Source organism: Citrobacter sp. Cb028, from assembly GCF_030336705.1.
Taxonomy (GTDB): domain Bacteria; phylum Pseudomonadota; class Gammaproteobacteria; order Enterobacterales; family Enterobacteriaceae; genus Citrobacter; species Citrobacter braakii.
The window spans coordinates 1-57,671 of sequence record NZ_JAOWCZ010000026.1 but is presented as its reverse complement, the minus strand read 5'-3'; the positions used below and the strand labels follow the sequence as shown (position 1 = coordinate 57,671).

Genomic DNA, 57,671 nt, shown 5'->3' with positions numbered 1-57,671 from the left:
ATATAAAAACACAGACGGCTACCTCAATCTGCTGGCATCGCGTCATCCGGCGACAAACCTCGCGTATTTAGTTCCGCATGGCAACGTACGCATGGAAGCCATGGGCCTGGATGGGCGCCCCTCTACTCGTGAGGATGTGGCGAAGATGTGCGAAATCCTTGAGCGGGAGTTACAAGCGGGGGCGTTTGGTCTTTCCACTGGGCTCATCTACATGCCTTGCGCCTTTGGCGATACCGCCGAAATGATTGAACTGTGCAAAGTGACGGCGAAATATGACGGGATCTTTGTGGTGCATCAGCGCAGTGAAGCAGACGATATTATCAACTCAACGCAGGAACTGATTGATATCGCCACCGCCACCGGTGTCTGGCTGCATATTTCACACATGAAGGTTTGCGGTAAGAAAAACTGGGGGCTGATTGACCAGATGCTGGGCATGTTGGAACAGGCGCAGGAAGAGGGGATTCGTATCTCTTTCGACCAGTATCCGTATGTGGCGGGCAGCACGATGCTCGGCGTGATCCTGCCGCCGTGGGTCCACTCCGGTGGCACTGACAAATTACTTGAGCGGCTGGCCTCGCCTGAACTGCGCGCCAAAATGATCGACGATATTCAGCAGGGCATTCCCGGCTGGGATAACTTTATCGATTTTGCCGGGCTGGACCAGATTTTTGTCACCAGCGTGAAAACGACAAAAAACCAGGATGCCGTCGGTCTGAACCTCGTTCAGTTGGGCGAGCTACGCGGAAAAGATCCGTACAACGCCACCTTCGATCTGCTGTTTGAAGAAGAAAACGCCGTTGGGATGGTCGACTTTTACGGTACTGAAGAGCATGTGATTAAGTTCCTTTGCCGTCCTGAGCAAAACGTCTGTACCGACGGTTTAATGGGGGCTGGCAAACCGCATCCGCGCGTGTTTGGCGCATTCCCTCGTGTGCTCGGTAAATATGTGCGTGAAGAGGGATGTCTGAGCTGGGAAGCGGCAATCCGTAAGATGACTGGCAAACCCGCTGAGGTATTAGGCCTGCAGGATCGTGGGCTGCTGAAAGTGGGTTATGCGGCGGATATTGTGATGTTCGATCCTAACACCATTGCCGATAAGGGCACTTTTGTTGAACCCAATCAATATCCGGAAGGGATTGAAATTGTCATGGTTAATGGGCGCATTGCCTTAATCAATGGCACTGAAAGTTATGCCTGTAGCGGTACGGTTATTAGAAAACAATATTAATAAATAACGCTAAACACGCATTGATTTATCGCGACCATTTATGGCCGCGGTAGATCACTACACCCTAAGGACATCACAATGAACCTACAAACGTCTTTACCTTCAGGTAAACCAAAGACCTGGAAAGCAAGGTATACCGTCCTGACATTGATCTGGCTGGCGTGGCTGCTCTCTTTTCTCGACAGAATGGTGATGAGCGTTTCGCTCCCTTATATCGGCAAAGATTTAAATCTGGATACGACCCAACAAGGGTTAATTATTAGCGCCTTTTTTATTGGTTATGCCGCGTTTCAAATTCCCGGCGGTTTACTGGCGGATAAGTTTGGTTCGCGCAAAATCATGGCCATCGGTATTGCCTGGTGGTCTGTTTTCACCAGCTTAACCGGCGCCGTGTTGACGCTGCCGCTAATGCTGGCCGTTCGCTTCTTCTTTGGTGTTGGTGAAGGTTGTTTCCCGTCGGCTTCCTGGAAGATGATATCAACCTATTTCCCGTCGAAAGAACGTGGCCGCGCCACGGCGATTCAGTCAACGGTAAACACCTTAGGCCCGGTGCTGGCGGTAGTGGTAGCCGCAAGTATAATCGGGGCCTTTGGCTGGCACATGGTCTTTATCGTGCTAGGTATTCCGGGTCTGTTTATCGCGGCGGGGATTTACTTATTTACCCGTGACAATCCGAAAGATCACCCCGCAATTACGCAGCAGGATCTGGCGGAACTGGCTGCTGACGAGCAGGGAAGCCTGCAAAACACCAGCGGCATCGCGTTTAAAGACGTCCTCAAAATGCCGGTGCTCTGGCAAATGGCAAGTATCTGGTTTTTGTTTGATATCACCTTCTGGGGCTTTTCAACCTGGCTGCCAAGCTACCTGATCACCGTTCGTGAGTTTTCTCTGGCAAAAACCGGCGTCATGGCGGCCATTCCCTTCCTGTTTGGCGCAGGCGGAACGTTGTTAGGCGGCTATTGCTCAGATAAATTTAAACCCCAGCGTAAAACGTTGTATGTCGTGACCTCCGTTATCGCCGCGGGTTTCCTGTACCTGACCTTCAGCGTGAGCAGTGCAGATATGGCGGTGGTTTATCAGTGTATTTCAGCCCTGTTCATGTTCTTCGCCATGGCGACATTTTGGGGCATTCTGATGGACACCATTCCCAGCAACATCATGGGGCGGGCATCCGGGATCGTTAACTTTGGCGGTCAGATGGCGGGAGTCGTTTCTGCACCTATCATCGGCTGGCTGATTCAAAGCAGTGGTGGAAGTTATAACAGCGCCTTTATCTTTATGATTGCCGCGCTGTTATGTTCTGCCGTCGTTACGCTGACCGTGAAAAGCTCTCATGCTATTGGGGCGTTGCCCAGTAAAGCCTGATTAATAGCTGACTCCTGTGGCTCTGCTGTTTCCTGAGCCACAGGGCGTTTTACTATCAAATCAGCAGGTTTATTATCTTTTTCTCCAGATTTGACCTGGTATAAAAATGATTCTTAGATAGCTATTCTGCATATACACCTTTGCCGTTGTGATGAAAACTCCCCCCTGGTTATATGACCCCGGCCATTAAGAATGAATCATAATAAATGAGGGATTTATCCTACGCATGTAGGAATATTCCTTTTGGTTGTGTTAATGGTTTGATATTTAGATAGGCTCAAGGTTTAAAATTTGTAAAATACAGTGTTGCATTTATGCCTTATTCTTCGTTTTTATAAAAAACTAATAAATATACGTGTGAATGTGTTAGGATTTACCTGATAACGCCTTATTTTTATAAATTATAATGCTTAAGGCTCACCTGCTCGATAGCCATCGCCTCTCTTTATTTATCGGGATTCTTATACGCAATGAACGCGATAATCGTTGATGATCACCCATTAGCTCGCATAGCCATCCGCAACTTACTCGATACTAATGGTATTACCGTAACCACCGAGCTCGACAGCGGAGAGCATGTGGTCCAAACCGTTGAGAAAACTAAGCCGGAGCTACTGATTATTGATGTGGATATTCCGGGCATCAGCGGCATCGAAGTGCTGGAGCAACTGCGAAAGCGGCACTATGCTGGTGTAATCATTATCATTTCAGCCAAAAATGAATTTTTTTACGGCAAACGTAGCGCCGAATACGGTGCCAACGGATTTGTGAGTAAAAAAGAGGGTATGAATAATATTCTTGCCGCAATCGAAGCTGCAAAAAATGGGTATAGCTATTTTCCCTTTTCCCTTGAGCATTTTACTGGCTCATCTGTCAGCGAACAGGATAAGCTTGATACGTTGTCGACCCAGGAAATGAGAGTGTTGCGTTATATTCTTAACGGTATGGATTACAGCACTATTGCCAGCAAAATGAACATCAGTAATAAAACGGTAAGCACCTATAAAAGCCGTTTGATGGAAAAATTAGATTGCTCGTCATTAATGGAAATTTATGATTATGCGCAAAGAAATAAAATAGGATAGAGTAATGCTGGAACGCTTGTTTATTTTTTTGATGGTCATATTTACCATCGGGTTTTCTACGGGTGTAAGCTCAGCCCGGCAAGTTGAGCTAAAAAGTAACTATAATACCTCAGTACAACATATCGGCTTGAACAGGGAAGAAACAAACTGGTTAGCGCATAAAAAAACCTTGGTTGTTGGCACCTGGTTACCGGAAGTCTCCCCTATTGTTTATCAAAATAGCGGTGAATATTATCGGGGCGTCAACGCGGATTATCTTGCGCTAATGCAAAAGAATCTCAATATAAAAATTGTTATAAAGCAGTATGATAATGAGCAAGAAGCGCTGACCGCACTTGCCAGTAACGATGTAGATACATTGATAACTCAGCTGTCCCGGCGACAAGATGTTGGCGGCCATTTATTGCGCACTTCGGCATTACTGACGACGTGGCCGACGCTTGTGACCTCGCTAAAAAACACCATGCTGCCGCTGACCTCGGAGCATCCGGTTAGCGTCGCGTGTGTGCGAGATTGTCCTTTTCTTGATGTTATCCAGGATGCTTTTCCTGAAGCTAAAGTCTCATTTTACGACGACGAGTATCAGGCCATGGCATCGGTAGTGAACGGTGATAACCAATATTATATTGGGAACAATATCACCAGCAGTCATTGTGTCTCCCGATATTTTTCGCAATCACTGGTTATTACGCACTACTTTGATAAACAAGAGCAATATAATTATTTTGTGGTGAAGGACGACCAGCCGGTATTAAGAAATATTCTTGATGGTTTCATTACGTCAATCAGTAATGAAACTCATATGCAGGTCATGCAGAACTGGCTGAACCGCGGTAACCTTGCTTTTCTGAATGCGCCTATTCCTTTTACCGATCAGGAAAAAGCGTGGCTGAAGAAGAAACATACTATTCGCATTCTTATCAATCCAGATTATCCGCCTTACACGCTTGTCGATCGCAGCGGTGAGTTACGTGGAATTCTTGGCGATTTGCTGAATATTATTCATCTGCAAACGGGGATTGATTTTGAGCCGGTTTTGGCCAACACCAAAAGTGAACAGACAAAACAAATAAGCGGCGAACGATGGGATATGTATCCCACTATCACCCTGACAAATCAAAATCAGCACAATTCGACCTTTAGCGATCCGCTGATGAATGTGGCGTTTGTGATTATCACTTCCCGCGATGAAACGGCCGACTCGTTACTGAATACACCGATCCGTATTGCGTTGCCCGCCGGACATGTTTTGGAAAGTGACCTGAAACAACGCTACCCGCAGGCCACCTGGGTGGATGCTGATACTGGCAGCGTCGCGATGACTATGCTCAGGGATGGCAAGGTTGACGCGGCAATTGCTACCGAATTGTCGGCAAGGTTCATGGTCGATCATGACTACCAGAAAAACATGCACTTTTTTAGGCTACCAGATATGCCAGGCGCGTCGGTGAGCTTTGCGGTTTCTCCCCACGAGCCCATGTTGAAGTCCGTAATGGATAAAGCGCTGCAGGCGATACCGCCGCGTGAGATTTTGCAGATGACGGAGAAGTGGTCGAAAATTTCTAATACGCAGGTCGATCTCTGGAGTCGGTATAGCAAACAGTTCTATCAACTGGTGGTGTTTGCGCTGTTGCTAATAGCAATTAGCCTGATCTGGGGGATCTCACTCTCCCGTGAGGTAAATAAAAGAAAACAATCACAGCGGCAGCTGGAAGAGCAGCTTCATCTCAAAGAGGCATTGTCTCAAGAACTGGAAACCGAAAAAAATAAAGCGATTGAAGCAACCAAGGCCAAAAGTCGCTTTCTTGCGAGCATGAGCCATGAATTACGTACCCCTGTCAGCTCGATTGTGGGCTTTCTGGAATTACTGTCGAGCTCAGAACTCAGCCCGGCACAACGAAAAGAGGCGATTGCTCTTACCGCAGCGACAGCCCAGTCACTGCTTGGGCTGATCGGTAAGATTCTGGACGTTGATAAGATTGAGTCTGGTAAATATCAGGTTGTTCCTCAATGGACGGATCTCTCGCAGCTCATTGAATTGCAGTGTCACTCTTTTGATGCCTTAGCCAGACAGAAAGGCGTTACGCTTGCTTGCGTAAGCCAGTTGCCGGCAAACGAGCGGGTGTTTGTCGATCAACAAGCTTTGCGGCAAATTCTCACCAACCTGGTGGGCAATGCGCTCAAGTTTACCGAGCAGGGTAGCATTCATGTGACAGCCCGTTTAACACCTGACGGGGAGAATCACGGTACCCTGACCATCGCCATTAGCGATACCGGTTGCGGGATTAGCGAAGAGGAGCAGGCCGGGCTGTTTCGTCGCTACGCTCAGGGGCGCTGTGGGCGTCAACAAACGGGGTCTGGTCTGGGATTATTTATCTGCAAAGAGCTGGTGACGCTGATGGGCGGTACGCTGGAGCTGATGAGCGTCCCGGCGCAAGGAACCACGTTTACCATAACGCTGCCGGTTGAGACTGCCCGCCAGTCAATTGTACCGGATAGCAACACGCCGGGGGCGCTGTTGCCGCTGCCGTGTCTGTCTATTTTGATAGCAGATGACAACCCGACCAATCGCCTACTGCTTAAGCGACAGTTGAACGCCATTGGTTACAGCGTGGATGAAGCGTGTGATAGTGAGGAAGCCGAAGCCAAACTGGCTAAAAAATCATATGACCTGTTGATAACCGATGTGAATATGCCGAAGAAGGACGGGTTTGATGTTGCGGCTTCGTTACGTCGTCAGCAGCCTCATTTACAAATATGGGGACTGACGGCCAGCGCGCTCCCACAGTCACGTGACAGGTGTCTGCAAAACGGCATGAATTTGTGTCTGTTTAAGCCCGTGTCGATTCAGACACTGACGCATGAATTAAGCAAAATCGAAACCGGTTATTCGTCTCCTTGTGCAATCCGGCATCTGAAATTCAATGTCTTGACGGAAAATACTGGCGGCGATCGCGCATTAATGAACGAGATACTCGAAACATTCCGCGAGGCAACGTTTAGCGATTTACAGGCGGCCGAGAAAGCCGTTGAGCAAGACGAACCCCAGCTGTTTTTGCGAGCCCTTCACCGGTTGCATGGTTCGGCGCAAATTCTGGGCATTACTGCTCTTCAGACGCTATGCGAACCTTTTGAATCGATGCGACATGACGATCTTCCTCTGGCAGTACGCCAGGAAGCATTACAGAAGATTGTTGCCGTCATGCGGGAAATTGAGATTGAGATTAACAGTCTGATTAGCCATTAACCCCCCTGATCGGGTTGCCGTAGCAACCCGATCAGGAGAGAAAGTCCTGGTTCAACACTCCGTAGTGCTGAGTATTACTGGCCTGCGCCCAGCATCTCGCTATCGATCACAATGCCTTCTTCAGCACCCTTTAACACAAGGTTTGCTTCATAGTATTTACCTGAAGACAGCAGTTTTTGAGCGCTGGCAACGGCTTTACGCGTCTGATTCAGGGGCATCAGGTATTGGGTCTGAAGCACGCTGATACCCGCCAGTTGCAAGGTATCCACAGCACCTTTCCAGTCGCCTTTAGCCATTTTGCCATTCGCTGTATTGATAGCAGATTCTTTAGCTGGGGTGGCAATATAGTCTTCTGACAGCGCAATCGTAGCGTTAATAATCACGTACTGATCGTCAATCATCTTGGCTTTAGGCGCAGCTTTTACAAATTTCGCCCAGTCGTGGCTGTCACCTGCAAGCAGGGAAGCGGCGTCATCGGTTAATTTTTTAGCACTGTCAGGCTGTCCATGAAACAGGGCCAGACGGGCAAGCTGAATATCACGCATCGCGTTTGCACCTTGTACTGCGACCTGCATAATATCGGCAGCTTCTTTTTGTACATTGGCGGTAGCAGTTTGTGCCGGCGTGGTAGTGGTAGCAGCCAGTACCGGGGCTGAGCCCATCATGGTTGCAAGCAGACCTGCAAGAATAATCTTTTTCATTACTTTCTCCTGAATAAATTTGGTATATCTCACCAAACGAAATAAGCATATTAAATAACTTCGAAGAGTGGAATCAGAGCCAGGATAGAATAATGAGCGTTTAATCTTACAGGTGTCAGACGTCTGACACGTGTAGGATTATACGGATAATGACATTCCTTTATTCTTATATACGAATTCGGAGTGAAAGTCTTATCATCCCATTGTAAGTGATATGTATTAAGTGAATATTACTCTTTTATTAGTAGGTTACATTGCGTTTCTATGTAACGGAGGATGTATGTTTGTTTTTAATCAGCGTAGCCTGAAAGCATTTAATGAAAAAACACTATTTCATTATAAAAGACACGCCACAATCATGGCCGTGCTGTTGTTGGTTTGCGGCATCTGCTGCTTAATCTATCCAATCGCTGCAGGTGTTTACTTAAGCTATGCAACAGGTTTTATGTTCCTGGTGTGCGGCTTCTATTCTATTTACAGCCTGTTTTCCTCGGGTAAAAAGCAGTTGAAAGCCAAATTTACCTATGCCTTTTTTGCTATCGCATGGTTGCTGCTAGGATACTGTTTCCTCGAAAATCCTGTGATAGGTATGAATTCATTGGCAATGGTTTTTTGCTGCCTGTTTATTCTTGGCGGGATTTTTCGTGTTGCTTCCGGCGTCAAAATGTTCCGCAGTCCGGGCTATGGATGGAATATTTTTATCGGTATTTTTGACCTGCTTATTGCAGCCGTGTGGCTGAATATGGATCCCGACCGCTCTTATGTGTTTACCTCTATCTTTATAGGCGTTGAGATGATCTTTAGTTCTTTGGCTTTTATCAGTCTGCGCAGAAATGCGTCGTTGGTACAAACTGAAAAACTCGCCGATAAAAATTAATGCTACTTCTGGAGCGCATTGTGAATATTAAATTGATTGTCTCTACAGCTATTCTTATGGCCTCTGTTATGGCGCCGATGAGCCGTGCTTTTGCTACACAGGCAACGGAAGCGGCGCCACAAGATATGACCTGTAAAGAATTCGTTGATATGAGTCGGCAATACATGACAGCAATTGCCTTTGTGATTGTTAATAAAAATTCGGACTTTAAAGGCGATGATTATGTTCCCCTACATGAGGTGGAAACTGTCGCTGTACCGAAGATGATTAAAATGTGTCATCGACACCCTGATACTAAATTGGGCGAGCTGGCCGTAAATCTGAAGGGTTCCGGTCTGCACTATTGATTACCCGTTTTGATAGCCTGGCATGAGTCAGAATTGACAACCTCTGTACCTACCTTAGTTGTTACCCTACAAGAAAAAATCCCCGTAATGTTTACCCTGCTATCCACGAGAAATTCGCTGGATAGCAGGGCCCGCTAACAACCGTAGACCTGATAAGCGAAGCGCCACCGGGCATTGATTACCCGCAGAGCAGAGGGACTCAAGTGTGGTGGAGAATGCCACTCTTAACGTAGTCACAGTATCGTCGCTGTAATGAAATGAAGAACTTAAGGTGAACGGAACCCTTTCTCTGAGAGAGCATTGAGAATCCCTGGGATTTAATAAACTTATCCCAGGGATAATCACGTACGAGGGCAGGGAATCAGCGCCGTGTTTTGAATCGCGCCAGCATGTTTTCTACGAGAACAAAGAACAGCGGAACAAAGTAGATCGCCAGCACTGTCGCGGCCAGCATCCCACCAATAACACCCGTACCGACGGCATTTTGCGCACCAGAGCCCGCGCCGTTGCTTATTGCCAGAGGGATAACCCCTAAGATAAAGGCCAGTGACGTCATCAAAATAGGGCGTAAGCGCATTTGCGCGGCCTCTACTGCGGCTTCAAGCGGCGTTTTTCCTTCCTTTTGCATGATCTCGACGGCGAACTCGACGATCAGAATGGCGTTTTTAGCCGAGAGCCCCATGGTGGTGAGCAGGCCTACCTGGAAGTAAACATCATTGCTCAGGCCGCGCAAGTCGGTCGCCAGCAAAGCGCCGACCACCCCGATTGGCACAACCAGCATTACCGAGAACGGTATCGACCAGCTTTCATACAGTGCCGCCAGTGCCAGAAACACGACGATCAGCGAAATGCCGTACAGCATTGGTGCCTGGTTTGTGGACAGCGCCTCCTGATAAGACAGACCGGTCCAGGCATAGCCGACGCCCGCGGGCAGTTTATTTATCAGCGATGCCATAAATTTCATCGCATCGCCGCTGCTTTTCCCTTCGACCGGCTGGCCCAGAATTTCCATTGCAGGCTGACCGTTGTAGCGTTCAAGGCGGGGAGAACCGTAGGTCCATTCGGTGGATGAGTAGGCCGAAAGCGGCGTCATAGCGCCGGAGGCATTACGTACGTACCAGTGATTAATATTATCCGGCAACATACGGAACGGCGTATCGGCCTGGACATACACTTTTTTAACGCGTCCCTGATTCAGGAAATCATTGACATAGCGACTACCGAACGCCGTGGAGATGGTCTGATTGATATCCGATAATGCAACGCCCATGGCTTCTGCCTTCGTGGCGTTGACATGAATGCGGAACATCGGTGTATCTTCCAGACCATTCGGGCGCACCCCGTCGACCTCACCGGACGACTGGTTGGCCAGCGCCAGAAGCTCGTTTCGGGCCTGCATCATTTTTTCATGCCCAAGGTTACCGTTATCCAGCAGCTCCATGTCAAAACCTGAAGCTGTTCCCAGTTCTGCAACAGCGGGTAAATTAAACGGATAAACGACGGCATTATTGATGGTGCTTAAGGCCATCATCGCCCGTCGAATAATGGCGGTGACTGAGTTTTCTTCACCAATGCGTTCTGACCACGGTTTCAGGCTGATAAACGCCAGACCGTTGTTTTGCCCCTGGCCGCTAAAACCAAATCCGCCTACGGTGAAAACCGAAGCGACATTTTTCTGTTCTTTCGTCAGGTAGTAATCCGTTATTTCCCCGAGCACTTTGCTGGTGTTCACCATCGTCGAGCCCGAAGGCAATTGCGCGGTGGTCATGAATACCCCCTGGTCTTCTTCAGGCAAAAAGGAGGTCGGGGTACGTAGAAACAGCACAATCATGCCCGCGCCAATCACTAAGTACACGACCATATAACGGCCTGTGCAACGTAGCAGTTTACGGGTGCTATCCGTGTAGTGCTGAGTACATTTCTCCATAAAGTGATTGAAACGGGTAAACAGAAAATGTGTGTTTGCTTTTTCTCCCTCGTGGGATTTCAACAGCATGGCGCAGAGTGCTGGCGTCAGGCTCATCGCCACAAACACCGACAGCAGCATGGAGGAGATTAAAGTGATAGAAAACTGACGGAAAATTTCACCGGTTGCTCCGCTCATAAATGCCATCGGCATAAATACGGCGGATAACACAACGGCAATACCGACCAGCGCTCTCTGCAACTGGCCCATCGCTTTGTGGGTCGCCGCTTTTGGTGACAAGTTTTCTTCGGCAATAATGCGTTCTACGTTCTCAACCACCACAATGGCATCATCGACTAGCAACCCTATCGCCAGCACCATGCCAAACATCGTGAGCGTATTAATCGAAAAACCCGCGACGTCGAGTATCGCAAAGGTGCCAAGGATCACTACCGGAACGGCGATTGTGGGAATAAGCGTTGCGCGGAAACTTTGCAAAAACAGATACATGACGAGGAATACCAGAATGATTGCCTCGATCAAAGTATGAAAAACCCCCTGAATCGAAATTTCGATAAACGGAGTGGTGTCATAGGGATAAACGGTTTTCATGCTGGCCGGAAACCAGGCCGATAATCTGTTCAGCTCCTGTTTGACTGCCTGGGATGTTTCCAGGGCATTCGCGCCAGCGGCAAGTTTAATTGCAATCCCGGCGGCGGGTTTTCCGTTGTAGCGTGCAACCGTTGCATAATTTTCCGCACCCAGCTCAATTCGCGCGACATCGCGCAGCAGAACCTGGGAACCATCTTGCTGAACTTTAAGGAAGATCTTGCCAAATTCATCGGTAGTTTGCAGGCGCGTCTGGACGATTATCGACGCATTTAGCTGCTGATCGGCTGACTGAGGCATGCCTCCCAACTGCCCACCCGATATCTGATTGTTCTGAACTTTGAGCTGGGTAATGACGTCCTGAGGTGTGAGGTTATACTTGTCGAGCTTTTGCGGATCCAGCCAGATACGCATGGCGTATTGCGAACCGAATAACTGTACGCTCCCCACCCCGGCAGTGCGGCTTATTGGGTCTTTGATGTTTGAAGCCACATAGTCGGCAATATCATATTGGCTCAGGCTGTTATTATCAGAGATAAAGCCGGCGACCATCAAAATATTGCTGCTGGATTTATCAACACTGATCCCTTGCTGCTGTACTTCCTGCGGTAAAGAAGGCATTGCCAGCTGCAGTTTATTCTGTACCTGAACCTGCGCAATATCGGGTGACGTGCCCGTTTTGAAAGTCAGGATAATCGACGCATTACCTGCCGCATCGCTGGTGGATGACATATACATCAGGCCATCAAGACCATTCATATTCTGTTCAATCACCTGAGTTACGGAGTCTTCAACGGTCTTTGCGTCTGCCCCTGGGTAGGCAGCGCTGATGGTAATGGTTGGGGGAGCAATTTGTGGATACTGGGCGATCGGCAGGTTCATTATCGCGATACCGCCCGTAAACATCATGATAATGGCGAGCACCCAGGCGAAAACCGGGCGCTCAATAAAAAAGTTGGCCATGAAGAAAGTGTCCTTAATACCTGAAATATTACTGTTCAGTTCCCGCGTCAGGAGTGGTCAGTTTTGAAGGGAGGACCCGGGCTTTGATTCCCGGACGAATTCTTTGTAATCCGGACACAATGACCCGATCGCCGGGGCGTAATCCTGCGGTCACCAGCCATTGATTGCCAACGGCCTTCACGGCGTTTATTTCGCGCAGTTGCACCACGTTTTGCTGGTCAAGGATCAACGCGGTGGCTTTTCCTTGTTCGTTATGCGTAATCCCTTGTTGGGGGACCATCAAAACATTCTGCTGGCTGCCTTCGTCCAGCAACGCCGTGACATACATGCCGGGTAAAATTTCACCTTCAGGATTGGGGAACACGGCGCGCAAAGTCACCGATCCGGTGGTCTCATCGACGGCGGGATCGGAAAACTCAAGCGTACCGGTATGGCGATAGGGTTTGCCGTTTTCCAGCATCAGCTCAACAGGAATTTTGCCTTGTTGCTGGGCAATTTTGCCGTTGGCTTTCTCTTCTTTCAGGCGTAAGAAATCTTGTACTGACTGTGTTAAATCAACATAAATCGGATCCAGCCGCTGAACGGTGACCAGCGCGTTTTCCTGATTTGCGGTGACCAGGGCACCCACGGTTACGGAGGATTTACCGCTGATGCCATCAATCGGTGAGGTGACATTAGCGTAACGAAGGTTGATGGTGGCCTGCTCAAGATCCGCTTTGGCGACGGCGACATTGGCTTCTGCTTCATTAAGCTGTGAGCGTGTCGTGTCGTAGTCCTGTCGGCTGACGTAATTGGATTTTATTAACGCTGACTGCCGATTTAATGTCAGACGCACATTATTGGCCGTCGCCAGTGCCTTTGCCAGCGCGCCTTTGGCTGAATCCAGTCGTGCCTGCAGCGGGGCAGGATCAATTTGATACAGTGACTCTCCTTTGCTGACTTTATCACCTTCAATAAAGTTGCGTTTTATGATGATCCCACCAACCTGAGGGCGGATTTCGGCGATCTCGAATGAAACCGCGCGACCTGGAAGTTCACTTTTAATATTCACGGAAGAGGGCACTAAGGTAACAACGCCGACCTCGGGCTCCATCGCGGTGGTTTTTACTGCAGGTTTATTATCGCAGGCGGTGATGATGACGCTACTAAAAAATAATGGTATCAACAGTAAGCATTTTCTGTTCATAGTAATCCCTGAATAAATCGTAAACACCAATGTTCTTTTATTACAGGCAGGGTGGGAGAGTTATCGGTAAATAACAAAAGATGCTCAGGCATGAGATGGCTAAAGCCCATTTTTTCGCTCAAGTGTTAGCGGGTAAAATTATATGTAACAGGAAGAGTGCGTGCTAAGTGAAGGATCTCATGAAGCAGGATGGCGCAATAAGGTCAACGCGGGGTGATGTGGTGGGCGTTTGTCAGTACCCGACTCCGGTATATATTCGCGCCATCTTACTACAGAGATTATTTCACTAGCTCCGGAGTTACCTGAGTTACTGTATTAGCGTAATAGGGGGCGCCCCACATGGGTTCAGGCCAGAACGCGCCATAGCCGTAATCCCACATATTATAGGTGGTGTTGACTGACTCCGTTAAATGCCAAACCTGAATACCTTGTAAATCAACTTTAACAAAGTTGTACGGGACTTTGTTGATGAATCCTGGTTCATCTCCTTGAATTGTCCCCAAAATAGTAACGAAATGGTTTCTGTAGTTTACCGGATCGAGAAAACCTTTCTGCTGGGCAAGAATGCGCCCCTGATAGCTCGCGTCTATTTGCGGTTTAGCATAGTTGTTCAGTGGCAGAACGGCGATTTCCAGTAATGTATCCGTTTTGGTGTTAATCACATTGATGACTTTACCCCCAAAGCGGGCCTGCTGACCGGTATATAATCCCGGTTGGTTATGCACGGAGATAAAGTTTTTTTGTATATCTGGTTGATTATTACCTTTGATATTCTCAGGAATTGAAGCACATGACGCCAGGGTGAAAGCAAGGGCAACAATTATCAACCCTTTTGTTTTTTTCATTTTACTTTCCTGCTAAAAAAAGACAGGCCAATAATAACCCTTTGCTCATTATTGTCAGCAAACGTGCCGTTGATTATCTAAAATTAATATTATTGTAGCTTATGGTAATAACAGGCTGTATTTTATCTGGTCGCTGGATAGGGCGAAAGCGTGTGGCGACAGGGAAAGCGATTTACTGTCGCCACACGTGGAGTCAGGGCCAATGCGTTACCGTGCCCTGCTCTGGTTTAGCCCGGCGGGTAGGCAATCCTGGATTACGGCTCATTACTTATAAAAAAAACCGCGAAAGCGGCTTTTTATTATTGAATGGCTGGAAGATTACTCGCTGACTTTTTTCTCAACGGAGGCAGCACCTTCTTTGGTCTTATTCCAGCCTTTCTCGGTACCTTCTTTTGTTGCATTCCAACCTTTTTCAGTACCTTCTTTGGTTGTATTCCAGGCTTTTTGTGAGCTTTCACTCACTTTACTGCTCAGGTCATCTTGTTTACCTTCAGCAGCATGTTTTGCTTTTAACTTTTTCTCTTCGCCCTGATTCTGCGCCTGATGCAGTTTTTCTTTTGCGGTATTAGCATTTTCGTGTGCGGCAGCTACATCATTATCAGTTGCGTGTGTCGTCGCGGCAATAACGGGAGAAGCCAGCAGAATTGCAGATAATGCGATAATTGTCTTTTTCATAATATCCTCGCTTAGCGTTATAAGTTATTAGCGTGATTAAGCATGGCACACGAACGAAGCGCTGGCTTTAGGAAAAAACTGTAAGTGCTGATGACGGTATTTATCCATTTTGTGCAGCTGTGAGCGATCAATACGGTAATTTTGTGGTGGGTCAAAAAGCCGCATTCAGTGTTAGGTTAAATAATAATTAGTTGTCGTTATTAAGCATGGATATATTAAGTATATGTAAGTCTCCCTGCAAAACGAACCATCAACTTTTAGAGAGTCTCTTGCACTCCAACTTCCGCTTCTGGCTGTGAGTTCAACCGATGGACGCAACACACTTATTGAACCGCTCTGCGGGTGATTCAAGTCTAGCGTTTTTCTCAGCCTCTCGTTGAGTTGTCTGGCAACACTGTTAAGTCTTTGCTGGCTCTGAACCGATAAGTCAGTTCCTTTTGGAAAATATTGTCTGAGCAATCTGTTCGTATTTTCATTTGAGCCACGTTGTCGGGTTTCCATAGTTTTAGGCACCTCAAAAACAATAATGCTTTATGAGGTGCCTAACAAGGTGCCTAAAAGGATCGGATTTAATTAGTTGGCATCAGACTTCGCGGGACAAATTGAGGGCACAAAAAAGCCCGCAGGGCTTGCGCCGTGCGGGCTCTTAGGACTTCATCGGATGACTCTGGTAATCACCGATGGAGAATTTTGGTGGAGCTGGCGGGAGTTGAACCCGCGTCCGAAATTCCTACATCCTCGGTACTACATGCTTAGTCAGTCTTTACATTCGCCTGGCACCTGCGGACAGACACGCCACTACCAGACTAGCCTGATTAGATTTAACGCTTCAACCCCAGGCAGGGCCTCCACGCGATCTCTTTTGGGTTTGACCTCTCTTTGATCCCCGTCTTAAGAGCGGAAGCTAGGGAGAGAGGGCTCAGAGCAGGTTATTAAGCTGCTAAAGCGTAGTTTTCGTCGTTTGCGACTATTTTTTTGCGGCTTTTTACGAGGCCAACCGCCCCTCGGCATGCACCTTGGGTTTCGCGAATCCCGTCGAATCCAGAATCAGCCCCAATGTGTTAGAGCAAGTATAACAGACTTGTGACACGCGTGACCAGCCCCCGCAACCCCTAATCCTCAAGGATTTACCGCTCGCGCAGCGCTTCTTTTGCGCGATTAAACGGTTTGATTAAATAGTCGACGATGGTTTTTTCACCTGTTTTTATATCCACTGTGGCAATCATTCCCGGTACGATGGAGAAATGGCGTCCCAGTTTGTTCTGTAAGAAGTCCTGATGGGTGCGGATAAACACGCGGTAGTAGAATATTTCCGGTTTCACTTTGTCCTGAATAGTATCCGGGGAAATAGTTTCGACTACGCCTTCCAGACCGCCGTAAATCGCGTAGTCATAAGCGGTTATCTTCACCAGCGCCCGCTGGCCGGGGTGGATGAACGCGATATCGCGCGGAGACAGGCGGGTTTCAATCAGCAGATGATCGTCCAGCGGTACAATCTCCATCATCTCGCCATTGGGCGGGATAACGCCGCCAATGGTAGTGACCTGGATGTTTTTCACAATACCGCGCATCGGCGCACGCACGGTCAGGCGGGTGACGGAATCCTCGCGTCCTTTCAAAATAGCCGCCAGCATATCCACTTCGGCATTGGCTTTTGACAGCGCTTCCCGCGCCTGCACGAAGTATTGTGAGCGCAGATCGGTGATTTTTAATCCTAAATCGCTTTTTTGTCGTTGCAGACGCAGCACTTCAACGTGGCTGGCGGCACCACTTTTTTCCAGCCGTTGGGTTATGGCCAGCTCTTTATTTACCGAGACCAGCGCATCCTGCAGTTCTGCCATAGAATCAGCGAGCTGCGCGCGACGGCTTTTATACAAGCGCGTTTCGGAGGCGATGAGATCCGGCCAGGCGCGTAGTGAAGCGGGAAAAATGAGCGGCAGATCGTTAACTTCGGCATTGAGCCTTGCGCTGGAAGCCAGTGAGGCGCGATAGCGGGCGGCGCTCTCCCCAACGTTGGACTCAGAGCGAGTGGGGTCGAGGCGCGCGACAATCTGATTAGCCTGTACTTTATCTCCTTCGCGTACCGTGAGCTCGGCGAGAATGCCGCCATCCAGCGACTGCAAGACCTGCTCGCGCGAGCTGGGGATGACCTTCCCGCTGCCGGTCGAGACTTCATCCAGCTTGCCGAAATACGCCCAGATACCCAGGACGGCAAACAGCAGTGTGCTGAGCAGAATAATGCGGCTGGACCCGGAAAAACGGTGCTCGCGGCGGATATCGAGGTCGTCCATGGCAGCGTCATGCGGATTGGTTTTCATTTTTCCACTCCCGACCGTGAGTAGGGGCTGGTGCCCGGCTCGCATTCAGCGCCTGCGCTTTCGGGGCATCCATGACCAGTTGACCTTCTTTTAACACCACTACGCGCTCGACCAGCTCCAGAACCGGCACGCGATGGGTGGCGACAATCAATGTTCGGTTGCCCAGCCACTGGTTCAGGCGCTGAATAAACTCTCGTTCGGTATGTTCATCCAGCGAGGCACTGGGTTCGTCGAGCAGCACGATATTGGGCGATCGCAGCAGCATTCTTGCCAGCAGGATCGACTGCCGTTGTCCACCGGACAGACCGTTGCCGCCCTCCATAATGGGGTGTGCCAGCCCTTTGGCGAGTTGTTTAACGAAAGCCGCCGCGCCGCTGACCTCCAGCGCTTCGAAGATCTGCGCGTCACTGGCATGCGGTGCGCCGAGGGTCAGGTTCTCGCGCAGGGTGCCGAAAAACAGCCGCGCATTCTGACTGAGAAAACCGATATTGCGGCGTAAATCGGCCATATCAATTTGCGCCAGGCTCAGGTTATCGAGTCGGACATCGCCCTGGACGATCTCCACGCCGCCCGCCATGGCCTGTAGCAGCGTTGATTTCCCGGCGCCGTTACGCCCGAGGATCGCCACTCGTTCGCCGGGCATGACCTCCAGACGCGAGATGCGCAGCGGAACGCGTTGATCGTCGCTGTGGTAGCGAAAGTGCGCGTTTTCAAACAGATAATGGCCGTGAAAAATCTCCTGATGCACCCGGTCTTCATCGTACTGCGTTTCGGTGGGAAGCTGCATGATGCTGTCTAACCCCATCTTCGCCGCCTTGACCTGTTGCCAGCGGGCCAGCACGCCGCACAGGTTCGCCATCGGGGCAATCATTCTGGAACCGAGCATCGACGCGGCCACCACCGCCCCGGTGGTCATTGTGCCTTCAATGACCATCGGCGCGCCGAACATAATGATGGCGGCGTAGACCAGGCTTTGTACCGACATGCCCCAGCCAATCAGCCCCTGAGTCAGCTTGCGCGTGCGCAGTCCGGACTCTCCGGTAATACGGATGTAGCTGTTCCACTGTTGTAAAAAGCGGTTTTCCGCCTGCATCAGCTTGATATCTTCCAGCCCCTGAACGCTCTCGACCAGCACCGCGTTGCGCAGGGTGGATTCATGCGCTGCCTGGTTGGCGAGCACCGCCAGTTTCTTCTGTAACAGCAAACCAGGCAGGATCATCAGCAGGGCCGCGACGGGGGCTATCCACGCCAGCGGCGGGGCGATAAAGGCCAGCACCACGATAAACAAAAAGAAAAACGGCAGATCGACAAGGGTCGACAGGGTTGAGGAGGTGATCATCTCGCGAACCTGTTCCAGCTCGCGAAGTTGAGAAATAAAGCTCCCCGTCGAGCGGGGAACGGCGCTGTTGCGCAGCCGCAATGCGTGGCTGAACACGCGATCGGAAATGCGCATATCGGCGCGTTTGCCGAGCAGGTCCATTATGTGGGTACGCGCTTCGCGCAGCAAAAAGCCAAACAGCACCGCCACCAGAACGCCGGTGGAGAGAACATACAGCGTTGGATAAGACTGGGCGGGGATCACCCGATCATAGACCTGCATCGAAAAGATAATCCCGGCGAGCGACAGGACGTTAATCAGAAAGGCGGCAATCATGACCGGCAGGTAAGGGCGGATGTCCTGTAACACCAGTTCGCGCATCCAGTCGGGCCTGAAGCGCGAAATATAGCGGTCTACCCGACTGTCCTTCAGCGCCGACAGCGGGCGCAGCGCGGTAATGCTCACGATCTCCGGCAGAAGTTCTGCAACTGTGAGTCGGTTACGCTGGCCCTCTTCGGCGATGATAAAAACATCCAACGTATCTTCACCGTTGAAATGTTCTATCACCATCAGTTGGCCGTCGCGCAGTTCGGCCACCACCGGCAGACGCCACTGGCCGAACGCCTGCGTGGCGGTATCCAGCGCATGAAATGACAGCCCCGCCTGACGCGCCAGCTGCGACAGGGCCATAGCTCGGCTTTTTCCCGCAAACCACGGGGCGTTGGCCTGGATTGCACCGGGCGAACAGGCAACGCGATAGTGGCAGGCAATATGCGTCATTGCCTGCGCCCACTGGCTCAGGGCGTGTTCGCCAATCGCATCTTCCGCATGTGTATCGACGTCGCTCATAGCTTTATCTCCACCGATTGAATACTGCGGTTATTTAAGGCGAACGCCTGGCGAAGCGAGCCGGTGTTATAGAGGCAGTTCAACTGGAGCTGGCGCAGCTGGTTTTGAGTCTGGAGTTCAGCAAAACGGGCCTGATATACCTCCTGCTCGGCGTTAAGCACATCGAGCAGTGGGCGTGACCCGAGGTCCAGATACTGCTGTTGATAAAGCTCGCGCGTTTGTTCACTCAGCCGTTGCTGGCGACGCAGGATCTGCAGGGCAGTGGCGAGGCTCATCGCCTGGCTGCGGGATTCCAGTAATTTCTGCCGCACTTCAAGTCGGGTACGCTGGATGGAGTACTGTGCAGACTCTACCGCGTGACTGGCGGCGTTGCGTCTGGCGGTGAGTCCGCCCCCCTGATACAGCGGCATCTCGACTTTTACCCACGTGGAGTACTGGGTTTTGTCGAGCACCTCATGGCTGGGGTATTTGTCGTTGAGATAGTGCTGAACCGACGGCTCCAGGGAGATAGTGGGCGTCATCTGCGCGTTGGCGTAATCGAGATTTGCCTGTGCCACATTCGCCTGCGCCCATGCCGCCAGCACCGCGGGAACCAGCTTATCGTCCGGTTTGACCACATCACAACTGCTGTCCAGTTTGACCGGAAATTCGTTGCTGATGCCGTTAAGCGAGTTCCAGCCGAGGAAGCTCATCAGCGTTGCCTTGCTGCTGTCGAGATTGGCCTGATACTGCGCCAACTGAGAACGTGCAGACTCGATACGCGCATCGGTTTGCACCACGTCGGATAGCGAGGTTGCCCCTTCATCATTGCGTTGACGGGTCAGCCGACCAATACCGTTCAAGGCGCTGAGCTGCTCTTCGGCGGCGTCCACCATTTGCTGCCACGTCTGCACCTGGACTATCGCGTTGGCGGTTGCGTGGGCGATGGTATCAATACTGAGTAACACATTCGCCTGCTGTTGTGCGGATCCGGCGGTTTCAGCGCGGACCTGGCTTGCCACTTTGCCGAAGTCGTACAGCATTTGCGACACTGAAATAACCAGGGCCGGGCTAAAGCCGTGATCGGTGTAAGTATTGCTGTAACCGTTATTCATCCCGGCAGAAACCTGCGGGTAATATTTTGATTTCGCAACATCGATCTGCTCATTTTGTGAGAGCAGTTTGCCGATGGATTCACGAATAGAAGGATGCCAGCTCACGGCGCGGCTCACTGCGTCGTTGAGCGTCAGGCTGCCGGGGGCGGCGGCGCTCAGCGGCAGATCGGCAACCGCGCCGTCCAGCGAGGGCAGCATCTGGCTGGTGGCCAGTCCTTCCGGCGTAATAATTTGCGGTTCATCTTCGGCATTCACCCGCAGGGGACAGAGCGTTAATGCCAGCAGTAAGGCAACAGGCGCGACATTTCTCATAGTTTATCCCTTACAAAATACGGCAGCGACGACTGTTATTGCCCCGGACGTCATGGCATCCGGGGCTGTAGTTATGGCACTTTAACGTTATGCGTTAGCTTCAGGGCACAATGTGATTTTGTTGCACCAGCTCATCGAGCGTGGTGTGTACGTTCTCCAGCGTTATGAGATTGGTTGAGTGCCAGGTGTTGCCGGTACCGTCGCGGTCGATAGCAATCACCGTGTTGTTACCGTTGGTGGTCACGGTGAGGTAGTTGCCGAGCGTAGCGTTCTGCCCGTTCCAGCCCACCAGCAGGTCGCCGATATCGATTTTGTCGCCCTGGGCCAGCGAGAAGTTGGTCCAGTTGTCGGTAGCGCCATTGCTAATGTTGCCGCCGGTAGCGTCGTTGGCGTTGAGCAGGTGATAAATCAGCGTATCGCCGTAGACCGATCCGGTGATCACCTCATGCTGTGCGGTGCTTACCATCTGCGGATTCATATTGATGGTCAGCGTAGCGGTGTCCGTATGCCCGTTTTGGTCGTTAAGCGTATAGGTAAAGGTCTCTTTGCTGGTGATCGATGCTACGGTTGCACCCGGCTTCAGCGTGTAGATGTATGAGCCATCCAGGTTCATGGTCAGTGATCCATAATGACCCTGAATTATTGCGCTACTGGCGCTGCTGGCCGGATTGAGGGTGGCAGTACTGCCGTTAAAGCCGGTGACGGTGAGCTGGGTATGGACGGTTGAGAGCTGATCGTGCGCGCCGGCGGCATCACTGCCATCAAAAATATTGCCATTCACCGTGGTGGCGTTAACGTCATAGGTATTGAGGTGCCATGTCGTGCCCGTGACGTTTGGCGTAATGCTGACGTTGCCAACTGCCAGTCCTCCCATTGTTCCGGTGAAGCTGATGTTGTAATGGCCTGCGGCCAGCTCGGCATTACCCAGCGAGATGGCAATTGAACTGCCTAACAGGCTGATGGAACTGGCGGGTACAGAGCCAGAAAGCGAGAATCCGTCGGGACCGGTGATTGTCCAGGCAATGCCCAGCGTACCGACGGTGATAAGCGTGCCGATGTTGAAGTTGAGCGTGGCGCTTTTCAGTACGTCATTTGTCGCGATATCAAACGAACCTGTACCGGTTGCTTTGTTCCCAAGCGTCGGAATTGTCGCTGTTCCCAGCGCGCCGCTTCCGTATGCAGCAGAATCCTGAACGGTACTTACCGCCATCGTGCTACTGATGTCATTTACGGCGTCCAGCGGCTGCGGCGTTGGTTTGATATTCAGCGAGGCGCTGCCGGTATCGCCGTTTGGTGCTCTGACCTTATATACGAAGCTGTCCGGGGTGTTGATACCGTCTGCACCCAGTCCGCTTCTTAGCGTGTAGGTGTAGTTCCCCTTCGCATCGATAGTCAGCGTGCCGTACTGCCCATTAATAGTGGTAGTGCCCGTCCCGTTAACGACGATACCGTTTACTTCGGTGATAACGGTATTGGCCGGAGCCGAGTCGTTGACCAGCAGATTGCCATTGGTTGTCGCACTCAGGCTGTCGACGGCGTAGGTGTGATCGGCCTGAATATTCAGGGTATAGCTGGTCAGCAGCGTCAGACCGCCGGAAGCGTTAAGCAGGAACAGATAATCGCCACCCGGTAGCGTAATGGTATACGCTGACGAACTTCCGCCCAGTAGGGCAGTGACCCAGTTTGGCTGTACCCGGTACTGCTCATACTGCTGAATTGACTCGTTGAAGCGATAAACATAGAGATCGAAGCCGCCAAGCGTCACGCCGAGAACATTAGCCTGTACGGTCAGCGTGCGGGTTGCGCCATCGTCAACGTTGAACTTAATCGGGTTAGTCAGACCGTTGACCAGACTGACGTCCAGCACATTGCCGAGTCCGACGCTGGCGAGCGTGAAGCCGGTTTGTTGTGATGGCAAGTGGTCAACCGCGATGACCTGCGTTCCGTAAGTCAGCACTGCTGCATCGTCTGCCGCGGTTACCGTGCTGGTGGTTGGAGCCTGACCGAGCGTTACCACCAGTTTTGCCGAGGAGTGATCGCTGCCATGCGTCAGCGTGTAGGTGAAGCTTTCGGAGCGCCCATACACCGAGATTGACGTATTGGTCAGGGTATAGGTGTAGCTACCGTTCTGATTGATATGCAGGATGCCGTATTTCCCCTGCACATCAATGCCGCCCGCCGGGATATTCACGACGTTGCCGTTACCGTCGGTGATGGAGGTGACCAACGTGCCGGAAGGCGCATTATCCTGCCCGTTGGCGGGATCGGTATCCGTGATGATGTTCCCGGATTCCGTGGTACCGCCGATGATGGTCCCTGCGCTGGCTTTTACCACTGAGACATCAAGGCTGGTGTATGCCCCGGTCGCCAGCAGGTTGGTGTTGTAACTGACCACGCGGTAATCACCGCCAGTCAGTCCGCCGTAATTGAGCGTTACGCCCGAGGCGCCCAGGGTGAGCAGGCTGGCGAAGTCTGGTTTCCCGGTATCCACCACCGTTACCCAGGCATTCAGCCCGGTGTCAAAGCGCTGGATAACGACTTCAAGCGTGTTTAACAGCGACAGCACCACGCCGGTCGCGGCGGCATTGATCGTAATGGACCCACTGCCGCCAGAAGCGATGCTGAAATTAACGCTTGCCGTATCGTTCCCCAGCACGTTGGCGACATTCCCCAACGCATTAACCAGCAGGAAACCATAATCGCTTTGATGATCGGTGCTGACGATAACATCGGTTTGCAGCGGCAGACTGGTGACATTGTCTTCAGCCAGCAGCGGTAATACCGGTGCGATAGCGCTTGTCGGCGATGAGGTATTGCCCGCCGCATCGGTCGCCGTGGCGGACAGCGACTGGCCTTCAATCTGGCGAACCGGCAGGTTGACGCTGTAGACACCGCTGCTGTTGGCGATTGCCGTCACGCTGGTGCCGCCGGGCAGGGAGATAGTGACCGTGCTTCCCGCTTCGGCGACGCCGCTGACGGTGCCGCCATCGGCGCTGATCAGTATCGTTGGCGCGGTCGGTGGCGTGGTGTCCACAATCACGCTGAACGAGCTGGACAACCCGCTTGCGCCGTTGGCGTTTGTTGCAGTGGCGGTAAACGCGTGGTTACCTTCGCTGAGCGCCCCGGATGGGGTAAAGCTCCAGATCCCGTTACCGTCTGCGGTCGTGGTGCCCATGAGCACGCCGTTGTTGTACAGGCTGACGATGGCGTTAGCCTGCGCCGTTCCGCTGAGCGTTGGCAGCGTATCATTGGTTGTTTTACCGGGGGCGACGGGCCCCGTGATCGTACCGACGTCATCAAGTACGCTGGCAATAACTGGTACAGGCGGTACGCCGGTAAACGGTGCCAGAACGTTACCCGCCGTGCCGATGTTGCCTGCGGCATCCTGGGCGCTGACCTGCAGCGTTTGCCCACTGATTTGCGGTGGGTTCAGCGTGAAGGTGAAATTACCGGAGGCGTTGGCGGTTGCCGTGCCGAGCACCGTTCCACCGCTGGAGGTAATAATGACCGTGCTGTTTGGCTCGGCAACGCCGGTGAGCGTGGTACCGTTGGCGTTTACCGCCAGCCCTGTAGGAATGCCCGGGGCGACGGTATCGACCACGATCGCTGCCGCAGACGATATGCCACTAGTATTACCCGCACTGTCCGTTGCGGTGATGGTAAAGGAGTGGGTACCTTGTGCCAGCGCGGTGGTTGGGGTGTAACTCCAGTTGCCGCTGCCGTCCGCCGTCACGCTGATGACAAAGCTGCCGTTATCGTAAATATCGACCCGCGCGTTGGCTTCTGTGGTGCCGCTTAACGTTGGGCGTGCGTCGTTGGTTGGCTGATTAGCGCCAATCGCCCCGGTGTTTGGCCCGACATCGTCAATAATGCTGCTGATTGAAGGCCGCGTCGGCGCCGTGGTGTCGACCACCACGCTAAAGCCTGCCGTCGCACTGCTGGTGTTGCCCGCCGCATCAGTCGCGGTGACGGTGAAGGTGTGCGATCCATTCGTCAGCGGCGTAGTTGGGGTAAACGACCAACTGTTATTACTTTGCACCAGCGCCGTACCCAGCAGGGTGCTTCCATCATAGATGCTGACGGTGCTGCCTGCCTCGGCGGTACCGTTCAGCGTCGGGCGCGCATCGTTGGTCAGTTGTCCGTTGTTGAGCGCCGCATTGAACACGCCGCCTGCGATATCATCCACCACTGAGACCAGCAGCGGGGCGGATGGCGCAATGGTGTCGACATTAATAATAAACCCGCCGGAGGTGGGACTTACGTTTCCGGCGGCATCGGTGGCGATAGCGGTAAACACATGCTGACCGTTACCCAGCGCGGCAGGCAGATATTCCCAGGTGCCGTCTATCGCCGCAGTTACCGTTGCCAGCAGCGTGCCATTATCGTAGATGGCTACCCGGGCACCGGCTTCCGCCGAGCCGTTGAGTACGGGACGGGTGTCGTTGGTAAAGGCCCCGCTCGACAGCGTTCCGGTTCCCGGTAGCACGTCATCAAAAGCCTGGATAATCGTTGGCGCAAGCGGGGCGACGGTATCAACAACGATGTTAAATCCAGCGGACGTGAGGCTGACGTTTCCGGCAGCGTCGGTGGCTGTCACCGTCAGCGCGTGGTTACCGTTGCCGAGCTCGGTTCCTGGCGTGAAGCTCCAGGCGCCCGTGCCATCCGCTGAGGTAAAGCCGATAAACGATCCGTTATCGTAAACTCTTACCGTGGAATTGGCTTCAGCCGTGCCGCTAAGCGTCGGGAGTGGATCGTTCGTGGCCTGACCGTTGTTCAGATTACCGATCAGCGGGCCGACATCATCTGCAACCTGAGTAATCGCTGGCGTACCAGGCAACACGGTATCCACGATAAGCGCGAAGCCATTGGATGGCTGGCTGGTATTACCGGCGCTGTCGGTGGCGGTGACGGTCAGCGTATGCGGGCCGTTACTGAGTGCATCCGTTGGGGTTAAGCTCCAGGTGCCGTTTGCCCCAACGGTGGTGGTGCCGATGGGCTGACCATCGCTCAGGACGGTTATGGTCGCGCCAATTTCACCGGTGCCGCTCAGGGCCGGACGGGATTCATTCGTGGTCTGCCCGTTGGTTATCGGGCCTGTTGTCGGTGCGGTGCTGTCCTGAACTGAGCTGATGACTGGGATTGACGGGGCAACTGAGTCCAGCTCAATAGTAAACGATGATGATACTCCGCCGGAGTTACCTGCCCGATCAGTGGCAAAGGTGGTGAATATATGTTGTCCCTGTCCCAGCGGTGCATCCGGTGTGAAGCGCCAGTTGCCTGACTCGTCCACCTGCGCTGTACCGATGGCGACGCCATTATCACGGATCGTGATGATGGTACCGATCTCGCCTTTGCCGTTCAGCGTAGGCTGCGCATCGTTTGTCAGTTGTCCGTTGGTCAGCGCTGTATTGCCAGGCTGATCGTCAATTACGGAGGTAATGGTCGGTGCCGCTGGCGACAGCGTGTCGACGACAACCACAAACGGCGGCGTTGCCGGGCTGATATTGCCCGCGCCATCTGTGACAGTGGCAGTCAGCGAGTGGCTGCCTTCACCGAGAGCAGGCGCAGGCGTAAAGCTCCAGTTGCCGTTTTCATCGCTGATGGTTGTGCCGATGACCGCCCCGTTATCGCGGATAGTAACAATCGAATCCGCCTCGGTAACGCCAGCAAGCGTTGGAGTATTATCGTTGGTCAACTGTCCGGAGGTCAGGATTTGGGTTGTACCAACGTTGTCCGTGACTGTCACAATAGAGGGGGCATTCGGCACCAGGGTATCGACAATGATCTGGAAATCACCGGATGGATCTCCCTGGTTGCCTGCGGCATCTGTTGCGCGAGCGGTAAAGATATGGTCGCCTTCTCCCAGCGGAGCGGTCGGGGTAAAACTCCAGAATCCGTTGCTGTTTACTGTGGTAGTGGCATAAGCGATGCCATTATCGTAAAGGGTGATGGTTGCCCCCGCTTCGCCGGTTCCGTTAAACGTCGGGCGTGAATCGTTGGTAATTTGCCCTTTATCCAACGATCCGGTGCCGGGGGCAATATCGTCAATAATACTGGTGATAGTTGGCACCTGCGGGGGCGTGGTGTCGATGGTGATTGCGTAGTTGGGCGACAGACCACTTGGGGTACCGTCTACCGTTTGTGAAACCGTGAAGTTATAGGTTATGCCGTTAGTCAGCGCAGTGGGTAGCTGATAACTCCATGCGCCAGACACGGCATCGGCGGTTACCGTGGCGATGGATGCGCCATTTTGATAGATAGTCACCGATGCCCCTGCAGTGGCGGTCCCTTGCAGCAGCGGTAAGGTGTCGTTGGTGGTTTTACCATTGCCAATCACCCCCATGATGGGCGCGATGTCATCAACGATCTCAAGAGTCGGTGGATGCGGAACGCTGGAGGTAGCGGCGTTAAACGTTGTCGGATCGCTTTGATTTCCGGCGGTATCCTGAGCGATGGCGTTGAGCGCCTGACCGGTTGTTTGCGCTGGCGAAATGGTGACAGCAAAGTTACCAGAACCGTCTGCCACCCCCTGGCCGAGAATGGTGTTACCGCTGCGAATAATCACGGTGCTGCCGGCATCGGCCGTACCGCTTACCAGCGTCCCGTTAGGATCTACGCTGGTAACCGTAGGCGTTGCAGGCGGCAGGGTATCGACAATCAACGTCAGCGGGTTATCTGCAGCCAGTGAGTTACCTGCGGCATCCACTGCGCCGAACGTCAGTGTGTGAGTGACGTTCGGCGTGAGGGGAACATCCACACTCCAGGTGCCGTTAGCAGCAACCGTAGCCGTAGCAATTGCGACGGGATTATTGCCATCGAAAATTAACACCGTACTGCCCGGTGTGCCGGTCCCACTAATGGTCGGGGTGGTATCGTCCGTGACGCTGCCACTGGTTAGCGAACCGGTAAAGATTCCAACGTTATCCTGGATATCCGTTACCTGCGGCAACGTCAGCTTCGTGTTGTTAACCGTAAACGAAATGCTGTTTGAATTGTTGCTGATGTTACCTGCCGGATCGGTTGCGGTGGCGCTTAACGTGTAGCTTCCATTCGCCAGCGCAGTCCCTGGCGTAATACTCCAGGTTCCACCAGCCACCGTTGTAGTACCGATTACCGTCCCCCCGTTATACAGGGTGATGGTATCCCCGTCTGTGCCAGTACCGCGAATGGTTGGCGTGGTGTCATCAGTTACGGCATCTGGCGCAAGGTCGCCCGTGACATCACCGACATTATCGTTGGCGGCGATGATCACCGGTGGTGCAGACGGCGTCGTGTCGATGTTCAGTGTTATGGCGTTAGATGGCAGGCTGACGTTGCCTGCTGGATCGGTTGCGGTGAGAGTTACCTGATAACTACCAGGAGCAACCGGTGCTGACGGAGTGAAGCTCCAGGTACCGTCTGCACCTACTGTTGCTGTTCCCTGCAATGGGGGAGTACCAGCAAGATAGAGGGTAATCAGATCCCCGACGTTCCCCGTGCCGCTAAAAGTTGGCGTGGTGTCATTGGTGTTGCCATTAGTGACCACACCCGTTACCGGAGCCACATCGTCGGTAATGATTGGCGCGGCTGGTTGTGCGGGAGGCGTATTGTCTACTGTCAGAGTAAAGCTTGCCGACGGGATCCCCGTGTTGCCCGCGACGTCAGTCGCCGTGGCGGTAAATTTATGCGGCCCGTCGGCGAGTGAGGTTGGGGTAAATGTCCAGGTGCCGTCTGGCTGTACGGTGACGATGCCAATAGAACCGCCATTATCATAAATCGTAATCTTCGCGCCGGGCTCGCCGGTTCCGGAGAGTTCGGGATTCGAGCTCTTGGTACTGCTGCCGTTACTCAGCGTTTGTAGATTTGTCCCAATCAGACCTTCTGCAGAGCTGATAACCGGGGCAACTGGTGGGGTGGTATCAATCGTCAGCGTAAAGTTCCCTGCATTGCTGGCGTTGCCTGCAGCGTCCGTGGCGATAGCGGATAAATTGTGTGCGCCTTCACTGAGCGGTTGGCTGAGTTGAATACTCCAGGTGCCGGCGGGTAAAACCGTTGTGCTGCCAATTGGCGTGGAACCCTCATAGAGGGTGATTGTAGAACCGGCTATTCCGGTTCCTTTCAGCTCTGGTAAGGTATCGTTTGAACGGCTTCCGGAAGGCAGATCGATCGGCGCATTCCCAACGTCGTCGGTGGCAGCCAAAATGACAGGATCGCCTGGCGGTTGAGTATCTACGGTAACGCTGACCACAGTGGGTGAGGTGATGACATTACCGGCGGCATCGGTTGCCGATACCGTAAACTGATGAGTGCGATCGCTGAGCACCTGATTTCCCGGAACGGTATAGCTCCAGGTGCCTGAACTGTCGACAAGAATAACCGTCATCAACAGACTGCCATCGTACAGGCTCACCAGTGAACCTGGTTCACCGGTACCCGAGAGGGTTGGCGTGTTATCGTTGGTGACCCAACCGTTATTTGCAACGTTGCCCGTAATGCTGCCAACATCATCGTTAACCAACGTTATTACTGGAACGGTTGGGGCGATGCTATCGACAATAATTTTCCAACTGGCCGCGCTGCTGGTGTTGTTGGCAGCGTCTGTTGCCGTCACCGTAAATACGTGCGCGCCCTGGCTTAGTGCTGCGGTGGGCGTATAGTTCCAGTTACCGTTGTTATCAGCGGTAACGGTCGCAAGCAGGGTGCCATTATCATAAATTTTGACCCGCGAACCTGCTTCGGCGATGCCTTCAATTTTCGGTTTATCGTCGTTGGTTAACCCATTGTTATTGATGGGGCCAGTGAAATCGTCAACATCATCAGTAACGGCAATAATAACTGGCTGGTTTGGTGCAGTGATATCCGGAGCCAACGCGGAGGTAGGCTGACTCTCGTTATTGCTGCTGTCCGTTGCGGTGACTTTTACCGTTTCGCCGTTCTTTTGCGACGGCGCTATAGACACGGTGAAATTGCCGCCGCTGTCAGCCTGGCCTATGCCAATCGGGTTACCGTTGCTGTCTTTAACGGTGACGGTGCTTCCCGCTTCAGCATGTCCGCTTACAGAACCGCCGTCTCCGGCGACGGTGACGCCGGTTGGCGCATCAGGTGCCGTGGTGTCCGGTGCGGTGACAGAGGCGTTGTCGCCCTTGTTGCCTGCGGTGTCGGTCGCATTTGCCGTAAGGGTCTCGCCGTTGGTTTGCGGCGGAACCAGCGTTGCGGTGAAATCCCCATCCGTATCGGCAGTTGCCGTACCAATGATATTGCCATCTGGATCCAGAATATTGACCGTACTGTTGGGTTCGGCTTTGCCGGTGACCTGGTCGCCAGTGCCATTAACTAGCAGGTTTGTTGGGGGCTGTGGCGCGGTAATGTCTGGTGCAAGCGCCGTTTCTGGCAGGCTTGGGTTTCCTGCCGGATCGGTTGCGATGGCTTCAATGGTTTCGCCATTGGTCTGTGGTGGGTTAATGGTGATGGTAAATGAGCCGTCCGTTCCGGCGACGCCGCTGCCGATCTGAGTTCCGCCACTGCCGGTGATAACCACGGTATTGCCCGGCTCGGCCGTCCCGGTAACAACAGTGCCATCGGCAGATACGTTCAGATCGTCCGGCGCTGACGGTGGTTGTGTGTCGATGCTGATATTGAACGCTGGTGACGTTCCTCCCGTACCCAGGTGGTTGGTCGCCGTGGCGGTGAAGGCGTATAAGCCGTCCTGCAAATTGGTGTTGGAGGTCCAGGTCCAGTTGCCGCTGGCATCAGCTAGCACGCTTATGACAAACACCCCATTGTTATAAATGTTAACCGTGCTGTTGGCGTCGGCAGTGCCAGAGAGCGTGGGGGTATTATCGTTGGTGGCCTGATTATTGCTCAATGGTCCGGTTGAGGGGGCAAAATCATCCATTATGCTGACGATAACGGGCACGCCCGGGTAGCCAGAGTTGGTGGCATTGAAAGAGGTATCTGGCCCGATGTTGCCTGCCTGGTCCTGAATTTTCGCGATCAGCGCTTCACCGTGCGTCTGTGAGGGCGAAATCGCGATGACGAAATTGCCGGTTTGACCGACCGTTGTTGAACCCAAAACCTGATTATTACTGCCGATGATAATGACCAGGCTTCCCGCCTCAGCGCTACCGGTTACCGTTGTACCTTCCGGATTAACGGAGGAAATGACTGCGGCTGCAGGCGGGGTGGTATCAACGATGAATGTCGGCACGCGCGTTTCCGCGCTCACGTTACCTGCGGCGTCAGTTTGCGTCAGCGTCAGATTGTGAACACCATCGCTGAGCGGAATGTCCGGTGTAAATGTCCAGTTACCATTGCTATCTACAGTTTGCATACCAATCAGGATGCCATTGTCATAGATGTTGATGGTACTACCTACTTCGCCTGTGCCAGTGAGCGTCGGCGTGGCATCGTCGGTTACGCCGTTATTGGCGATAAGGCCGGTAATGGAACCGACATTGTCGGTTTCCTGAGTGACCACGGGGGCGTCGGGGGCAAGCGAATCGACAATAATTTCCCAACTGTCCGACATGCCGCTGCTGCCAGCACCGTTTGAAGCGCTGACGGTAAACTGGTGTGTGCCGTCTGCCAGAGGAGAGGATGGCGTAAACGACCAGTTGCCGTTGGCATCGATTGTGACCTGGCCTATTTCGACGCCGTTATCAAAAATATGTAATGTGGCATTCGCGGGGCCGGTGCCCTGGAGTGTCGGCGTATTATCGTTGGTGGATTCCTGCTGATTGACAGGGCCAGTAATCAGGTCCTGGTTATCGATTATGCTGGTGATAACGGGGACGTCTGGCCTGTTAGGAGTTGTCGTTGGCGGTGTGCCGCCATCACCGTCACCGTCGCCATCGCCATCACCGTCGCCATTACCGTTACCGTTACCGTTACCGTTGCCGCCGTTGCCATTGCCGCCGCTACCATTGCCGTTCCCAGCATTACCGTTTCCAGCGTTACCGTTTCCAGCGTTATTATCACTCCCACCGCCGCCGCCACCGCCACCACCCGCAGCGAGGCCAATCCCGCCAGCGACAGCGATCCCGCCAAGAACCCACGGCCAGACGGCGCCGCCTTCATGACTGCCTTCGGCCGTCATCAGCGGTGTGAGATCGTCCAGGTGCTGGAAATTGAATGCTCCGTCAGTATCCTGAACCCACCACAGTGCGCCATTACTGTCCTCCAGAACAAGTTGGTTTTGCGCTTCGCCTTTTCCGAGGTAGAAATTTTTAATGGTGATGGTTTCACCTGAGCGGAGTGTGACAACCAGATCCTGATTAACGCGCGTGAGTTGACTCACCTCCTCACGCGACACAGACAGTTTCACGATAGAAGGTGAACTGAGCGTAACTTCAGAGGCTTCAAAATTTGTGGAAACGCCAGTTAATTTTGATACAACGGCGAGTAGACGCATATGTTCACTCCTGATGGCATGCCGGGAGTATTAATCCGCAACAGCGCGCTGGGAAAATGAGCAGACAGGGGCTCCGTTCATCATAAAGATGAATTTACACATGTAATTTCATTGATTAGGTCACATAGATGTTAGTTTATTGATTAAATACGTCCGGGCCCTTTCGGCTGAATAGTTCTTTCGTATTAGATGATATAGTCAGAAAGAAAGTATTCTGCAACTTATCCATATTAAAAAAGTAATTAGTCATTTGAAAAGGATACTTTCCAGTTTGCTTTTAATGGTTGTTTTTATGGTAAATAATTGTATTTAAATGGGTTTGTTTTTATTGAAATAAACATCAATATAATAAACAACAGTAATAATAGTGTTATTCAATAAATGGAAATATGAATGCTATGGTCTTGAACTTTTATATTATTGGACTATAGACCGCTACGGTAATGACAGGGGGGTTATTTCATATCTGAACGATTCAGCATAAATAAACTATAAACGCGGTGAATGTATTGTGTGGGTTTCGATAACTAAAAAATAAGAACCAGTCTCAGGAGGGGAGACTGGTCACAGGGGAGTAGCGTTTAGCGGCCAGCATTTTTCATGATACGCGCTTTATCTAACTGCCATTCGCGTTCTTTCACATCAGAGCGCTTGTCGTGCTGTTTCTTACCTTTCGCAACGCCAATTTTCACTTTGCACCAGGCATTCTTCCAGTACAACGAAAGCGCAACGACGGTATAACCATCACGATTCATACGACCATACAGGGAGTCGAGTTCACGCTGGTTTAACAACAGTTTACGGGTCCGAGTGGGATCGCATACCACGTGTGTTGAGGCCACCGCCATTGGCGTGAAGTTGGCGCCAAACAGGAACGCTTCGCCGTCTTTGAGTATGACATAGCTGTCGCCGATGTTGGCTTTACCCGCGCGCAGGGATTTGACTTCCCAACCTTGCAGGGCGAGTCCTGCTTCGAACTCTTCTTCAATAAAGTATTCGTGTCGTGCGCGCTTGTTTAGCGCGATTGTGGCTGAGCCAGGTTTGTGTGCTTTTTTCTTCGTCATAATGCCGCTCAGTATAGGTAATCTGGAATCGAAAAACACCCCATTTCATCCAGCGGGGCGCAAGGCGCTATCTTAGCACGAGTTAGGCTATAGCGTTTTTTTTAGCGGGTGATAAATGGTATTATTTGTGTGATTGATATTGATGGGAATTGTTATGCCTCAGATTAGCCGGACCGCTTTAGTACCCTACAGTGCGGAACAGATGTATCAGCTAGTGAATGACGTTAAGTCCTATCCTCAGTTTTTGCCGGGTTGCACCGGTAGCCGCGTACTGGAGTCGACTCCGGGACAAATGACGGCCGCTGTGGATGTCTCGAAAGCAGGGATCAGTAAAACGTTCACCACGCGCAATCAACTGACCAGTAATCAGAGCATTCTGATGCATCTGGTCGATGGGCCGTTCAAGAAGCTGATTGGCGGCTGGAAGTTTACGCCACTGAGTCATGAAGCGTGTCGTATTGAATTTCACCTCGATTTTGAGTTCACCAATAAGTTAATCGAGCTGGCGTTTGGCCGTATCTTTAAAGAACTGGCTTCAAATATGGTGCAGGCCTTCACGGTTCGCGCGAAAGAGGTTTACAGTGTCAGCGTCGGCTAAAATTGTCGTTGAAGTGGCGTACGCGCTACCCGAGAAACAGTATTTACAGCGCGTAACGCTGCAGCAGGGCGCAACGGTGGAAGAGGCTATCCGCGCTTCCGGGCTGCTGGAATTACGTACCGATATCGATCTCAGTAAAAATAAAGTGGGTATCTACAGCCGTCCGGTAAAGCTTGCTGATGTTCTGCATGACGGCGATCGGGTGGAAATTTACCGGCCACTGATTGCTGACCCAAAAGAGCTGCGCAGACAGCGAGCAGAGAAATCCGCTAAAAAGTAACAGACAATAAAAAAGGTGCTCATTGAGCACCTTTTTTTGATCTCTCAAACCTACTTGTTATCGGTCAAAGCGGGTTTGTTATCAATGTTGGTCAATACGCCGCTGCTGTTAAAGGTCAGCGTCAGCGTTTGCTGGGTTACGCCTTCATGTCCAGGTTGCTGACGGAACACATAAAACCAGGTATTAGTGCCAAAAGGATCGGACATCATTGGTGTACCCAGAGCATAAGCAACCTGCTGTTGCGTCATACCCGTGCGCACTTTAGCGACATCGGTAGGTGTCAGATAATTTCCCTGGTTGATGTCAGGGCGGTAAACCACTCGCTCCAGAGTGGAACAGCCTGCAGTCAACATCAGTAGTACTGCTGCAGCAGCAGTCAGCGTTTTACAGCGCATAGTGATTTGATTCCTTTTCGGGCCCGAGCAGTACGCGGCTCATATGTAATATGCCGATGATAATAGACCTTTCACCACTTTAAAACCTTTTGCTGTCGGGTCGGTCGGCGATTTTATGTTGAACTCAGACCTTCACAAGGTAAAAAAGTTTATGCCGCCAGCAGTTCTTTTGCATTTGCGAGGGTATTGCGCGTCACTTCGCTACCGCCAAGTAGACGGGCTAATTCCTGCAGGCGCGCGCGTTTATCAAGCGGCTGCATGTGTGTTTCCGTCATCGCGCCATCTGTTTCTTTGCTGACATAGAAATGTTGATGACCACAGCCCGCAACCTGCGGCAGGTGAGTAACACACATTACCTGCGTTGACTCGCCCAACTGTCGCAACATTTTACCCACTACCGCAGCCGTCGGGCCGCTGATACCAACATCCACCTCATCGAAAATTAGCGCAGGCGTTTCCATCTTACGTGCTGTAATGACCTGAATAGCCAGCGCAATACGTGACAGTTCCCCGCCGGAAGCGACTTTCGCAATTGGCTGTAACGGCTGACCTGGGTTAGTGGTTACTTTAAACTCCACGCGATCGGCACCGTCTGCGCTCAGATGGTGCTCCTCAAATTTCACATCAATGCAAAAGACACCGTGCGGCATCGAGAGAGCATGCATGCTCTCTGTAATAAGTTGTCCCAGTTCCTGCGCATAATGCTGACGCTGTTGGTGCAGCATTTTTGCCGTTTCCAGCGCCTGCTGGTGGTGATTGTTCACCGCCAGGGTTAAGGTTTCGAGCGAGTCGGCCTGATCGTCCAGTTGCTGTTGTTCATCCAGCAGCGACTGATAGAACTGTGGCAGCACTTCAGGGGCAACATGATGCTTACGCGCCAACGAGATTTGCCTGGAGATACGCTGTTCGAGTTCGAACAAGCGGTTAGGGTCTAAATCCAGACGATCGCAATAGTGGCGCAGCTCGTCGCTGGCTTCGCTGAGCTGGATGGTGGCCTCTTCCAGCATATCCAGAATACCTGAAAGTTTGCCGTCCATGCCTGCCAGTTCAGTGACCAGGTGTTTTGCGGTGTACAGTTGGCTTTGCAGATTGATGTCTTCACCATCTGCCAGGATAGCCAGCGCCTGTTGGCTGGTGGTGAGTAATTGCCCACTGTTAGCCAGGCGCTTGTACTCTTCATCAATTTGCTCAAACTCACCCGGCTGCGGATTGAATTCGTTCAGTTCCTTTAACTGGTATTGCAACAATTCCGCCCGGGCTGCGCGTTCCAGGCTTTGTTGCTGATGATGCGCCAGGTCACGGCAACTTTGGTGCCATAGTTGGTAGCGCGCAGCCATTTCCTGGGTCAGAGACGCTTCATTGGCGTAACCATCAAGCAGGGATTTTTGGTGTTCTGATTTTGTCAGGAGCTGATGCGCATGCTGGCCATGGATTTGAATAAGTAACTGGCCCAGCTCGCGCAACTGCGATAACGGAACGGCGGTTCCGTTAATAAACCCACGGGAGCGGCCATCGCTGCTGATAACGCGACGCAGCAAACACTCACGGCCTTCCTCAAGCTGGTTCTCTTCCAGCCAGCGCAGGGCTGCGGGGGTATCTTTTAAGGCAAAACGGGCGCAGAGGTCGGCTCGCATGGCGCCTGCACGCACCATGTCTGCGTCTGCGCGTCCGCCCAGACACAAACCGAGAGCATCAATGGCAATGGACTTACCCGCACCGGTCTCACCGGTGATAACGGTCATTCCGTTCTGGAAATCGATCTCAAGTTCACGAACGATAGCAAAATTGCTGATGGTCAGTTGTGCCAACATAGCTGTTTTCCTGTATGAAAAACCATAACTGTAATTTCATACAGTATAAACTGGTTTTTTATACAGTAAAGAGGTTGGCGTTAAATTAGAATAATTTTTTTGACCAACCAAGCTTAGTGCTTAATGTGTTGAAATAGCTGTAATCTTTTGGATGTATCAGGTTCAGATGATAATCACAGCGGCGAATCAATACGTCTTCACCTTCCTGTATAGGCAGGGCGATTTGGCTGTCACAGCTGATTTCCAGATCGTTACGGCGATGGGAAAAGCGCAGGCGAATGGTGCTGCTACTGTTGATCACCAGCGGTCGCGCGGAAAGCGTATGCGGAAACATGGGTACCAGCGTAATGGCATCCAGAGAAGGCGTCAGAATTGGGCCTCCGGCAGAGAGCGAGTAGGCGGTAGAGCCGGTCGGCGTCGAGATAATCAGCCCATCTGAACGTTGGGAGAAGGCAAAAATTTCATCGATATAGACTTCAAATTCAATCATGTGCGCCACTTTCCCGGGGTGCAGCACAACTTCATTGATGGCAGTGCTAATGCGCTTCTGGCAATCCTGTTGACACACCTGAGCTTCGAGTAAAAAGCGCTTTTCGCTGATGTAGTGGCCTTCCAGCACGTCAGCTAACTGTTGCTGGGCATTGTCTGGGTCAAGGTCGGTCAAAAAACCGAGGTTGCCGCGGTTAATGCCAATAACCTTGATGTCATAACGTGCCAGGGTGCGAGCGGCGCCCAGCATATTGCCGTCGCCGCCGACTACCACGGCGAGGTCTGCCTGTTGGCCAATTTCTGCGAGCGTACCGGTTTTCACATTTTTCAGCTGCAGCTCGTGAGCGATTTGTTGCTCAACGATAACCTCATAACCTTTGGTGCACAGCCAACGGTAGAGCATTTCATGTGTGGTCAGTGCAGTGGGGTGACGTGGATGCCCCACAATGCCAATACACTTGAAATGTTTGTTCATTTTCTCGAGGTCCTTGTAACGAAGATTAGTGACAATGTGAGTACTTCCCTTGAATCCCTGAATCTGATCCCCATAATAAGCCAAGTTAGCGAGATGAATGCGAAAAAAACGCGGAGAAATTCATGAGTAGTAAAGAACAGAAAACGCCTGAGGGGCAAGCCCCGGAAGAAATTATCATGGATCAGCACGAAGAAGTTGAGGCGGTTGAATCAGACGCTTCTGCTGAGCAGGTGGATCCGCGCGATGAAAAAATTGCGAATCTGGAAGCTCAGCTTGCTGAGGCCGAAACTCGCGAGCGCGACAGCGTGTTGCGTATCAAAGCGGAAATGGAAAACCTGCGTCGTCGTACCGAACTGGACGTAGAAAAAGCGCATAAGTTTGCGCTGGAAAAATTCGTCAACGAACTGCTGCCGGTGCTGGATAGCCTGGACCGCGCGCTGGAAGTGGCGGACAAAGATAATGACGCTATGGCGGCGATGGTTGAAGGTATTGAGCTGACCCGTAAGTCAATGCTGGATGTCGTGGCGAAGTTTGGTGTACAGGTGGTTGCGGATATCGATGTGCCGATGGACCCGAACGTGCACCAGGCAATTGCAATGGTAGAGTCCGACGACGTTGCTGCCGGTAATGTGCTGATGGTAATGCAAAAAGGCTATACCCTGAACGGACGTACCATCCGCGCCGCGATGGTCTCTGTGGCGAAAGCCAAAGGCTAATCAGCCTTCAGGCCGGGTAATGCTCACGCGCTACCCGGCCTGAATTACTCTCACTGGTCCGACACGCTTTCCCGTAGCGGTTTGACCGGCAATACCTGCACCTGTTTAATCATATTGTCCTGCACGTCGAGAATATCGATATCGTACTGTCCGATGCGCACACGCGTGCCGGCAACCGGGATCTCTTCCAGCGCTTCAAGAATAATACCATTCACGGTACGTGCGTCATCTTCCGGCAGGTGCCAGTTAAACGCCTTATTGATTTCACGAACGTTGGCGCTGCCGTCAATGATCACCGAGCCATCATTCTGCGGCGTTACCTCTTCGGCAAGCGTGGGTGACATTGAAGTGGTGAAGTCGCCGACAATCTCTTCCAGAATATCTTCGACCGTGACCAGCCCCTGAATATCGCCATATTCATTAACAACCAGACCCACTTTCTTCTTGTTTCGCTGAAACTTAATGAGCTGGGTGCTGAGAGGCGTACCTTCCGGGACGTAATAAATTTCGTCGGCGGCACGTAACATGGTCTCTTTGGTGAACTCTTTTTTCTCTGCCATCAATCGCCAGGCTTCACGTACGCGCAGCATACTGATGGCGTCGTCCAGCGAGTCGCGGTACAGCACAATACGGCCATGTGGAGAGTGCGAAAGCTGACGCACGATTGACTTCCAGTCATCGTTAATATCAATGCCGATGATTTCGTTACGCGGGATCATGATGTCATCGACGCTGACTTTTTCCAGATCCAGCACTGACAGCAGCATATCCTGGTTACGGCGTGAAATTTGCGAGCGCGATTCATTCACCAGCGTTCGCAGTTCATCTTTACTCAGCGAACCGCTCACCACGATATCCGTTTTGATGCCCATCATGCGCATAAGTAGCCGCGTGATGGTGTTGAGTAGCCACACCAACGGCATCATCAGAATCTGCAGTGGAGCCAGCAGTACACTGCTCGGATAGGCGACTTTTTCTGGATACAGCGCGGCAATAGTCTTGGGCAGTACTTCGGCAAAAACCAGCACGACAAACGTCAGTACCCCAGTGGCAATAGCGACACCCGCATCGCCATACAGGCGCATACCGACAATGGTGCCGAGCGCGGAGGCCAGAATATTCACCAGATTATTACCGATGAGCACCAGGCTTATCAGGCGGTCCGGCTTACGAAGTAGCTTTTCAACGCGTTTTGCCTGACGATTCCCCTGCTTGGCCCGATGACGTAGACGATAGCGATTCAGGGTCATCATTCCGGTTTCAGAACCGGAAAAATAGGCGGAAATGACCACCATGATGAGAAGCGTGATAATGAGCGTGGTGGTGGAGATGTGTTCCACGTAGGGTTCCTTAAAGATTTAACTCACGAACTGCTGCAGGATACGACTGCCGAAATAGGCCAGCGTTAGAATGCCTGCGCCTGCGACGTTAAACCATACGACGCGACGTCCGCGCCAGCCTTCATGGTAATGCCCCCACAACAGAACGATATAGACAAACCATGCCACGATAGAGAGAACGGCTTTATCAATGTTCTCGGTACTGAACAGGTTATGCATGTAAAACAGGCCTGTGCACAGGGTGAGCGTCAGCAGAACCACGCCAATTTGGGTGATATGAAACATTTTCCGCTCAATACTCATTAGCGGCGGCATCTCATTGCTGAAGGCCAGTTTTTTGTTTTTCAGCTGGTAGTCGATCCATGCCAGTTGCAGCGCATACAGTGCGGCGATAATCAGCGTGGCGTAAGCGAATAGCGATAGCCCGATGTGAATCATCATGCCCGGCGTAGCTTCGAGATGGGTGATGAACTCGTTAGGCATAAACGTGGCGAAGGCCAGGTTGATCAGCGCAAAGGCGTAGACAATGGGCAGTAATAGCCAGCCACGATTGCGGGAAGCGACAATAGTCATTACCGTACAGATCATCAGGCTAACCAGTGAGCCGACGTTCAACAGACTCAGGTTTTGTCCGCTTTCACCGCCGGGCAGAATTCGCGCTTCCAGGGCGATAGCATGACTTACCAGCGCGACGACCGCGGAGAGAATAGCCATACGCCGCCAGCCGCTGTTTTTTTGCAGCAGAGCGGGAATAATCAGCGCAAGGCTGACTGAGTAGGCGACAAGGGCGAGCAGAGCAAAAACGGGCATATAGGTGTCGACAGTTGGCCAGTGATAAAGAAAAGCAGTATAGCGTTACGTGACCGCTGCTCCAACCGTTGCATAACAACAAAGGCGGCTTCATGTTATACTGCGACAAATTTCTGTTGATGTGTCGCTGTCGCGACCGACCGTTTCCACCCCAGGCGAGAGACAATGTTTGATAATTTAACCGATCGTTTGTCGCGCACGCTGCGCAATATCAGTGGCCGTGGACGCCTTACTGAAGACAACGTTAAAGAGACGCTGCGCGAAGTGCGCATGGCGCTGCTGGAGGCTGACGTAGCGCTGCCGGTAGTGCGTGAGTTTATCAATCGCGTAAAAGAGAAAGCGGTTGGTCATGAAGTTAACAAAAGCCTGACGCCGGGTCAGGAGTTCGTCAAGATTGTCCGTAACGAACTGGTTGCGGCAATGGGCGAAGAAAACCAGACCCTGAATCTGGCTGCACAGCCGCCAGCCGTTGTGCTGATGGCTGGTCTGCAGGGGGCGGGTAAAACGACCAGCGTCGGTAAGCTGGGGAAATTCCTGCGTGAGAAGCACAAGAAGAAAGTGCTGGTGGTCTCCGCGGACGTTTATCGCCCGGCGGCGATAAAACAGCTGGAAACGCTGGCCGAGCAGGTCGGTGTGGACTTCTTCCCGTCGGATGTCGGCCAGAAGCCGGTCGATATCGTTAACGCCGCGCTGAAAGAAGCCAAACTCAAATTCTACGACGTGCTGCTGGTGGATACCGCCGGTCGCCTGCACGTTGATGAAGCGATGATGGACGAAATCAAACAGGTCCACGCTTCTATTAAGCCGGTTGAAACGCTGTTTGTGGTCGACGCCATGACCGGTCAGGATGCCGCGAATACCGCAAAAGCCTTCAACGAAGCGCTGCCGTTAACCGGTGTCGTGCTGACCAAAGTTGATGGTGATGCTCGTGGTGGTGCGGCGCTCTCTATTCGTCATATCACCGGTAAGCCGATTAAATTCCTCGGCGTCGGCGAGAAAACCGAGGCGCTGGAGCCGTTCCACCCGGATCGTATTGCTTCGCGTATTCTCGGCATGGGTGACGTGCTGTCGCTGATCGAAGATATCGAAAGCAAGGTTGACCGCGCGCAGGCAGAGAAATTAGCCAGCAAGCTGAAAAAAGGCGACGGCTTCGATCTCAACGATTTCCTTGAGCAGCTCAACCAGATGAAAAACATGGGCGGCATGGCAAGCCTGATGGGCAAGCTGCCGGGCATGGGGCAGATCCCAGACAACGTGAAATCGCAGATGGACGATAAAGTGCTGGTGCGTATGGAAGCCATCATCAACTCGATGACGATGAAAGAACGCGCTAAGCCGGAAATCATCAAAGGTTCCCGTAAACGCCGTATTGCTGCCGGCTGCGGTATGCAGGTACAGGACGTAAACCGCCTTCTGAAACAGTTCGACGACATGCAGCGCATGATGAAGAAAATGAAGAAAGGCGGTATGGCGAAGATGATGCGTGGCATGAAGGGTATGATGCCGCCAGGCTTCCCTGGTAGATAAATATATCGGGCTACCTAATTTGCCTTTTTGACGTCGGGGTGGGCTCGAAATGCTCACGTACTGCATGTACGTTCCGCTTTCTGCGTGCACACCGACGCCAAACTGGCTGCAACGGTAATGCCCAAGTATAAAGCCTCATCACATGTTGATTGCTTTTTTCCCAGAAATCAGTAAAATTTTCGGGCTTTTAATATGACACTCGGGCTCCGTTCCTCGATGGGGCCTGGGTGTTTTATTCACACAAGAGGATGTTATGGTTACTATTCGTTTAGCTCGTCACGGCGCTAAAAAGCGTCCGTTCTACCAGGTTGTTGTTACCGACAGCCGTAATGCACGCAACGGTCGCTTCATCGAGCGCGTTGGCTTCTTTAACCCAATCGCTAGCGAAAAAGAAGAAGGCACTCGCCTGGATCTGGATCGCATCGCTCACTGGGTTGGCCAGGGCGCGACTATTTCTGATCGCGTAGCTACGCTGATCAAAGCAGCAAACAAAGCAGCTTAATCTGTCACGGTGGTCATGATGAGCAAGCAACTCGCCGCGCAGGCTCCTGTGGAACCCATCGTTTTGGGGAAAATGGGGTCTTCTTACGGTATCCGTGGTTGGCTCAGAGTGTTTTCTTCCACTGAAGACGCCGAAAGCATTTTTGACTATCAGCCCTGGTTTATCCAGAAGGCGGGTCAGTGGCAGCAAGTACAGCTGGAAAGCTGGAAGCACCACAATCAGGATCTGATCATCAAGCTGAAAGGCGTTGACGATCGTGATTCGGCGAATCTACTGACTAATTGCGAAATTGTCGTGGATTCCTCGCAGTTGCCAGCGCTGGAAGATGGTTCCTACTACTGGAAAGACCTTATGGGCTGCCAGGTAGTGACCACTGAAGGTTACGATCTCGGTAAAGTCGTCGATATGATGGAAACCGGTTCGAATGACGTCATTGTCATTAAGGCAAACCTGAAAGATGCGTTTGGTATCAAGGAACGTCTTGTACCGTTCCTCGATGGGCAGGTTATCAAGAAAGTCGATCTCGCTACTCGTACTATCGAAGTAGATTGGGATCCTGGTTTTTAAACCACCGGATAAACGGTAAAAGTCGGCGTTATGGGGATTGGCTTGTGTTTATAGGTATCGTTAGCCTGTTTCCAGAAATGTTCCGCGCAATTACCGATTACGGGGTAACTGGCCGGGCAGTAAAAAATGGCCTGCTGAACATCCAGAGCTGGAGTCCTCGTGACTTTACTCATGACCGGCACCGTACCGTGGACGATCGTCCTTACGGCGGCGGACCGGGGATGTTAATGATGGTGCAACCTTTACGGGACGCCATTCATGCAGCAAAAGCTGCGGCTGGTGAAGGCGCAAAGGTGATTTATCTGTCACCTCAGGGACGCAAGCTTGATCAAGCGGGCGTTAGCGAACTGGCCACGAATCAAAAGCTGATTCTGGTGTGTGGTCGCTATGAAGGAATAGATGAGCGCGTGATTCAAACCGAAATTGACGAAGAATGGTCAATCGGCGATTACGTTCTCAGCGGTGGTGAGTTACCGGCAATGACGCTTATCGACTCCGTATCTCGGTTTATTCCGGGAGTTCTGGGTCATGAAGCTTCGGCAATCGAAGATTCGTTTGCTGATGGGTTGCTGGATTGCCCGCACTATACCCGACCTGAAGTGTTAGAACAGATGGAAGTACCGGCAGTGTTACTGTCGGGGAACCACGCTGAGATACGTCGCTGGCGTTTAAAACAGTCGCTGGGCCGGACCTGGCTTAGAAGACCTGAACTTCTGGAAAACCTGGCTCTGACTGAAGAGCAAGCAAGGTTGCTGGCGGAGTTCAAAACGGAACACGCACAACAGCAGCATAAACATGATGGGCTGGTCTGAGACCCCCAAATATCAGTTTACCCAGGATAAGAGATTAAATTATGAGCAACATTATTAAGCAACTTGAACAAGAGCAGATGAAGCAGGACGTACCTTCCTTCCGTCCGGGTGATACCGTGGAAGTGAAAGTATGGGTTGTTGAAGGTTCCAAAAAACGTCTGCAGGCATTCGAGGGCGTGGTTATCGCTATTCGTAACCGCGGTCTGCACTCTGCATTCACTGTTCGTAAAATTTCCAACGGCGAAGGCGTTGAGCGTGTCTTCCAGACTCACTCTCCGGTAGTTGACAGCATTGCTGTTAAACGTCGTGGTGCTGTTCGTAAAGCTAAACTGTACTACCTGCGTGAGCGCACTGGTAAGTCTGCTCGTATCAAAGAGCGTCTTAACTAAGATTCGCGCAAGCGACATCCTGTTAGAAAAGGGCTGGCCGAAAGGCTGGCCCTTTTTTTATTCCGACCTTACTCTTTTGTTTTATTGCAATTGGATGGCTGCGCGGCGCGCAGCCAGTTGAGGACTTTTACGGCGTAGCGATCACGACTGCAACCCGGCGGTTTTCAGCACGACCTTTTGACGTCTGATTACTGGCAATCGGGTATTTTTTCCCGAGTCCCTGAGTTGTCAGGTTAGAGCGGGGAATATTGGCGCCCTGTGCCCAGGCATCGGCGACCACATTCGCGCGTTTGAGCGACAGCGCTTCGTTGTAGCTGTCTTCGCCGTAGTTATCGGTATGACCATCCATACGCGCATGGTTTAACCCGGTAGCTGCCAGTTTGGATGCCATTTCCTGGATCTGCTTTTCACTTTCAGGGCGGAGCTTATAGTCGTTTTTGTCAAACAGGATGTTGTCAGACAGACCAAGAGACCAGTCTCCGGAAGCTTCGGTAAATCCGTACGATTTCATGGCTGCAATTTGCTCCGGGGTAAATTTTCCCTGAGGTGCCTGACAGCCTGCCAAAATCAGTAAAAGCAGAAGAAACGGGGATGATAGACGTTTTAGCATGTGTAAGTCCTTATTTTTTAATAATGCGTTCAGAACGCAAATTTTTGGCCTGATACATATTTTTATCGGCAAGTTCTTGTAATTTCTCGGCAGAGGCATGTTCCCACGTCAGCGCAAAACCAATGCTGAGAGTCATGCTTGCCTGATGACCGTTATGCAGGTCAAAAGGTCGGTTAAACTCGTGTGACAGTGCCGCACAGATCCGCTGAACTTCGTATTCAGAGTGAACGCTGTACAGCACCATAGCGAACTCATCGCCGCCAAGTCTGTAGGGGTGATGTCGATTACCACCAAACTCGGACAGCCTGTTTGCAACTTCAATCAGGACCCGCTCCCCCGCTGCGTGGCCCCAGGTATCATTAATAAATTTAAAATTATCACCATCAAGGAATAACAGTGCGGAGCTGCTGTGGGCGGCATGGTCATTCATCAGGGCGTTAATGCTGCTGCGAAATGCGGCGCGATTCGCCAGTCCGGTCAGCGGATCGTGTAGCGCCGTACGCAAAAGCTGGGCGTTCTTTGCCTGCAGTTTAAGTTGCCACTCCTCCATCTCGTCCAGAAGACTATTAAAATCCTGGGCAAAAAGGTGAAACTCTTCAATGCGCTCTTCTGAAACGCGCCGTGAAAAGTTACGGTTGGTACGAACATCATGTACCACCTCGGTTATATTTTGCAGGGCTTCCACGACGCCATTATGTAAATAACGAGTGAGCATTAATGCAATGCCAGAGGCCAACAGAATGCACCCGGTAAGGACGGCCAGCGACAAATAGATGAAATGGCTGATAACACTATCGCGCGCAGTCAATCGTACTTCGCCGATGACGTTGCCATTATGCAAAATAGGTTGAGTGACCGGTTGTGGGAACAGCCAGTGGCTGATAAGTCCGCTGATTTTTTCAGTTGTATCCTGCGCGTTATAGCGCCAGGTGGCGATCACCTTCTGGTTTTTATTACGAACTTCTGCAACGGAAAATTGCCCCTGCTGGCCCAGTGCTGCCAGCGTTTCAGTTGCTGCGACGCCATCAGAAAAAACTAATGCTGCTTCAAGCGTGCGGGTCATGGTTGCAGCGGTCAGATCCAGGTTCTTTTGCGCATACTGTCTCAATGCCAGCACCGAAGAAATGCTGAGCAGCAGCCAGATCAGCGTCATAGTTACCAGAACGCTGATTATGCTGATACGCCGTAATGTCCGCTTAAACGTCGGGCGTGTTATGGGAGAATGGCCCTTATCCATGCTTCTGATTCCGTGCAAGCATTAATACGTCCGGACTGACCCTTACGCCACTTCGTGAAAGGGAATCCATATTTACGGAAAATCTCACATCTTCATCTTTAATTATGAGGCAAAAGGCGCTGCCAATAACGCATTCGGGGTTCTGTTCGGCAATTAATAGCAATGCCTTAGACGGATATTTATTCTTTAATTCCACCTGATAAGTAGGGGATTCTTTTCCAAAATAAAAACCGTCACACTGCGAAACTAATATTTCTTGTTCCGTACGAATGATGACGGGAAGATAGGGTAATGCTCCGGCACTGGTATCTCCCAGGACACTGGAAAAACGCGATGAAGAGAAAATACACAGTTTGGGGGGCCCGGACAGTGCAGGCCAGCGCGTATAACTGACGATGCCGGAAACCATAGCGCGTACAGATTTTGCTTCTTCCGTAACGCTTTGGGCGTACAGCGGTAATCCGGTCAGGAGCAGTGCCAGTAGAAGTATGAGTCGGTAAGAATAGCTCATGAATAGTTACCTACCAGCGTTTGCCGTAAAACGTCGAAATACATTCAAGATTATTTAGGACAAAATAACATTATTTTACTAAGCCGTCATTATGCCAGGTGGAAAGCCATTAGTAATTTAAGTTAAATCTTAGTAATTTATAAAATATAAGCTATTGTTTAATTTAATCTTATTGAGGTAGCACCTTCGTTTGCTCCTTTTTGCCAGGCACTGCGTAACTGGTCAATATTTTCGACCGTATCACAACTTGGGGGAAAGGTTTTCCCGGTCAAACCTCTGGCGTAAACAAAATCCGGCTGGCAGATTTTACGTTGTCCCTCGGCATAACCCTTAAGATATTCCTTACGATCGACTTCGGGGTCATTGTAGTTGTCGGCAAGAGTTTCATTATCTTTAACGGCATACCCCGAAATGGCATCTTGTATTCCGGCGTCGTACTAGGCGGTTCCCGTCCATGTGGGGGCGTGGGTATAAGGATCTATCTGACATCCGCTAAGAAGTAATAGAAATAGAGTGCTGATGAGTTGCTTCATTGCCTGTACTCCCTCGTTTTTTTAAGCATAGTGGATCTCAATACTGGATGGTGTAAATTTTAATGTACGCAATAGAGGGCGTATTCTGTCATTAAAGTGTGTGTTGTAAATTAAAATTTACGGTTTGTGGATTGAAATCTTTACCTGTTGTGTTATCGTTATCACCTCCTCGCTGAGGATCAACTATCGCAAACGAGCTAAACAGGATCACCACCATGCAAAAAGACGCGCTGAACAACGTACATATTACCGACGAACAGGTTCTGATGACTCCGGAGCAGCTGAAAGCTGAATTCCCGCTGAGCCAGGCGCAAGAAGCGCAAATCTCCCAGTCGCGTAAAACCATTTCAGATATTATCTCTGGTCGCGATCCGCGCCTGCTGGTGGTATGTGGCCCGTGTTCCATTCACGATCCTGAAATGGCTATTGAGTACGCTCGTCGGTTTAAAGCCCTTGCCGCAGAGGTCAGCGATAGCCTCTACCTGGTGATGCGCGTCTATTTTGAAAAACCCCGTACCACCGTCGGCTGGAAAGGGTTAATTAACGATCCTCATATGGATGGCTCTTTTGATGTTGAAGCCGGCCTGAAAATTGCGCGTCAGCTGCTGCTTGAACTGGTGAATATGGGACTTCCGCTGGCAACTGAAGCGCTGGATCCCAATAGCCCGCAATACCTGGGCGATCTGTTTAGCTGGTCTGCAATCGGTGCGCGTACCACGGAATCGCAGACTCACCGCGAAATGGCTTCCGGTCTTTCGATGCCGGTCGGCTTTAAGAACGGTACTGACGGTAGCCTGGCGACCGCCATTAACGCGATGCGCGCGGCGGCACAGTCGCACCGCTTTGTTGGTATTAACCAGGCTGGACAGGTTGCACTGCTGCAAACTCAGGGTAACCCGGACGGTCACGTGATCCTGCGCGGTGGTAAAGCGCCGAACTACAGCCCGGCGGATGTCGCCCAGTGCGAAAAAGAAATGGAGCAGGCGGGACTACGACCTTCTCTGATGGTAGATTGCAGTCATGGTAACTCCAATAAAGATTACCGCCGCCAGCCTGCCGTGGCTGAATCCGTGATTGCACAAATCAAAGATGGCAATCGCTCGATCATTGGCTTGATGATTGAAAGTAATATTCACGAAGGCAACCAGTCTTCTGAACAGCCGCGTAGCGAAATGAAATACGGCGTGTCTGTAACTGATGCCTGCATTAGCTGGGAAATGACGGATGCGCTACTGCGTGAAATTAGCCAGGATTTAAACGGCCAGCTGTCGGCGCGTGTAGCATAAGAGGTTGGTTATGGTTGCTGAATTGACCGTATTACGCGATCAAATTGATGAAGTCGACAAGGCACTGCTGGGTTTACTGGCACGTCGTCTGGAGCTGGTGGCCGAAGTCGGTGAAGTAAAAAGCCGCTTTGGGCTGCCTATCTACGTGCCGGAACGGGAAGCCTCTATGCTGGCCTCCCGCCGGGCGGAAGCGGAAGCCCTTGGCGTGCCGCCGGACCTGATTGAAGATGTGCTGCGCCGGGTTATGCGCGAGTCTTACTCCAGTGAGAACGACAAAGGATTTAAAACGCTTTGTCCTTCTCTGCGACCGGTGGTGATTGTCGGCGGCGGCGGTCAGATGGGACGTCTTTTCGAAAAAATGCTCACCCTGTCAGGTTATCAGGTACGGATCCTGGAACAGCAGGACTGGGATCGTGCGCCGGAGATCGTCTCTGATGCGGGCATGGTGATCGTCAGCGTGCCGATCCACGTCACTGAGCAGGTGATCGCCAAATTACCGCGTCTGCCGTCCGACTGCATCCTGGTGGATCTGGCTTCGGTGAAAAATGGTCCTTTGCAGGCGATGCTGGCGGCGCACGACGGCCCGGTGGTGGGATTACACCCCATGTTTGGCCCGGACAGCGGCAGTCTGGCAAAGCAGGTCGTCGTCTGGTGTGACGGACGTCAGCCGGAAGCTTATCAGTGGTTTCTGGAACAAATTCAGGTGTGGGGTGCGCGACTGCATCGGATCAGTGCTGTTGAACACGACCAGAACATGGCATTTATTCAGGCATTGCGTCACTTTGCGACCTTTGCTTACGGTCTGCATTTAGCGGAAGAGAATGTTCAACTGGAGCAGTTACTGGCACTCTCTTCGCCAATTTATCGCCTTGAACTGGCGATGGTCGGACGTCTGTTTGCCCAGGATCCGCAGCTCTATGCCGATATCATTATGTCGTCTGAGAGTAACCTTGCGCTGATCAAACGCTACTACCAACGTTTTGGTGAGGCGATCGGTTTACTGGAGCAGGGCGATAAGCAAGCGTTCATCGACAGCTTCCGTAAGGTGGAGCACTGGTTTGGTGATTATGCGAAACGCTTCCAGAACGAAAGCCGTACTTTGTTGCGCCAGGCTAACGATAGTCGCCAATAAATACGATGCTTGATGGCAACGCTGATGCGTTGTATCAGTCATACAAGGATCGGCTAAATAGAATGCCGGATAAGCGTAGCGCCATCCGGCATTGTCAAACGTTAGCTTGGATCGACCGGCACCACATTCTCACTTGGATAGCAGCCAAGTACTTTCATCGAGCGCGTAATCTCACCTAACTCCTTCAATGCTTTTTGCATCTGGGGTGATTCCAGGTTGGCCTGGATATCAAGATAAAACATTTCTTCCCACGGATTGCCGTGAATCGGGCGTGACTCCAGTTTAGTCATAATCAGATTATGGTTGCGCAGTACCAGCAGCGCTTCTACCAGCGCACCGGCTTGTTGTCCTGTCGCCATCAGCAACGTGGTTTTTGCTGGCACCTGATCGGAAACATTGATTGCCTTGCGCGCCAGTACCACGAAGCGGGTGATGTTTTGCGTCTGATTAGCTTCGATATGCTCGAGAACCTGCAAACCGTATAGTACGCCTCCGGCTTCGCTCCCCAGAGCCGCCACGCGCGGTGAGTTAGCCTGCGCAACTTTTTCCATCGCCGCCGAGGTGCTTTCGGTGTACTCAATCTTCCAGTGCGGGTAACGACTCAGGAATTTGCTGCACTGCTGGAATGGCTGCGGATGGCTATATACCGTTTCAATGGTCTCGAGATCTGTCGTGCCGGACACCAGTAGGCAGTGGTCAATCGTGATAGTCATCTCGCCAACGATAGACAGGCTGGTGTGCTGTAGCAGGTCGTAAACGTCGTTAATCCCACCGGAACTGGTGTTTTCAATCGGAACCACTGCGTAGTCAGCTTGTCCGGTTTCGACCTGATTAAAGATATCGGCAAATTTCGCGCAGCCGCTTTCTATAAATTGTTCAAAATGGCGGGCAGCATACTGGCGTGCGGCAAGATGAGAATATGACCCTTTTGGCCCAAGGAAAGCAACGCGTGCTGAGTGCGGGTTAATTTTGTTCAGATGCTGCTGGAGCAGTGCCTGCTGAGTCAGGACGGAGTCTTCGATTATGAGCTGGAACAGGCGAGTGATGTAGTGAGCATCAAGATGATGTGCTTTGCCAAGCTGAATCAGTCGGTCCAACAGATCGCGCTCACGGTCGATATCACGAACTGGACGATGTGAAAGGAGCTTAGCTTTGCCAACTTCTACGGCCAGTCCACGTCGCTCAGCCAGCAGGGCCAGTAATTTTTCATCCAGCGTGCTGATCTTATCGCGCAGCGCCAGCAATGGGTTTTCCGATGTCATAGTGTTGCCTTTCTTGTTATCAATAAAAAAGGCCCCCCGTTGTGGGAGGCCTTATTGTTCGTCTTCGCATTCTTTATCACACGACGAAACGCCTCCCATTCAGGGGAAGGTAAAAAAGAATGCGAAGAAGAACGGGACAAGTTTCATGTAATTTTCCTTTGGCTACGTCAGTAAAGTACCCGTACTGTTTTCACCCTGTCAACAAAAAACGCGCCCGGAGGCGCGTTGGCGATACACTCAATGTAAGGGACTACTCTTCTTCTGCTTCGACGAAGTTGGCGTCTTTGACTGAAGTTGTTGCACGACGGGCTTCGCCTTTGTGCTGCACTTTATTGAGCTGCCGTTCCAGCTTGTTGATCAAATCGTTAATTGCGGTGTACATATCCTCGTGTTTTGCGCTGGCGACCAGATGTCCGTTCGGTGTATTGATGGTGGCATCAGCAATGAAACCCTGCGGCTCCTTAGACAGAATGATATGTGGATTAATCAGATGAGTTTGCCATTTTTCGAGTTTGGCGAGACGGTCTGCGACATGCTGGCGAATTGCCGGAGTAATTTCCATTTGTTTACTGGTAATGTTCATTGTCATAAATTTTACCTCTTGTCTTTCCCGTCTTGGTGATTCCAGCATACCGTTCCTAATGTCAAAATGTGTGATATTAATCACATTTTTTTGTCGCTTTTTGTCAAGAAAACCTTTTTGTGAGGCACCGCAGGAACAAGCGATTTTTTACTTGAGGAATACCTGAAAGCAGGCCATATTTGATGAGATGCGTTGCAGCTAAACCGCTTCAGTTGTGGCGTTTACGGATAAAAAAACGGCAGCCTTTGGGCTGCCGTTTGCATTCTGAGATAAATCAGGTATTGCTGCTGTTGGCGGCAATGATTTTCGCTACTTTTTCTGCCTGCGCATTCATCTGCATCTGGCGATAAGCATTTTCCATTAACGGCAGGGCATTGCGTGTTGCCTGGGTATCCGGGAAGTCGCGCAGCATGCCTTCCACACGGTTTACCACGGCAACCCATGCACCGCGGGCAGTGTAGTATTCCACAACGGAATATTCATACTTCGCCAGACGGTCTTTCAGGAATACCAGACGTTTGGTGGCGTCAGTGGTGTACTGGCTGTTCGGATAGCCACGTACCAGTTTGGAAAAGTCATTAAACGCAGCTCGGGCATGTTGCGGATCGCGATCGCTGCGATCAACACCAAAGAATCCTTGCAGTGCGCTATCATCCAGCGCCATATTGGTCAGGCCACGCATATACATGACATAATCAATGTTAGGGTGTGTCGGGTTAAGACGAATAAAACGATCGATGGCAGCCTGAGCAAGTGGCAGATCGGCGTTTTTGTAGTAGGCGTAGATGAGATCTAATTGCACCTGCTGAGAATACGGTCCAAATGGATAACGGTTATCCAACGCTTCTAATTGCGTTATTGCCTGTTTCCAGTTACCGTCCTGCAGCTTTTGCTGAGCAGTCGCGTAGATTTCATTTGGCGGATTATCGGGCACCTCTTCCTTTGAACCAGAGCAACCCGCCAAAAACAGGCTCAACGTGGCTGCTGCCACCAGATATTTCATGCGCGTCATGACGTTTTGACTTTCCTCAAAATGTTTTACGGGAGATTCTCTGTTCCTGCTCCCGGTTAAGACCAGCTACAATAGCACACTATATTAAACGGCAAAGCCGTAAAACCCAACGTTAAACGAAGAAGCAGTTTATGGCACAACGAGTAGAACTCACCGCAACAGTCTCCGAAAATCAGCTCGGTCAACGCTTAGATCAGGCTTTGGCCGAATTGTTCCCTGATTATTCGCGATCGCGCATAAAAGAATGGATCCTTGACCAGCGCGTACTGGTAAATGGCAATCTTTGCGATAAACCGAAAGAAAAAGTGTTGGGTGGAGAGCGCGTCTCCATCACTGCAGAAATTGATGAAGAGGTTCGTTTTGAACCTCAGGATATCCCACTGGATATCGTTTATGAAGATGATGATATTCTTGTCATCAACAAACCCCGTGACCTCGTAGTGCATCCGGGCGCCGGTAATCCTGATGGCACGGTATTGAATGCATTACTGCATTACTACCCGCCAATCGCGGATGTTCCACGTGCTGGTATCGTGCACCGTCTGGATAAAGACACGACCGGATTAATGGTGGTGGCAAAAACCGTTCCGGCGCAAACGCGTCTGGTGGAGTCGCTGCAGTTGCGTGAAATTACCCGTGAGTACGAAGCCGTGGCGATTGGTCATATGACGGCAGGCGGAACCGTTGAGGAACCGATTAGCCGCCACCCGACCAAGCGTACGCACATGGCGGTACACCCGATGGGGAAACCGGCGGTGACGCACTATCGCATTATGGAACACTTCCGTGTGCACACGCGTCTGCGGCTGCGTCTGGAAACCGGACGTACGCACCAGATCCGCGTGCACATGGCGCATATCACCCATCCGCTGGTGGGCGATCAGGTCTACGGCGGTCGTCCGCGTCCACCGAAAGGCGCTTCTGACGAATTTATCTCCGTGCTGCGTAAGTTCGATCGTCAGGCGCTGCACGCGACTATGCTGCGTTTATATCACCCAATTTCAGGTATCGAAATGGAATGGCACGCACCGATTCCACAAGATATGGTGCAATTGATTGAAGTGATGCGCGCTGATTTCGAAGAACATAAGGATGATATTGCCTGGCTATGAGTAAGCTAATTGTCCCGCAGTGGCCGATACCGCAAGGTGTTGTTGCGTGTAGTTCTACCCGTATTGGCGGTGTTAGCATGCCGCCTTATGATTCGCTGAATCTGGGCGCCCATTGCGGCGACAACCCGGAGCATGTTGAAGAGAACCGCAAGCGGCTGTTTGCTGCGGGCAATCTGCCGTCAAAGCCAGTCTGGCTGGAGCAGGTCCACGGTAAGGATGTCCTGAAACTGACCGGCGAGCCTTATGCCTCCAAACGTGCGGATGCTTCTTACAGCAATACGCCGGGCACCGTGTGTGCAGTGATGACGGCCGACTGTCTGCCGGTGCTGTTTTGCAATCGCGCAGGAACGGAAGTCGCGGCGGCACATGCGGGTTGGCGCGGATTATGCGCCGGCGTGCTGGAAGAGACGGTGGCGTGTTTTGCCGACAAACCTGAAAACATTATTGCCTGGCTAGGCCCGGCGATTGGCCCGAACGCGTTTGAAGTGGGAGCAGAAGTTCGCGCAGCGTTCATGGCGAAAGATCCGCAAGCGGTCCTCGTATTTGTACCGCATGGCGATAAATATTTGGCGAATATTTACCAGCTTGCGCGTCAGCGTCTGGCAAATATCGGAGTAGAGAACATCTACGGCGGCGACCGTTGCACCTTCAGCGAAAGTGAGACGTTCTTCTCTTATCGTCGCGACAATACCACGGGTCGTATGGCAAGTTTTATTTGGCTGATATAACCTAAAGAATCAAGACGATCCGGTACGTGTAATTTTCTTTTCACATAATTCAGGTCATTCACCTTGAATAATTGAGGGATGACCTCATTTAATCTCCAGTAGCAATTTTGACCTGTTATGGGAGGAGTTATGCGTCTGGATCGTCTTACTAATAAATTCCAGCTTGCTCTTGCCGATGCCCAGTCACTCGCATTGGGGCACGACAATCAATTCATCGAACCACTTCATCTAATGAGCGCCTTGCTGAATCAGGAAGGGGGATCGGTACGTCCTTTATTAACGTCTGCTGGCATTAATGCTGGCCAGTTACGTACAGCCATTGACCAGGCGTTGAGCCGGTTGCCGCAGGTAGAAGGTACCGGCGGTGATGTGCAACCTTCTCAGGATCTGGTGCGTGTACTGAATCTTTGCGACAAGCTGGCGCAAAAACGTGGGGACAACTTTATTTCGTCAGAACTGTTCGTACTGGCGGCGCTTGAGTCACGCGGTACGCTGACCGATTTACTAAAATCAGCAGGTGCGACGACCGCGAATATCACTCAGGCAATTGAACAAATGCGTGGAGGTGAAAGCGTGAATGACCAGGGGGCTGAAGACCAACGTCAGGCCTTGAAAAAATATACCGTCGACCTGACCGAACGTGCCGAGCAGGGCAAACTCGATCCGGTTATCGGGCGTGATGAAGAAATTCGCCGTACCATTCAGGTACTGCAGCGTCGTACTAAAAATAACCCGGTGTTAATCGGCGAACCAGGTGTTGGTAAAACGGCCATCGTTGAAGGGCTGGCCCAACGAATTATCAATGGTGAAGTGCCGGAAGGCTTAAAAGGTCGCCGTGTGCTGGCGCTGGATATGGGCGCGCTGGTGGCTGGGGCCAAATATCGTGGTGAGTTTGAAGAACGCTTAAAAGGCGTGCTGAACGATCTCTCGAAACAGGAAGGCAATGTCATCCTGTTTATTGATGAGCTGCATACCATGGTTGGGGCGGGTAAAGCCGATGGCGCAATGGACGCCGGGAACATGCTGAAACCTGCGCTGGCACGCGGGGAACTGCACTGTGTAGGCGCAACAACGCTTGATGAATATCGCCAGTACATCGAAAAAGATGCGGCACTGGAACGTCGTTTCCAGAAAGTATTTGTAGCCGAACCTTCAGTAGAAGACACCATCGCGATTCTGCGTGGCCTGAAAGAACGTTATGAGCTGCACCACCATGTGCAGATCACTGACCCGGCGATTGTTGCGGCAGCTACGCTGTCTCACCGCTATATTGCCGATCGTCAGTTGCCGGACAAAGCTATCGACCTTATCGATGAGGCGGCATCCAGCATTCGTATGCAGATTGACTCCAAGCCGGAGGAACTCGACAGACTCGACCGCCGTATTATCCAGCTCAAACTGGAACAGCAGGCATTAATGAAAGAGTCTGATGAGGCGAGTAAAAAACGTCTCGATATGCTCAACGAAGAGCTGGACGATAAAGAGCGCCAGTATTCTGAATTAGAAGAAGAGTGGAAAGCTGAAAAAGCATCCCTTTCGGGAACGCAAACTATCAAGGCTGAGCTGGAGCAGGCGAAAATCGCCATCGAACAGGCGCGTCGTGTCGGCGACCTGGCGCGGATGTCTGAACTGCAGTACGGCAAAATTCCTGAACTGGAAAAACAGCTGGAAGCAGCCACCCAGTCTGAAGGCAAAACCATGCGTCTGCTGCGTAATAAAGTCACGGATGCAGAAATTGCAGAAGTGCTGGCGCGCTGGACCGGGATCCCGGTTGCTCGCATGCTGGAAGGCGAACGGGAAAAACTGTTGCGTATGGAGCAGCAGTTGCACAGCCGCGTGATTGGCCAGAACGAAGCGGTGGAAGCCGTTTCTAACGCCATCCGTCGTAGCCGTGCTGGCTTGTCCGATCCGAATCGCCCGATTGGTTCGTTCTTGTTCCTCGGCCCAACCGGTGTCGGTAAAACTGAACTGTGCAAAGCGCTGGCAAACTTTATGTTCGACAGTGATGATGCCATGGTACGTATCGATATGTCCGAGTTTATGGAGAAACACTCGGTGTCTCGTCTGGTCGGGGCGCCTCCGGGATATGTCGGCTATGAGGAAGGTGGATATCTGACAGAAGCGGTACGTCGTCGTCCTTACTCTGTCATCCTGCTGGATGAAGTGGAGAAAGCGCACCCGGATGTGTTCAATATTCTGTTGCAGGTGCTTGATGATGGTCGTCTGACTGACGGGCAGGGGAGAACGGTCGACTTCCGTAATACGGTTGTCATCATGACCTCGAACCTGGGGTCCGATCTGATTCAGGAACGCTTCGGTGAGCTGGACTACGGCCACATGAAGGATATGGTCCTGGGCGTCGTGAGCCATAATTTCCGCCCGGAATTCATCAACCGTATAGATGAAGTTGTTGTATTCCATCCGTTGGGTGAGCAGCACATTGCTTCTATTGCACAGATCCAACTGCAACGTCTGTATAAACGTCTGGAAGAGCGTGGCTATGAAATTCATATCTCTGACGAGGCGCTTAAACTGCTGAGTGCGAATGGTTACGATCCGGTGTATGGCGCACGTCCACTCAAACGTGCTATCCAGCAACAGATCGAAAACCCGCTGGCGCAGCAAATTCTGTCTGGTGAGCTGATTCCTGGCAAAACGATTCGGCTGGAAGTGAATGACGATCGCATTGTGGCAGTGCAGTAAGTCACAAAACGACAATAAACGAGCCCTGCGGGGCTCGTTTTTGTTTAAAAACAAAGCAAAAATCAATGTAATGGTTGAAAAGTAGTCGCTTGATAAGTTTTTTGTATTTTTAACTTGTCAGCCTGAAATAACTCCCTATAATGCGCCTCCACTGACACGGAACAACGGATTAAAAACCGCCGGGTCAGCGGAGAAAAGCGAAAATAAACGCTTGACTCTCCAGCGGGATGGCGTAATATGCACACCCCGCGCCGCTGAGAAAAAGCGAAGCGGCACTGCTCTTTAACAATTTATCAGACAATCTGTGTGGGCACTCGAAGATACGGATTCTTAACGTCGCAAGACGAAAAATGAATACCAAGTCTCTGAGTGAACACGTAATTCATTACGAAGTTTAATTCACGAGCATCAAACTTAAATTGAAGAGTTTGATCATGGCTCAGATTGAACGCTGGCGGCAGGCCTAACACATGCAAGTCGAACGGTAGCACAGAGGAGCTTGCTCCTTGGGTGACGAGTGGCGGACGGGTGAGTAATGTCTGGGAAACTGCCCGATGGAGGGGGATAACTACTGGAAACGGTAGCTAATACCGCATAACGTCGCAAGACCAAAGAGGGGGACCTTCGGGCCTCTTGCCATCGGATGTGCCCAGATGGGATTAGCTAGTAGGTGGGGTAACGGCTCACCTAGGCGACGATCCCTAGCTGGTCTGAGAGGATGACCAGCCACACTGGAACTGAGACACGGTCCAGACTCCTACGGGAGGCAGCAGTGGGGAATATTGCACAATGGGCGCAAGCCTGATGCAGCCATGCCGCGTGTATGAAGAAGGCCTTCGGGTTGTAAAGTACTTTCAGCGAGGAGGAAGG

At 51.7% G+C, this 57,671-nt stretch carries 41 protein-coding genes, 1 rRNA gene, 1 other RNA gene, 2 pseudogenes and 1 other annotated feature (1 of these 46 running past the window's edge); of the genes and pseudogenes, 20 read left to right on the top strand and 25 right to left on the bottom strand.

The window, feature by feature from the left end; translation table 11 throughout:
• From OGV75_RS03965 to OGV75_RS03950, 4 genes are all read left to right on the top strand, one after another.
• A protein-coding gene (locus OGV75_RS03965; protein WP_080859110.1) for an N-acyl-D-amino-acid deacylase family protein crosses the window boundary here: on the top strand, positions 1-1,231 show its 3' portion. It extends 362 nt beyond the left edge of the window; 1,231 of the gene's 1,593 nt are visible here — the last part of the coding sequence; the start codon falls outside the window, past its left edge; it ends in the stop codon at positions 1,229-1,231.
• A gap of 78 nt (positions 1,232-1,309) precedes the next feature.
• The gene (locus tag OGV75_RS03960) at positions 1,310-2,596 is read left to right on the top strand and encodes an MFS transporter (RefSeq protein ID WP_286480368.1); all 1,287 of its coding nucleotides are present in this window, start codon (positions 1,310-1,312) and stop codon (positions 2,594-2,596) included.
• Between the two features lie 470 nt (positions 2,597-3,066).
• On the top strand, positions 3,067-3,681 hold the full coding sequence (evgA, locus tag OGV75_RS03955) for an acid-sensing system DNA-binding response regulator EvgA (protein WP_016157256.1): 615 nt from the start codon (positions 3,067-3,069) through the stop codon (positions 3,679-3,681).
• A 4-nt stretch (positions 3,682-3,685) separates the two neighbouring features.
• Positions 3,686-6,928, top strand: a complete 3,243-nt coding sequence (locus OGV75_RS03950) for an ATP-binding protein (protein ID WP_286480367.1) — start codon at positions 3,686-3,688, stop codon at positions 6,926-6,928.
• A gap of 74 nt (positions 6,929-7,002) precedes the next feature.
• On the opposite strand, the gene OGV75_RS03945 is transcribed toward OGV75_RS03950, so the two are convergent.
• A complete protein-coding gene (locus tag OGV75_RS03945; protein WP_016154099.1) occupies positions 7,003-7,629 on the bottom strand; it encodes a YfdX family protein in 627 nt (208 codons plus the stop codon).
• A 280-nt stretch (positions 7,630-7,909) separates the two neighbouring features.
• Between OGV75_RS03945 and OGV75_RS03940 the strand changes: the two genes are divergently transcribed.
• Together OGV75_RS03940 and OGV75_RS03935 are read left to right on the top strand one after the other, a co-directional pair.
• Positions 7,910-8,506, top strand: coding sequence for a DUF308 domain-containing protein (locus OGV75_RS03940; RefSeq protein ID WP_047358942.1), 597 nt, complete (start codon positions 7,910-7,912; stop codon positions 8,504-8,506).
• Positions 8,506-8,853, top strand: coding sequence for an HdeA/HdeB family chaperone (locus OGV75_RS03935; RefSeq protein WP_016157253.1), 348 nt, complete (start codon positions 8,506-8,508; stop codon positions 8,851-8,853). Before OGV75_RS03940 ends, OGV75_RS03935 begins: the two co-directional genes overlap by 1 nt.
• Before the next feature lie 361 nt (positions 8,854-9,214).
• Here OGV75_RS03935 and OGV75_RS03930 read toward each other — a convergent pair whose 3' ends face one another.
• The 11 genes and pseudogenes from OGV75_RS03930 to smpB form a co-directional block, all read right to left on the bottom strand.
• Positions 9,215-12,331: an efflux RND transporter permease subunit gene (locus OGV75_RS03930; RefSeq protein ID WP_286480366.1), complete on the bottom strand. Its 3,117-nt coding sequence runs from the start codon at positions 12,329-12,331 to the stop codon at positions 9,215-9,217.
• Between the two features lie 28 nt (positions 12,332-12,359).
• Positions 12,360-13,517 carry an efflux RND transporter periplasmic adaptor subunit gene (locus OGV75_RS03925; protein ID WP_286480365.1) on the bottom strand — a complete coding sequence of 386 codons (1,158 nt, stop codon included), beginning with the start codon at positions 13,515-13,517 and terminating at the stop codon, positions 12,360-12,362.
• A gap of 278 nt (positions 13,518-13,795) precedes the next feature.
• Positions 13,796-14,362 carry a Slp family lipoprotein gene (locus OGV75_RS03920; RefSeq protein ID WP_016154094.1) on the bottom strand — a complete coding sequence of 189 codons (567 nt, stop codon included), beginning with the start codon at positions 14,360-14,362 and terminating at the stop codon, positions 13,796-13,798.
• A gap of 318 nt (positions 14,363-14,680) precedes the next feature.
• Positions 14,681-15,037: a KPN_00521 family repetitive protein gene (locus OGV75_RS03915; protein ID WP_115190326.1), complete on the bottom strand. Its 357-nt coding sequence runs from the start codon at positions 15,035-15,037 to the stop codon at positions 14,681-14,683.
• Between the two features lie 301 nt (positions 15,038-15,338).
• Positions 15,339-15,526 (bottom strand): annotated as a pseudogene (locus OGV75_RS03910) (transposase); the annotation flags it as partial.
• A 202-nt stretch (positions 15,527-15,728) separates the two neighbouring features.
• Positions 15,729-16,092: a transfer-messenger RNA gene (gene ssrA / locus OGV75_RS03905) on the bottom strand.
• A gap of 72 nt (positions 16,093-16,164) precedes the next feature.
• Entirely contained in the window at positions 16,165-17,328 is a 1,164-nt protein-coding gene (locus tag OGV75_RS03900; RefSeq protein ID WP_131380012.1) for a beta-barrel domain-containing protein, read from the bottom strand.
• A gap of 7 nt (positions 17,329-17,335) precedes the next feature.
• A complete protein-coding gene (locus OGV75_RS03895) occupies positions 17,336-19,522 on the bottom strand; it encodes a type I secretion system permease/ATPase (RefSeq protein WP_286480364.1) in 2,187 nt (728 codons plus the stop codon).
• Positions 19,519-20,928, bottom strand: coding sequence for a TolC family outer membrane protein (locus OGV75_RS03890; RefSeq protein WP_286480362.1), 1,410 nt, complete (start codon positions 20,926-20,928; stop codon positions 19,519-19,521). Before OGV75_RS03890 ends, OGV75_RS03895 begins: the two co-directional genes overlap by 4 nt.
• Before the next feature lie 100 nt (positions 20,929-21,028).
• Positions 21,029-32,317, bottom strand: coding sequence for a BapA/Bap/LapF family large adhesin (locus tag OGV75_RS03885; protein ID WP_286480361.1), 11,289 nt, complete (start codon positions 32,315-32,317; stop codon positions 21,029-21,031).
• Positions 32,318-32,898: 581 nt separating this feature from the next.
• Complete coding sequence (smpB, locus tag OGV75_RS03880; protein ID WP_003031211.1) at positions 32,899-33,381, bottom strand: SsrA-binding protein SmpB; 483 nt, start codon at positions 33,379-33,381, stop codon at positions 32,899-32,901.
• Between the two features lie 154 nt (positions 33,382-33,535).
• Here smpB and ratA point away from each other — a divergent pair, with 154 nt between their 5' ends.
• Positions 33,536-33,979: a type II toxin-antitoxin system toxin RatA gene (gene ratA / locus OGV75_RS03875; RefSeq protein ID WP_003031213.1), complete on the top strand. Its 444-nt coding sequence runs from the start codon at positions 33,536-33,538 to the stop codon at positions 33,977-33,979.
• Positions 33,963-34,259 carry an RnfH family protein gene (locus tag OGV75_RS03870; RefSeq protein ID WP_003839823.1) on the top strand — a complete coding sequence of 99 codons (297 nt, stop codon included), beginning with the start codon at positions 33,963-33,965 and terminating at the stop codon, positions 34,257-34,259. The genes ratA and OGV75_RS03870 overlap by 17 nt, the downstream gene beginning before the upstream one ends.
• A 50-nt stretch (positions 34,260-34,309) precedes the next feature.
• Here the strand turns inward: OGV75_RS03870 and bamE are convergent, their stop codons facing one another.
• The 3 genes from bamE to nadK form a co-directional block, all read right to left on the bottom strand.
• The gene (gene bamE, locus OGV75_RS03865; RefSeq protein WP_003826401.1) at positions 34,310-34,654 is read right to left on the bottom strand and encodes an outer membrane protein assembly factor BamE; all 345 of its coding nucleotides are present in this window, start codon (positions 34,652-34,654) and stop codon (positions 34,310-34,312) included.
• Between the two features lie 149 nt (positions 34,655-34,803).
• Positions 34,804-36,465, bottom strand: a complete 1,662-nt coding sequence (gene recN / locus OGV75_RS03860) for a DNA repair protein RecN (protein WP_016157188.1) — start codon at positions 36,463-36,465, stop codon at positions 34,804-34,806.
• A gap of 85 nt (positions 36,466-36,550) precedes the next feature.
• Complete coding sequence (gene nadK, locus OGV75_RS03855) at positions 36,551-37,429, bottom strand: NAD(+) kinase (protein ID WP_016154073.1); 879 nt, start codon at positions 37,427-37,429, stop codon at positions 36,551-36,553.
• Positions 37,430-37,551: 122 nt separating this feature from the next.
• Between nadK and grpE the strand changes: the two genes are divergently transcribed.
• Complete coding sequence (grpE, locus tag OGV75_RS03850; RefSeq protein ID WP_003031221.1) at positions 37,552-38,145, top strand: nucleotide exchange factor GrpE; 594 nt, start codon at positions 37,552-37,554, stop codon at positions 38,143-38,145.
• 50 nt (positions 38,146-38,195) lie between these two features.
• On the opposite strand, the gene OGV75_RS03845 is transcribed toward grpE, so the two are convergent.
• Positions 38,196-39,485, bottom strand: a complete 1,290-nt coding sequence (locus OGV75_RS03845) for an HlyC/CorC family transporter (RefSeq protein WP_008785520.1) — start codon at positions 39,483-39,485, stop codon at positions 38,196-38,198.
• A gap of 18 nt (positions 39,486-39,503) precedes the next feature.
• On the bottom strand, positions 39,504-40,295 hold the full coding sequence (locus OGV75_RS03840) for a cytochrome C assembly family protein (RefSeq protein WP_003031224.1): 792 nt from the start codon (positions 40,293-40,295) through the stop codon (positions 39,504-39,506).
• Positions 40,296-40,460: 165 nt separating this feature from the next.
• On the opposite strand from OGV75_RS03840, the gene ffh reads away from it, so the two are divergent.
• The 5 genes from ffh to rplS all read left to right on the top strand — a co-directional run bounded on the left by ffh (position 40,461) and on the right by rplS (position 44,092).
• On the top strand, positions 40,461-41,822 hold the full coding sequence (gene ffh, locus OGV75_RS03835) for a signal recognition particle protein (RefSeq protein ID WP_003031226.1): 1,362 nt from the start codon (positions 40,461-40,463) through the stop codon (positions 41,820-41,822).
• A gap of 253 nt (positions 41,823-42,075) precedes the next feature.
• Entirely contained in the window at positions 42,076-42,324 is a 249-nt protein-coding gene (gene rpsP / locus OGV75_RS03830) for a 30S ribosomal protein S16 (RefSeq protein WP_003031228.1), read from the top strand.
• 18 nt (positions 42,325-42,342) lie between these two features.
• Positions 42,343-42,891, top strand: a complete 549-nt coding sequence (gene rimM, locus OGV75_RS03825; protein ID WP_003031230.1) for a ribosome maturation factor RimM — start codon at positions 42,343-42,345, stop codon at positions 42,889-42,891.
• A 44-nt stretch (positions 42,892-42,935) separates the two neighbouring features.
• Positions 42,936-43,703: a tRNA (guanosine(37)-N1)-methyltransferase TrmD gene (gene trmD, locus OGV75_RS03820; protein WP_016157187.1), complete on the top strand. Its 768-nt coding sequence runs from the start codon at positions 42,936-42,938 to the stop codon at positions 43,701-43,703.
• Between the two features lie 41 nt (positions 43,704-43,744).
• Positions 43,745-44,092, top strand: a complete 348-nt coding sequence (rplS, locus tag OGV75_RS03815; RefSeq protein ID WP_002914145.1) for a 50S ribosomal protein L19 — start codon at positions 43,745-43,747, stop codon at positions 44,090-44,092.
• A gap of 127 nt (positions 44,093-44,219) precedes the next feature.
• Here the strand turns inward: rplS and OGV75_RS03810 are convergent, their stop codons facing one another.
• The 4 genes and pseudogenes from OGV75_RS03810 to OGV75_RS03795 all read right to left on the bottom strand — a co-directional run bounded on the left by OGV75_RS03810 (position 44,220) and on the right by OGV75_RS03795 (position 46,983).
• Positions 44,220-44,702 (bottom strand): OmpA family protein, encoded by a 483-nt coding sequence (locus OGV75_RS03810; protein WP_047358988.1) that lies wholly within the window; start codon positions 44,700-44,702, stop codon positions 44,220-44,222.
• Between the two features lie 10 nt (positions 44,703-44,712).
• Positions 44,713-45,939 carry a diguanylate cyclase DgcN/YfiN gene (dgcN, locus tag OGV75_RS03805; protein WP_286480360.1) on the bottom strand — a complete coding sequence of 409 codons (1,227 nt, stop codon included), beginning with the start codon at positions 45,937-45,939 and terminating at the stop codon, positions 44,713-44,715.
• Positions 45,932-46,450, bottom strand: coding sequence for a regulatory sequestration protein YfiR (gene yfiR, locus OGV75_RS03800; protein WP_016157185.1), 519 nt, complete (start codon positions 46,448-46,450; stop codon positions 45,932-45,934). Before yfiR ends, dgcN begins: the two co-directional genes overlap by 8 nt.
• Before the next feature lie 158 nt (positions 46,451-46,608).
• Positions 46,609-46,983: pseudogene (locus tag OGV75_RS03795) on the bottom strand (DUF2799 domain-containing protein).
• Between the two features lie 215 nt (positions 46,984-47,198).
• Between OGV75_RS03795 and aroF the strand changes: the two are divergent.
• Complete coding sequence (gene aroF, locus OGV75_RS03790) at positions 47,199-48,269, top strand: 3-deoxy-7-phosphoheptulonate synthase AroF (protein WP_016154067.1); 1,071 nt, start codon at positions 47,199-47,201, stop codon at positions 48,267-48,269.
• A gap of 10 nt (positions 48,270-48,279) precedes the next feature.
• Positions 48,280-49,401, top strand: a complete 1,122-nt coding sequence (tyrA, locus tag OGV75_RS03785; protein ID WP_053389386.1) for a bifunctional chorismate mutase/prephenate dehydrogenase — start codon at positions 48,280-48,282, stop codon at positions 49,399-49,401.
• 101 nt (positions 49,402-49,502) lie between these two features.
• Here tyrA and pheA read toward each other — a convergent pair whose 3' ends face one another.
• The 4 genes from pheA to bamD all read right to left on the bottom strand — a co-directional run bounded on the left by pheA (position 49,503) and on the right by bamD (position 52,258).
• A complete protein-coding gene (pheA, locus tag OGV75_RS03780) occupies positions 49,503-50,663 on the bottom strand; it encodes a bifunctional chorismate mutase/prephenate dehydratase (protein WP_016154065.1) in 1,161 nt (386 codons plus the stop codon).
• Positions 50,664-50,685: 22 nt separating this feature from the next.
• Positions 50,686-50,811 (bottom strand) — a sequence feature (Phe leader region).
• The gene (gene pheL, locus OGV75_RS03775) at positions 50,763-50,810 is read right to left on the bottom strand and encodes a pheA operon leader peptide PheL (protein ID WP_100250063.1); all 48 of its coding nucleotides are present in this window, start codon (positions 50,808-50,810) and stop codon (positions 50,763-50,765) included. (Overlaps the previous feature by 48 nt.)
• Before the next feature lie 102 nt (positions 50,812-50,913).
• Positions 50,914-51,252, bottom strand: a complete 339-nt coding sequence (gene raiA / locus OGV75_RS03770; RefSeq protein WP_003031244.1) for a ribosome-associated translation inhibitor RaiA — start codon at positions 51,250-51,252, stop codon at positions 50,914-50,916.
• A gap of 268 nt (positions 51,253-51,520) precedes the next feature.
• Positions 51,521-52,258: an outer membrane protein assembly factor BamD gene (gene bamD / locus OGV75_RS03765; protein ID WP_016154064.1), complete on the bottom strand. Its 738-nt coding sequence runs from the start codon at positions 52,256-52,258 to the stop codon at positions 51,521-51,523.
• A gap of 131 nt (positions 52,259-52,389) precedes the next feature.
• On the opposite strand from bamD, the gene rluD reads away from it, so the two are divergent.
• The 4 genes from rluD to OGV75_RS03745 form a co-directional block, all read left to right on the top strand.
• Positions 52,390-53,370, top strand: a complete 981-nt coding sequence (gene rluD, locus OGV75_RS03760) for a 23S rRNA pseudouridine(1911/1915/1917) synthase RluD (RefSeq protein ID WP_016154063.1) — start codon at positions 52,390-52,392, stop codon at positions 53,368-53,370.
• Positions 53,367-54,098: a purine nucleoside phosphorylase YfiH gene (gene yfiH, locus OGV75_RS03755; RefSeq protein WP_286480358.1), complete on the top strand. Its 732-nt coding sequence runs from the start codon at positions 53,367-53,369 to the stop codon at positions 54,096-54,098. The genes rluD and yfiH overlap by 4 nt, the downstream gene beginning before the upstream one ends.
• Positions 54,099-54,227: 129 nt before the next feature.
• Entirely contained in the window at positions 54,228-56,801 is a 2,574-nt protein-coding gene (clpB, locus tag OGV75_RS03750; RefSeq protein ID WP_016154061.1) for an ATP-dependent chaperone ClpB, read from the top strand.
• A gap of 416 nt (positions 56,802-57,217) precedes the next feature.
• Positions 57,218-57,671, top strand: a 16S ribosomal RNA gene (locus OGV75_RS03745); the annotation flags it as partial.

What these genes read in the sequence shown, in the direction of transcription:
- rpsP (WP_003031228.1), top strand. Translation starts at nt 42,076, where the DNA reads ATGGTTACTATTCGTTTAGCTCGTCACGGCGCTAAAAAGCGTCCGTTC.
- OGV75_RS03945 (WP_016154099.1), bottom strand. Translation starts at nt 7,629, where the DNA reads ATGAAAAAGATTATTCTTGCAGGTCTGCTTGCAACCATGATGGGCTCA.
- OGV75_RS03840 (WP_003031224.1), bottom strand. Translation starts at nt 40,295, where the DNA reads ATGCCCGTTTTTGCTCTGCTCGCCCTTGTCGCCTACTCAGTCAGCCTT.
- OGV75_RS03950 (WP_286480367.1), top strand. Translation starts at nt 3,686, where the DNA reads ATGCTGGAACGCTTGTTTATTTTTTTGATGGTCATATTTACCATCGGG.
- ffh (WP_003031226.1), top strand. Translation starts at nt 40,461, where the DNA reads ATGTTTGATAATTTAACCGATCGTTTGTCGCGCACGCTGCGCAATATC.
- dgcN (WP_286480360.1), bottom strand. Translation starts at nt 45,939, where the DNA reads ATGGATAAGGGCCATTCTCCCATAACACGCCCGACGTTTAAGCGGACA.
- OGV75_RS03915 (WP_115190326.1), bottom strand. Translation starts at nt 15,037, where the DNA reads ATGAAAAAGACAATTATCGCATTATCTGCAATTCTGCTGGCTTCTCCC.
- bamD (WP_016154064.1), bottom strand. Translation starts at nt 52,258, where the DNA reads ATGACGCGCATGAAATATCTGGTGGCAGCAGCCACGTTGAGCCTGTTT.
- pheA (WP_016154065.1), bottom strand. Translation starts at nt 50,663, where the DNA reads ATGACATCGGAAAACCCATTGCTGGCGCTGCGCGATAAGATCAGCACG.
- ratA (WP_003031213.1), top strand. Translation starts at nt 33,536, where the DNA reads ATGCCTCAGATTAGCCGGACCGCTTTAGTACCCTACAGTGCGGAACAG.
- OGV75_RS03895 (WP_286480364.1), bottom strand. Translation starts at nt 19,522, where the DNA reads ATGAGCGACGTCGATACACATGCGGAAGATGCGATTGGCGAACACGCC.
- OGV75_RS03960 (WP_286480368.1), top strand. Translation starts at nt 1,310, where the DNA reads ATGAACCTACAAACGTCTTTACCTTCAGGTAAACCAAAGACCTGGAAA.
- OGV75_RS03940 (WP_047358942.1), top strand. Translation starts at nt 7,910, where the DNA reads ATGTTTGTTTTTAATCAGCGTAGCCTGAAAGCATTTAATGAAAAAACA.
- OGV75_RS03885 (WP_286480361.1), bottom strand. Translation starts at nt 32,317, where the DNA reads ATGCGTCTACTCGCCGTTGTATCAAAATTAACTGGCGTTTCCACAAAT.
- OGV75_RS03925 (WP_286480365.1), bottom strand. Translation starts at nt 13,517, where the DNA reads ATGAACAGAAAATGCTTACTGTTGATACCATTATTTTTTAGTAGCGTC.
- rluD (WP_016154063.1), top strand. Translation starts at nt 52,390, where the DNA reads ATGGCACAACGAGTAGAACTCACCGCAACAGTCTCCGAAAATCAGCTC.
- rplS (WP_002914145.1), top strand. Translation starts at nt 43,745, where the DNA reads ATGAGCAACATTATTAAGCAACTTGAACAAGAGCAGATGAAGCAGGAC.
- rimM (WP_003031230.1), top strand. Translation starts at nt 42,343, where the DNA reads ATGAGCAAGCAACTCGCCGCGCAGGCTCCTGTGGAACCCATCGTTTTG.
- clpB (WP_016154061.1), top strand. Translation starts at nt 54,228, where the DNA reads ATGCGTCTGGATCGTCTTACTAATAAATTCCAGCTTGCTCTTGCCGAT.
- OGV75_RS03900 (WP_131380012.1), bottom strand. Translation starts at nt 17,328, where the DNA reads ATGGACGACCTCGATATCCGCCGCGAGCACCGTTTTTCCGGGTCCAGC.
- yfiH (WP_286480358.1), top strand. Translation starts at nt 53,367, where the DNA reads ATGAGTAAGCTAATTGTCCCGCAGTGGCCGATACCGCAAGGTGTTGTT.
- bamE (WP_003826401.1), bottom strand. Translation starts at nt 34,654, where the DNA reads ATGCGCTGTAAAACGCTGACTGCTGCTGCAGCAGTACTACTGATGTTG.
- OGV75_RS03920 (WP_016154094.1), bottom strand. Translation starts at nt 14,362, where the DNA reads ATGAAAAAAACAAAAGGGTTGATAATTGTTGCCCTTGCTTTCACCCTG.
- evgA (WP_016157256.1), top strand. Translation starts at nt 3,067, where the DNA reads ATGAACGCGATAATCGTTGATGATCACCCATTAGCTCGCATAGCCATC.
- OGV75_RS03810 (WP_047358988.1), bottom strand. Translation starts at nt 44,702, where the DNA reads ATGCTAAAACGTCTATCATCCCCGTTTCTTCTGCTTTTACTGATTTTG.
- recN (WP_016157188.1), bottom strand. Translation starts at nt 36,465, where the DNA reads ATGTTGGCACAACTGACCATCAGCAATTTTGCTATCGTTCGTGAACTT.
- OGV75_RS03890 (WP_286480362.1), bottom strand. Translation starts at nt 20,928, where the DNA reads ATGAGAAATGTCGCGCCTGTTGCCTTACTGCTGGCATTAACGCTCTGT.
- nadK (WP_016154073.1), bottom strand. Translation starts at nt 37,429, where the DNA reads ATGAACAAACATTTCAAGTGTATTGGCATTGTGGGGCATCCACGTCAC.
- OGV75_RS03930 (WP_286480366.1), bottom strand. Translation starts at nt 12,331, where the DNA reads ATGGCCAACTTTTTTATTGAGCGCCCGGTTTTCGCCTGGGTGCTCGCC.
- aroF (WP_016154067.1), top strand. Translation starts at nt 47,199, where the DNA reads ATGCAAAAAGACGCGCTGAACAACGTACATATTACCGACGAACAGGTT.
- yfiR (WP_016157185.1), bottom strand. Translation starts at nt 46,450, where the DNA reads ATGAGCTATTCTTACCGACTCATACTTCTACTGGCACTGCTCCTGACC.
- grpE (WP_003031221.1), top strand. Translation starts at nt 37,552, where the DNA reads ATGAGTAGTAAAGAACAGAAAACGCCTGAGGGGCAAGCCCCGGAAGAA.
- OGV75_RS03935 (WP_016157253.1), top strand. Translation starts at nt 8,506, where the DNA reads ATGCTACTTCTGGAGCGCATTGTGAATATTAAATTGATTGTCTCTACA.
- raiA (WP_003031244.1), bottom strand. Translation starts at nt 51,252, where the DNA reads ATGACAATGAACATTACCAGTAAACAAATGGAAATTACTCCGGCAATT.
- smpB (WP_003031211.1), bottom strand. Translation starts at nt 33,381, where the DNA reads ATGACGAAGAAAAAAGCACACAAACCTGGCTCAGCCACAATCGCGCTA.
- tyrA (WP_053389386.1), top strand. Translation starts at nt 48,280, where the DNA reads ATGGTTGCTGAATTGACCGTATTACGCGATCAAATTGATGAAGTCGAC.